49 protein-coding genes (2 of these 49 cut by a window edge) are annotated in these 56,793 nt (G+C 73.5%); 29 read left to right on the top strand and 20 right to left on the bottom strand.

What is annotated here, in order from left to right; all coding sequences use genetic code 11:
• Both MID12_RS31685 and MID12_RS31680 read right to left on the bottom strand, forming a co-directional pair.
• Positions 1-77: the start of an isochorismatase family protein gene (locus MID12_RS31685; protein ID WP_040255721.1), read on the bottom strand. 475 nt of this gene lie to the left of the window's left edge; the window shows 77 of its 552 coding nt (coding positions 1-77); its start codon is at positions 75-77; its stop codon lies off the left edge, out of view.
• 46 nt (positions 78-123) lie between these two features.
• Positions 124-567: a MarR family winged helix-turn-helix transcriptional regulator gene (locus tag MID12_RS31680; RefSeq protein WP_263172628.1), complete on the bottom strand. Its 444-nt coding sequence runs from the start codon at positions 565-567 to the stop codon at positions 124-126.
• 170 nt (positions 568-737) lie between these two features.
• On the opposite strand from MID12_RS31680, the gene MID12_RS31675 reads away from it, so the two are divergent.
• The 3 genes from MID12_RS31675 to MID12_RS31665 all read left to right on the top strand — a co-directional run bounded on the left by MID12_RS31675 (position 738) and on the right by MID12_RS31665 (position 4,358).
• A complete protein-coding gene (locus tag MID12_RS31675; protein WP_263172627.1) occupies positions 738-2,273 on the top strand; it encodes an ATP-dependent DNA ligase in 1,536 nt (511 codons plus the stop codon).
• Between the two features lie 11 nt (positions 2,274-2,284).
• On the top strand, positions 2,285-2,749 hold the full coding sequence (locus tag MID12_RS31670) for an NUDIX domain-containing protein (RefSeq protein WP_263172625.1): 465 nt from the start codon (positions 2,285-2,287) through the stop codon (positions 2,747-2,749).
• A gap of 211 nt (positions 2,750-2,960) precedes the next feature.
• A complete protein-coding gene (locus tag MID12_RS31665; RefSeq protein ID WP_040255713.1) occupies positions 2,961-4,358 on the top strand; it encodes an NADP-dependent succinic semialdehyde dehydrogenase in 1,398 nt (465 codons plus the stop codon).
• Between the two features lie 330 nt (positions 4,359-4,688).
• On the opposite strand, the gene MID12_RS31660 is transcribed toward MID12_RS31665, so the two are convergent.
• Complete coding sequence (locus MID12_RS31660; protein ID WP_040255711.1) at positions 4,689-5,915, bottom strand: acyl-CoA dehydrogenase family protein; 1,227 nt, start codon at positions 5,913-5,915, stop codon at positions 4,689-4,691.
• Between the two features lie 157 nt (positions 5,916-6,072).
• Here MID12_RS31660 and MID12_RS31655 point away from each other — a divergent pair, with 157 nt between their 5' ends.
• Positions 6,073-6,717 (top strand): TetR family transcriptional regulator, encoded by a 645-nt coding sequence (locus tag MID12_RS31655; protein ID WP_040255709.1) that lies wholly within the window; start codon positions 6,073-6,075, stop codon positions 6,715-6,717.
• A gap of 41 nt (positions 6,718-6,758) precedes the next feature.
• Here the strand turns inward: MID12_RS31655 and def are convergent, their stop codons facing one another.
• Positions 6,759-7,316, bottom strand: coding sequence for a peptide deformylase (gene def / locus MID12_RS31650; RefSeq protein ID WP_263172621.1), 558 nt, complete (start codon positions 7,314-7,316; stop codon positions 6,759-6,761).
• 138 nt (positions 7,317-7,454) lie between these two features.
• Here def and MID12_RS31645 point away from each other — a divergent pair, with 138 nt between their 5' ends.
• The 6 genes from MID12_RS31645 to MID12_RS31620 all read left to right on the top strand — a co-directional run bounded on the left by MID12_RS31645 (position 7,455) and on the right by MID12_RS31620 (position 13,588).
• Positions 7,455-8,693: a Mur ligase family protein gene (locus MID12_RS31645; protein WP_040255705.1), complete on the top strand. Its 1,239-nt coding sequence runs from the start codon at positions 7,455-7,457 to the stop codon at positions 8,691-8,693.
• A 19-nt stretch (positions 8,694-8,712) separates the two neighbouring features.
• Positions 8,713-9,441 (top strand): type 1 glutamine amidotransferase, encoded by a 729-nt coding sequence (locus tag MID12_RS31640; protein ID WP_263172618.1) that lies wholly within the window; start codon positions 8,713-8,715, stop codon positions 9,439-9,441.
• A gap of 185 nt (positions 9,442-9,626) precedes the next feature.
• Complete coding sequence (locus MID12_RS31635; protein ID WP_040255701.1) at positions 9,627-10,652, top strand: 6-phosphofructokinase; 1,026 nt, start codon at positions 9,627-9,629, stop codon at positions 10,650-10,652.
• A gap of 106 nt (positions 10,653-10,758) precedes the next feature.
• Complete coding sequence (locus MID12_RS31630) at positions 10,759-11,709, top strand: cytochrome c oxidase assembly protein (RefSeq protein WP_263172616.1); 951 nt, start codon at positions 10,759-10,761, stop codon at positions 11,707-11,709.
• A gap of 457 nt (positions 11,710-12,166) precedes the next feature.
• The gene (locus MID12_RS31625; RefSeq protein WP_040255694.1) at positions 12,167-12,892 is read left to right on the top strand and encodes a lysophospholipid acyltransferase family protein; all 726 of its coding nucleotides are present in this window, start codon (positions 12,167-12,169) and stop codon (positions 12,890-12,892) included.
• 66 nt (positions 12,893-12,958) lie between these two features.
• The gene (locus tag MID12_RS31620; RefSeq protein WP_263172612.1) at positions 12,959-13,588 is read left to right on the top strand and encodes a class I SAM-dependent methyltransferase; all 630 of its coding nucleotides are present in this window, start codon (positions 12,959-12,961) and stop codon (positions 13,586-13,588) included.
• A 141-nt stretch (positions 13,589-13,729) separates the two neighbouring features.
• On the opposite strand, the gene MID12_RS31615 is transcribed toward MID12_RS31620, so the two are convergent.
• Entirely contained in the window at positions 13,730-14,482 is a 753-nt protein-coding gene (locus tag MID12_RS31615) for an alpha/beta fold hydrolase (RefSeq protein WP_263172610.1), read from the bottom strand.
• 242 nt (positions 14,483-14,724) lie between these two features.
• On the opposite strand from MID12_RS31615, the gene MID12_RS31610 reads away from it, so the two are divergent.
• Both MID12_RS31610 and MID12_RS31605 read left to right on the top strand, forming a co-directional pair.
• On the top strand, positions 14,725-15,258 hold the full coding sequence (locus tag MID12_RS31610; RefSeq protein WP_263172609.1) for a PadR family transcriptional regulator: 534 nt from the start codon (positions 14,725-14,727) through the stop codon (positions 15,256-15,258).
• A 172-nt stretch (positions 15,259-15,430) separates the two neighbouring features.
• On the top strand, positions 15,431-16,504 hold the full coding sequence (locus MID12_RS31605; protein WP_263172607.1) for a hypothetical protein: 1,074 nt from the start codon (positions 15,431-15,433) through the stop codon (positions 16,502-16,504).
• Between the two features lie 175 nt (positions 16,505-16,679).
• On the opposite strand, the gene MID12_RS31600 is transcribed toward MID12_RS31605, so the two are convergent.
• Positions 16,680-16,862, bottom strand: a complete 183-nt coding sequence (locus tag MID12_RS31600; RefSeq protein ID WP_263172606.1) for a hypothetical protein — start codon at positions 16,860-16,862, stop codon at positions 16,680-16,682.
• Positions 16,863-17,585: 723 nt separating this feature from the next.
• Between MID12_RS31600 and MID12_RS31595 the strand changes: the two genes are divergently transcribed.
• The 4 genes from MID12_RS31595 (at position 17,586) to MID12_RS31580 (ending at position 23,876) form a co-directional block, all read left to right on the top strand.
• Positions 17,586-18,776, top strand: a complete 1,191-nt coding sequence (locus tag MID12_RS31595) for an acetyl-CoA carboxylase biotin carboxylase subunit family protein (protein WP_263172604.1) — start codon at positions 17,586-17,588, stop codon at positions 18,774-18,776.
• Complete coding sequence (locus MID12_RS31590) at positions 18,773-20,611, top strand: IucA/IucC family protein (RefSeq protein ID WP_411577029.1); 1,839 nt, start codon at positions 18,773-18,775, stop codon at positions 20,609-20,611. The genes MID12_RS31595 and MID12_RS31590 overlap by 4 nt, the downstream gene beginning before the upstream one ends.
• 224 nt (positions 20,612-20,835) lie before the next feature.
• Positions 20,836-22,617 carry an IucA/IucC family protein gene (locus MID12_RS31585; RefSeq protein ID WP_263172602.1) on the top strand — a complete coding sequence of 594 codons (1,782 nt, stop codon included), beginning with the start codon at positions 20,836-20,838 and terminating at the stop codon, positions 22,615-22,617.
• On the top strand, positions 22,614-23,876 hold the full coding sequence (locus MID12_RS31580; protein ID WP_263172600.1) for a type III PLP-dependent enzyme: 1,263 nt from the start codon (positions 22,614-22,616) through the stop codon (positions 23,874-23,876). The genes MID12_RS31585 and MID12_RS31580 overlap by 4 nt, the downstream gene beginning before the upstream one ends.
• A gap of 2 nt (positions 23,877-23,878) precedes the next feature.
• Here MID12_RS31580 and MID12_RS31575 read toward each other — a convergent pair whose 3' ends face one another.
• Positions 23,879-24,943, bottom strand: coding sequence for a fatty acid desaturase family protein (locus MID12_RS31575; protein ID WP_263172598.1), 1,065 nt, complete (start codon positions 24,941-24,943; stop codon positions 23,879-23,881).
• A gap of 255 nt (positions 24,944-25,198) precedes the next feature.
• Here MID12_RS31575 and MID12_RS31570 point away from each other — a divergent pair, with 255 nt between their 5' ends.
• Positions 25,199-28,084 (top strand): SNF2-related protein, encoded by a 2,886-nt coding sequence (locus tag MID12_RS31570; RefSeq protein ID WP_411577028.1) that lies wholly within the window; start codon positions 25,199-25,201, stop codon positions 28,082-28,084.
• The gene (locus MID12_RS31565) at positions 28,077-29,372 is read left to right on the top strand and encodes an SWF or SNF family helicase (protein WP_263172597.1); all 1,296 of its coding nucleotides are present in this window, start codon (positions 28,077-28,079) and stop codon (positions 29,370-29,372) included. The genes MID12_RS31570 and MID12_RS31565 overlap by 8 nt, the downstream gene beginning before the upstream one ends.
• Before the next feature lie 146 nt (positions 29,373-29,518).
• On the opposite strand, the gene MID12_RS31560 is transcribed toward MID12_RS31565, so the two are convergent.
• Positions 29,519-30,043, bottom strand: a complete 525-nt coding sequence (locus MID12_RS31560; RefSeq protein ID WP_263172596.1) for a YceI family protein — start codon at positions 30,041-30,043, stop codon at positions 29,519-29,521.
• Positions 30,044-30,590: 547 nt separating this feature from the next.
• On the opposite strand from MID12_RS31560, the gene MID12_RS31555 reads away from it, so the two are divergent.
• Positions 30,591-31,190 (top strand): N-acetylmuramoyl-L-alanine amidase, encoded by a 600-nt coding sequence (locus MID12_RS31555; RefSeq protein ID WP_040255681.1) that lies wholly within the window; start codon positions 30,591-30,593, stop codon positions 31,188-31,190.
• Positions 31,191-31,280: 90 nt separating this feature from the next.
• On the opposite strand, the gene MID12_RS31550 is transcribed toward MID12_RS31555, so the two are convergent.
• The 3 genes from MID12_RS31550 to MID12_RS31540 all read right to left on the bottom strand — a co-directional run bounded on the left by MID12_RS31550 (position 31,281) and on the right by MID12_RS31540 (position 35,386).
• Entirely contained in the window at positions 31,281-31,475 is a 195-nt protein-coding gene (locus tag MID12_RS31550) for a hypothetical protein (protein WP_040255680.1), read from the bottom strand.
• A 133-nt stretch (positions 31,476-31,608) separates the two neighbouring features.
• Positions 31,609-32,496, bottom strand: a complete 888-nt coding sequence (locus MID12_RS31545; RefSeq protein ID WP_263172592.1) for a phosphatidylinositol-specific phospholipase C/glycerophosphodiester phosphodiesterase family protein — start codon at positions 32,494-32,496, stop codon at positions 31,609-31,611.
• Positions 32,497-32,773: 277 nt separating this feature from the next.
• A complete protein-coding gene (locus MID12_RS31540) occupies positions 32,774-35,386 on the bottom strand; it encodes a beta-N-acetylglucosaminidase domain-containing protein (protein WP_411577027.1) in 2,613 nt (870 codons plus the stop codon).
• 361 nt (positions 35,387-35,747) lie between these two features.
• Here MID12_RS31540 and MID12_RS31535 point away from each other — a divergent pair, with 361 nt between their 5' ends.
• A complete protein-coding gene (locus tag MID12_RS31535) occupies positions 35,748-36,278 on the top strand; it encodes a snapalysin family zinc-dependent metalloprotease (RefSeq protein WP_263172590.1) in 531 nt (176 codons plus the stop codon).
• A gap of 27 nt (positions 36,279-36,305) precedes the next feature.
• Here the strand turns inward: MID12_RS31535 and MID12_RS31530 are convergent, their stop codons facing one another.
• Positions 36,306-37,058, bottom strand: a complete 753-nt coding sequence (locus MID12_RS31530) for a PIG-L deacetylase family protein (protein ID WP_040255674.1) — start codon at positions 37,056-37,058, stop codon at positions 36,306-36,308.
• Between the two features lie 88 nt (positions 37,059-37,146).
• Between MID12_RS31530 and MID12_RS31525 the strand changes: the two genes are divergently transcribed.
• Entirely contained in the window at positions 37,147-38,310 is a 1,164-nt protein-coding gene (locus MID12_RS31525) for a betaine/proline/choline family ABC transporter ATP-binding protein (RefSeq protein WP_263172587.1), read from the top strand.
• 73 nt (positions 38,311-38,383) lie between these two features.
• On the opposite strand, the gene MID12_RS31520 is transcribed toward MID12_RS31525, so the two are convergent.
• From MID12_RS31520 to MID12_RS31510, 3 genes are all read right to left on the bottom strand, one after another.
• Positions 38,384-39,340: an ABC transporter substrate-binding protein gene (locus MID12_RS31520; RefSeq protein ID WP_263172585.1), complete on the bottom strand. Its 957-nt coding sequence runs from the start codon at positions 39,338-39,340 to the stop codon at positions 38,384-38,386.
• Positions 39,340-40,014 carry an ABC transporter permease gene (locus tag MID12_RS31515; RefSeq protein WP_263172583.1) on the bottom strand — a complete coding sequence of 225 codons (675 nt, stop codon included), beginning with the start codon at positions 40,012-40,014 and terminating at the stop codon, positions 39,340-39,342. The genes MID12_RS31520 and MID12_RS31515 overlap by 1 nt, the downstream gene beginning before the upstream one ends.
• A gap of 79 nt (positions 40,015-40,093) precedes the next feature.
• Complete coding sequence (locus tag MID12_RS31510; RefSeq protein WP_040255666.1) at positions 40,094-40,771, bottom strand: ABC transporter permease; 678 nt, start codon at positions 40,769-40,771, stop codon at positions 40,094-40,096.
• A gap of 151 nt (positions 40,772-40,922) precedes the next feature.
• On the opposite strand from MID12_RS31510, the gene MID12_RS31505 reads away from it, so the two are divergent.
• Positions 40,923-43,340, top strand: coding sequence for a SpoIIE family protein phosphatase (locus MID12_RS31505; protein ID WP_263172581.1), 2,418 nt, complete (start codon positions 40,923-40,925; stop codon positions 43,338-43,340).
• A gap of 300 nt (positions 43,341-43,640) precedes the next feature.
• Positions 43,641-45,119 (top strand): amino acid permease, encoded by a 1,479-nt coding sequence (locus MID12_RS31500; RefSeq protein WP_052482908.1) that lies wholly within the window; start codon positions 43,641-43,643, stop codon positions 45,117-45,119.
• Between the two features lie 448 nt (positions 45,120-45,567).
• On the opposite strand, the gene MID12_RS31495 is transcribed toward MID12_RS31500, so the two are convergent.
• Positions 45,568-46,764, bottom strand: coding sequence for a DUF2637 domain-containing protein (locus MID12_RS31495; protein ID WP_411577026.1), 1,197 nt, complete (start codon positions 46,762-46,764; stop codon positions 45,568-45,570).
• Positions 46,765-47,207: 443 nt separating this feature from the next.
• On the opposite strand from MID12_RS31495, the gene MID12_RS31490 reads away from it, so the two are divergent.
• From MID12_RS31490 to MID12_RS31470, 5 genes are all read left to right on the top strand, one after another.
• A complete protein-coding gene (locus tag MID12_RS31490) occupies positions 47,208-48,299 on the top strand; it encodes an N-acetylmuramoyl-L-alanine amidase (protein WP_263172578.1) in 1,092 nt (363 codons plus the stop codon).
• 321 nt (positions 48,300-48,620) lie between these two features.
• Complete coding sequence (locus MID12_RS31485) at positions 48,621-49,889, top strand: ABC transporter substrate-binding protein (RefSeq protein ID WP_052482904.1); 1,269 nt, start codon at positions 48,621-48,623, stop codon at positions 49,887-49,889.
• Complete coding sequence (locus MID12_RS31480; protein WP_078845347.1) at positions 49,889-50,875, top strand: carbohydrate ABC transporter permease; 987 nt, start codon at positions 49,889-49,891, stop codon at positions 50,873-50,875. The genes MID12_RS31485 and MID12_RS31480 overlap by 1 nt, the downstream gene beginning before the upstream one ends.
• Positions 50,868-51,710: a carbohydrate ABC transporter permease gene (locus tag MID12_RS31475; RefSeq protein WP_040255658.1), complete on the top strand. Its 843-nt coding sequence runs from the start codon at positions 50,868-50,870 to the stop codon at positions 51,708-51,710. Before MID12_RS31480 ends, MID12_RS31475 begins: the two co-directional genes overlap by 8 nt.
• 5 nt (positions 51,711-51,715) lie before the next feature.
• Positions 51,716-52,933, top strand: a complete 1,218-nt coding sequence (locus MID12_RS31470; RefSeq protein ID WP_052482901.1) for a Gfo/Idh/MocA family protein — start codon at positions 51,716-51,718, stop codon at positions 52,931-52,933.
• Between the two features lie 117 nt (positions 52,934-53,050).
• Here MID12_RS31470 and MID12_RS31465 read toward each other — a convergent pair whose 3' ends face one another.
• From MID12_RS31465 to MID12_RS31455, 3 genes are all read right to left on the bottom strand, one after another.
• On the bottom strand, positions 53,051-53,602 hold the full coding sequence (locus tag MID12_RS31465; RefSeq protein WP_263172575.1) for a DUF4232 domain-containing protein: 552 nt from the start codon (positions 53,600-53,602) through the stop codon (positions 53,051-53,053).
• Between the two features lie 216 nt (positions 53,603-53,818).
• Positions 53,819-54,538, bottom strand: coding sequence for an alpha/beta hydrolase (locus MID12_RS31460; protein ID WP_263172573.1), 720 nt, complete (start codon positions 54,536-54,538; stop codon positions 53,819-53,821).
• A 39-nt stretch (positions 54,539-54,577) separates the two neighbouring features.
• Entirely contained in the window at positions 54,578-54,982 is a 405-nt protein-coding gene (locus MID12_RS31455) for a zinc ribbon domain-containing protein (RefSeq protein ID WP_052482897.1), read from the bottom strand.
• A gap of 335 nt (positions 54,983-55,317) precedes the next feature.
• Here MID12_RS31455 and MID12_RS31450 point away from each other — a divergent pair, with 335 nt between their 5' ends.
• Positions 55,318-56,472 carry an acyl-CoA dehydrogenase family protein gene (locus MID12_RS31450; RefSeq protein WP_040255654.1) on the top strand — a complete coding sequence of 385 codons (1,155 nt, stop codon included), beginning with the start codon at positions 55,318-55,320 and terminating at the stop codon, positions 56,470-56,472.
• Positions 56,473-56,621: 149 nt separating this feature from the next.
• On the opposite strand, the gene MID12_RS31445 is transcribed toward MID12_RS31450, so the two are convergent.
• Positions 56,622-56,793, bottom strand: the final stretch of a protein-coding gene (locus MID12_RS31445; RefSeq protein WP_052482895.1) for a TetR family transcriptional regulator. It continues 560 nt past the right edge of the window; 172 of the gene's 732 nt are visible here — the last part of the coding sequence; its start codon lies beyond the right edge, outside the window — the gene reads right to left on this strand; it ends in the stop codon at positions 56,622-56,624.

Raw genomic sequence — 56,793 nt, 5'->3', positions numbered from 1 at the left:
GTCGGCAGCGCGGTGATCCCCTTCTGCAGGTCGATCACGACGAGCGCGGTGACGGGGTCCAGGCGGGTGGCGGTCATGGGTCCAGCCTTTCGGTTGCGGGGGTGCCCGCGCGGGGCGGGGCGTTCAGTGGCGGACGAGGCGGGCGAGGAGGCGGCTCGCCTCGGCCACCGTGCGCCGCTCGCGGGGGCCGAGTTCCTCGGTGAGCGCGGCCGTGAGCCACTCGTGCTTGGCGGCGCGGACCGAGGCGAGGACGCGCTGCCCTTCCTCGGTGAGGAAGAGCACGGACTGCCGGGCGTCGTCCGGATCGGACCGGCGTCCGACGAGGCCCTGCTCCTCCATGGCGGCGAGGGTCCCCCGCATCGACTGGGGCCGGACGAACTCGGCCCTGGCCAGCGCCGCGGTGGTCGCGGGCCCCTCGGCGTCGAGCCGTGCCATGACGGAGCGCTGGGAGGGGGTGAGCCCGGAGTCCTGGGCCTCTCCGCGCAGCCGTCGCACCAACAGCCGCATGACCTCGGTGAGTTCGGCGGCGAGCTGCTCCGGTGCGGGCTCGGTGGCGGCGGGGGGCATGTGCCCGACCGTAGGCACTGCGCAGGTGGACTTGCAAGTTTGCCTGTCGAAGTCGACGGGGCTTCCCCGGGAACCCGGGTGGTTCGGAGGGCGGGGTCCCGGCCGCCGCCCCCGCGTGGCGCGCCGCTGCCGCAGGGGCATGCGCCCGGCTTCCGTTGCACCATGGCTGCATGCTCCTCGCACAGCTGGCCCAGGTTTCCCGGGAGGTCGCCGGTACTCCGGCGCGGTCCCGAAAGACCGCGCTGCTCGCCGAGCTGTTCCGGGCCGCGGACCCGTCCGAAGCTCCTCTGGTGGCCGCCTATCTGGCGGGGCGGCTGCCGCAGGGCCGGATCGGCGTCGGCTGGAGCAGCCTCAAGGACCCGCCGCCCGCGGCCTCGGCGCCGAGCCTGACGGTCGGGGCGGTGGACGCCGCCCTGACCGCGCTCGGCGAGGTCTCCGGCGCCGGTTCGCAGGCCGAACGCAGGCGCCTGCTGGGCGAGTTGATGGGCGCCGCCACCGAGGAGGAGCAGCGCTTCCTGACCGGGCTGCTGACCGGCGAGGTCCGCCAGGGCGCTCTGGACGCGGTGGCCGCCGAGGGACTGGCGCAGGCGGCGGGGGTGCCCGCGGCCGGGGTGCGCCGGGCCGTGATGCTGGCCGGTTCCCTGGAGCCGGTCGCGGCGGCGGTGCTGGCGCGGGGCGAGGAGGCGCTCGCGGAGTTCCGCCTGACGCTGGGCAGCCCGGTGCAGCCGATGCTCGCCCGCAGCGCCGCCTCGGTCGCCCAGGCGCTGGACAAGCTCGGCCCCTGCGCCGTCGAGGAGAAGCTCGACGGCATCCGCGTACAGGTGCACCGGGACGGCGAGGGGGTGCGCGTCTACACCAGGACCCTGGAGGAGATCACCGCCCGGGTGCCCGAACTGACCCGCGCCGCACTGGAGTTGCCGAAGGACCGGTTCATCCTGGACGGGGAGGTCATCGCCCTGGACGAGGAGCGGCGGCCGCGCTCCTTCCAGGACATCGCGGGCCGGGTGGGCTCCCGCTCCGATGTCGCCTCCGCCGCGGCCGCCCTCCCGCTGAGCCCCGTCTTCTTCGACGTCCTCTCCCTGGACGGCACCGACCTGCTCCCGCTGCCGCTCACCGAACGGCACACCCGGCTCGCCTCGCTCGTCCCCGAGGAGATGCGGGTACGCCGCCTGGTGCTCGGCGCACCGGGGGCGGCGGACGACCGGGAGCGCGCCGAGGAGTTCCTCGCGCAGACCCTGGCCCGGGGCCACGAGGGCGTGGTGGTCAAGGGCCTCGACGCCGCGTACAGCGCGGGCCGCCGCGGCGCCTCCTGGCTGAAGGTGAAGCCCGTACGCACCCTCGACCTGGTGGTCCTGGCCGCCGAGTGGGGCCACGGGCGGCGCACCGGGAAGCTGTCCAATCTGCATCTGGGCGCGCGGCGCGAGGACGGTACGTACGCCATGCTCGGGAAGACCTTCAAGGGGCTGACGGACGCGCTGCTCGACTGGCAGACCGAGCGGCTCGGGGAGCTGGCCACCTCAGACGACGGGCACCTGGTGCGGGTGCGGCCCGAGCTGGTGGTGGAGATCGCCTACGACGGCCTCCAGCGCTCCAGCCGCTATCCGGCCGGGGTGACGCTGCGCTTCGCGCGCGTGGTGCGCTACCGCGAGGACAAGCCGGCGGCCGAGGCGGACACCGTGGACACGGTGCTCGCGGCCGGTGCCTGAGGGCGGCCGGGGTGAGCGCGCGGCGCAGCGCGGGACTGCTGCTCTTCCGCCGGGTGCCCGGCACCGAGGTGCTGCTCGGGCACATGGGCGGACCGTTCTGGGCGCGGCGGGAGGCGGGCGCGTGGACGGTCCCCAAGGGCGAGTACGAGGATCCCGAGCCCGCCTGGTCGGCGGCGCGGCGGGAGTTCACCGAGGAGCTGGGGCTGCCGGCGCCGGAGGGACCGGCCCTCGACCTGGGTGAGGTCCGCCAGTCGGGTGGCAAGCGGGTCACGGTGTGGGCGGTGGAGGGCGCGCTGGATCCGGCCGCGGTGGTGCCCGGGACCTTCACCATGGAGTGGCCGCGCGGTTCCGGGCGGGAGCAGAGCTTTCCGGAGCTGGACCGGGTGGCCTGGTTCCCGCTGGAGGAGGCGGCCGGGCTGGTGGTGAAGGCGCAGTCGGTGTTCCTGGAACGGCTCGCGGAGCGCCTGGGCGCGTAGCCGAGCGCTTCGGGCGCAGCGGGGCGCCTTGGTGTGGAGCCGAGCGCTTTGAGGTGCGGCTGGGCGCCTGGGTGCAGAGCCGGGCGCCTTGGTGGGCAAGGGGCCCGGAGAGGGCGGCGCGGACGCCGTGCCAAGGGGGCGCGTCCGTGCCGCGTTGCGCCCCCGGACGCGGCGGGTCAGGGTCGGAGTGAGCCCTCAGGAGGTCGCAGCCATGCCCATCGCGACAGTGAATCCGGCCGACGGCCGCACCCTCAAGACGTTCGACCCCCTGGACGAGAAGGACATCGAGCGCCGGATCGCCACCGCCTCCTCCGCCTTCGCGGACTACCGCAGCACGGGTTACGCCCGGCGCGCCGAGCTGCTGCGCCGCGCCGCCGAGCTGCTGGAGCGGGACGGGGACAGCATCGCGCGCACCATGACCACGGAGATGGGCAAACCGCTGGCGCAGGCCCGGGCCGAGGCGGCGAAGTGCGCGAAGACGATGCGCTGGTACGCCGAGAACGCCGAGCGGCTGCTCGCGGCCGAACTGCCGCGGCCGGAGGACGTCGAGGACTCCGGCGCCGCCCGGGTCCGGGTGGTGTACCGGCCGCTCGGTGTGGTGCTCGCCGTCATGCCGTGGAACTTCCCGCTGTGGCAGGTGGTCCGCTTCGCCGCGCCCGCGCTGATGGCCGGGAACGTGGCCCTGCTCAAGCACGCCTCGAACGTCCCGCAGACCGCGCTCTACCTGGAGGACCTCTTCCGGGAGGCGGGATACCCGCCCGGCTGCTTCCAGACCCTGCTGATCGGCTCCGGGGCGGTCGAGGGCATCCTGCGCGACAGCCGGGTGGCCGCGGCGACGCTCACCGGCAGCGAGGGCGCGGGCCGCTCGGTGGCCGCGATCGCCGGGGACGAGATCAAGAAGACGGTCCTGGAGCTCGGCGGCAGCGACCCCTTCGTGGTGATGCCCTCCGCGGACCTGGAGCAGGCCGCGAGGACGGCGGTGACCGCCCGGGTCCAGAACAACGGCCAGTCCTGTATCGCGGCGAAGCGGTTCATCGTCCACGAGGAGGCGTACGAGGCCTTCTCCGTGTACTTCACGGCGGGGATGCGGGCGCTCACCGTGGGCGATCCGATGGCGGAGGCCACCGACGTCGGGCCGCTCGCCAGTGAGCAGGGCCGCGCCGATCTGGAGGAACTGGTCGAGGACGCCAAGGCCAAGGGCGCGGTCGTGCTCTGCGGGGGCGAGCGGCCCACCGAGGAGGCGCTCGCGGCGGGCTGGTACTACCCGCCGACGGTGCTGGCCGAGGTCACCCCCGAAATGCGCATCCACCGCGAGGAGACCTTCGGCCCGGTCGCCTGCCTGTACCGGGTGCCGGACATCAGCGCGGCGGTGTCCGTGGCCAACGACACCTCCTTCGGGCTCAGCTCCAATGTCTGGACCCGGGAGGAGGCCGAGGTGGCCCGCTTCGAGCGGAGCCTGGAGGCCGGGGGCATCTACGTCAACGGCATGACCGCCTCCCATCCGGCCTTCCCCTTCGGCGGGATCAAGCGCTCCGGCTACGGCCGCGAGCTGGCCGGCCACGGCATCCGCGAGTTCTGCAATGCCACCACGGTCTGGGAGGGCGTGTAAGGCGCGGGCGGGTAACGCGGCTCACGCCCGCGTGGGGACGGCGCCGGGAACACCGGGCCCCGGCCCGTCGTTCTTCCCCGTGTGGATGCGGGCGGGACTGTGACCCCGGGCCTCATCATCTCGCCCACGGGGACGATCGTTCGGCTGAAGCCCCGTGGAGCCCCGCGCCGGGAGGCGACCGCCGCCCGTGTCCACCTCATACCGCCCCGGCCGTGATTCCCCCGTCCGGCCGGGGCTCTCCCCGCCAGGGACGGGAAAGCGCCTGCACCCTCCGGCTCCACCGGAGGGTGCAGGCGCTTCTCGTACGCCGGTCGTCGGATCCGGGCCGGGTCAGCGGATCGGCACACCGGCCAGGGTGCGGGCGATCACCAGGCGCTGGATCTCGCTGGTGCCCTCGAAGATCGTGTAGATCGCCGAGTCGCGGTGCATGCGCTCCACCGGGTACTCGCGGGTGTAGCCGTTGCCGCCGAGGATCTGGATCGCCTGGGCGGTGACCTTCTTGGAGACCTCGGAGGCGAAGAGCTTGGACTGGGAGCCCTCGGCGGCGGTGAAGGCCTGGCCGCTGGCGGCCATCCAGGAGGCCCGCCACACGAGCAGCCGGGCGGCGTCGATCTGGGTGCGCATGTCGGCGAGCTGGAAGGCGATGCCCTGGTTGTCGATGATCGGGCGGCCGAACTGCTCACGGGTCTTGGCGTAGTCGAGCGCGACCTCGTAGGCGGCGCGGGCGGTGCCGACCGCCATCGCGCCGACGGCCGGGCGGGAGGCCTCGAAGGTCGCCATGGCGGCGTTCTTCACGCGCTCGCCGCCCTTCTTGGCCTTCTCGCGGGCGCGGGCGAGGCGCTCGTCCAGCTTGTCCTTGCCGCCGAGCAGGCAGGAACCGGGCACGCGCACGTCCTCCAGGACCACCTCGGCGGTGTGCGAGGCGCGGATGCCGTGCTTCTGGAACTTCTGCCCCTGGGAGAGCCCGGGGGTCCGGGGCGGCACGATGAAGGAGGCGTGGCCCTTGGTGCCGAGCTCCGGGTCGACGCTCGCGACGACGACGTGCACGTTGGCGATGCCGCCGTTGGTCGCCCAGGTCTTGGTGCCGTTGAGGACCCACTCGTCCTTGGCCTCGTCGTAGACCGCGCGGGTGCGCATCGAGCCGACGTCGGAGCCGGCGTCGGGCTCGGAGGAGCAGAAGGCGGCGACCTTCACGTCGCTGGCGTCGCCGTACATCTGCGGGATCCAGGTGCCGATCTGCTCCTCGGTGCCGTTGGCGACGACGCCCACGGCGGCGAGGCCGGTGCCCACGATGGACAGCGCGATGCCCGCGTCGCCCCAGAACAGCTCCTCCATGATCATCGGGATGCCGAGGCCGTTCGGGGCGAAGTACTGCTGGGCGTAGAAGTCCAGCGAGTAGATGCCGAGCTTGGCGGCCTCCTGGATCACCGGCCAGGGGGTCTCCTCGCGCTCGTCCCACTCGGCGGCGGCAGGACGGATCACGTCGGCCGAGAAGCCGTGGAGCCACTCCCGGATTTCCTTCTGCTCTTCACTGAGATCCATGGTGAACTCGGACATGACCCCTCCAGCGGGTGTGATCCACATGCGTGTTACTTGAGGTAACGCGAGTATGTTACCGACGGGTAGATCGTGTCAACTCCCGTGTACACCATTGCCTCTCCGCGGGTGTTACGTTGCCCGGGCGTGACCGGATCATCACGGGTGGGGAGAGCTCATGAACACCAGGCAGCAGTCCGGACCGGAGGCGCCCGCGGAGCGCCGTCGCCGGCAACTGCTCGAGGCCGCGGACCGGGTGGTCCTGCGCGAGGGGCCCGGCGCCTCGATGAACGCGATCGCCGCCGAGGCCGGGATCACCAAGCCGATCCTCTACCGCCACTTCGGTGACAAGGGCGGCCTGTACGCGGCGCTCGCCAAGCGCCACACCGACGCGTTGCTGCGGGCCCTGCGCGATGCCCTGGACGCCCCGGCCGACCGCCGCCGGCGCGTGGAGTCGACCCTGGAGACCTACCTCCTGGCCGTCGAGTCCCGGCCGCAGGTCTACCGCTTTTTGATGCACCCGGCCGAGTCGCCGCCGAGCAGCGAGGGCGGCTTCGACGTGGGCGTGCACTCGGTGCCCCTGCTGCGCCGCCTCGGCGAGGAGCTGGCCGAGGTCATCGAGGACCGGATCGATCTCGGCCCCGGCGGGGCGCAGCTGGCCCGGGTCTGGGGCCACGGCATCGTCGGCATGATGCACGCGGCGGGCGACTGGTGGCTGGGCGAGCGGCCGTGCTCACGGGCCGAACTGGTCCGCGGGCTCACCGACCTCCTGTGGGGCCGCCTGGCCGAGGCCGACGACCGCGAGGGCGGACCGGGGTTCTGACCGGGCCCTTTCGGCCGGTCCCCCGCCCGCGAGCGGCCGGTTCACGCCCGGTCCGCCACCGCCTTCCCCCATGCCGTACGGGCCGCCGCGCGCAGCACCCTGCGGCGGCGCCAGCCGGTGATCCGGTCGGGGTAGAGCAGCCCGTCGAGGTGGTCGCACTCGTGCTGGAGGCAGCGGGCGAAGAAGCCGGTGCCCTCGATCCGCAGCGGCTCGCCCCGCGCCGTGACGCCCTCCACCACGGCATGGTCGAAGCGCGGGGTGCCCGCCTCCAGGCCCGGCAGCGACAGGCAGCCCTCCGGTCCGCGCAGCTCGATCCCGTCGGCCGCCACCAGGCGCGGGTTGACCAGGTGCCCGAGGTGGCGCACCTCCTCGTCGTCCGGGCAGTCGTAGACGAAAACGCGCAGACTCTCGCCGATCTGGTTCGCCGCGAGGCCGACCCCGCCGGCCGCGTACATACTCGCGAAGAGGTCTTCGACGAGTCGTTCCAGGCGTGGCCCGAAGTCGACCGCCTCGGCGCAGGGGCGGCGCAGGATCTCGTCACCGAGCAGGGTCAGCGGGCGGGGGCGCCCGGAGGCACCCGGGATCGGGCGGTGCGGCATGGCCGCAAGCGTACGTTCCGGGATGTTCCACCGGGCCTTGGTGGTGCCGCAGTTCAGGCCGGTGACGAGATCTCGATAGGCTGAGGGCACACGATGCCGGGGCAGACGCGGCGGCGTACGCGAGGAGGATCCAAAACGATGGCAGGCAACACGGAGCCGCTGCCGCCGCGGGCCAGACTGGCCGTGACGGCGGGCAAGGCGGCCGCGGCGGTCTCACGTGCGGCGGGCCGCGGCAGCGGGTCGGTGATCGGCGGCAAGGTCGCCCTCCGGCTCAGTCCCGATCTCCTTGGCCGGCTCGCCCAGCACCTGGACGTGATCCTGGTCTCGGCGACCAACGGCAAGACCACCACGACCCGGCTGATCGCCGAGGCCCTGCGCGCGGCGGGCCCGGTGGTCTCCAACGCGCTCGGCGCCAATATGCCCGCGGGCATCACCTCCGCCCTCGCGGGCGGCTCGGACGCCCGCTTCGGCGTCATCGAGGTGGACGAGAAGTACCTCGCGGGGGTGGCACGCGACACCGAGCCCAAGGCCATCGCCCTGCTGAACCTCTCCCGGGACCAGCTCGACCGGGCGGCCGAGACCCGGATGCTCGCCGAGCACTGGCGCGAGGGCCTGTCGGGCAGCAAGGCCGTCGTCATCGCCAACGCCGACGACCCGCTGGTGGTCTGGGCCGCCTCCTCCTCGCCGAACGTCGTCTGGGTGGCGGCGGGCCAGATGTGGAAGGACGACGCCTGGTCCTGCCCGTCCTGCGGCGGTGTGATGCAGCGCCCCGGGGACGACTGGTTCTGCGGCGAGTGCGGATTCCGCCGCCCGGCGCCGAGCTGGGCCCTCAACGGCGAGTACGTCCTCGACCCGCACGGCTCCGCCTGGCCGATCCACCTCCAGCTGCCGGGGCGCGCCAACCGCGCCAACGCCGCCAGCTCGGCCGCGGTCGCCGCCGTCTTCGGGGTGCCCCCGCAGGTCGCCCTGGAGCGGATGTACCAGGTGCAGGCGGTCGCCGGGCGCTACGACGTGGTCCAGTTCCAGGGCCGCGACCTGCGACTGCTGCTCGCGAAGAACCCCGCGGGCTGGCTGGAGACCTTCTCCCTGATCGACCAGCCCCCGACGCCGGTCGTCCTCTCCGTCAACGCCCGCGGCGCCGACGGCACCGACACCTCCTGGTTGTGGGACGTCGACTACACCCGGCTCACCGGGCACCCGATCTTCGTCATCGGCGACCGCAAGCTGGACCTCGCGGTCCGCCTGGAGGTCGCGCACCAGAGCTTCCAGGTGTGCCAGAGCCTCGACGAGGCCGTCCAGATGGCGCCTCCGGGCCGTATCGAGGTCATCGCCAACTACACCGCCTTCCAGGACCTGCGCCGCCGCGTCGGCAACTGACCAGCGAGGATTGACGAGCATGAGCGACAACAGCCTGCGCCTGGTGTGGGTGTACCCGGACCTGCTGAGCACCTACGGCGACCAGGGCAACGCGCTGGTGGTCGAGCGCCGGGCGCGCCAGCGGGGCCTGGACGTCACCCGTATCGACGTGCGCAGCGACCAGCCGGTGCCCACCTCCGGCGACATCTACCTGATCGGCGGCGGCGAGGACCGCCCGCAGCGGCTCGCGGCCGAGCGGCTGCGCCGGGACGGCGGCCTCTCCCGCGCCGCGGGCAACGGCGCGATCATCTTCTCGGTCTGCGCGGGCTACCAGATCCTCGGGCACGAGTTCATCAACGACCTCAACCAGCGCGAGCCCGGCCTCGGCCTGCTCGATGTGATCTCCACCCGCGGCGAGGGCGAGCGCTGCGTCGGCGACGTCCTCGGCGACATCGACCCCCCGCTCGGCCTGCCGCAGCTGACCGGCTTCGAGAACCACCAGGGCATCACCCACCTCGGCCCGACCGCCCGGCCCTTCGCCCGCACCCGCCTCGGCAAGGGCAACGGCACCGGCGACGGCACCGAGGGCGCGTACAACGACACCGTCTTCGGTACGTACATGCACGGGCCCGTGCTCGCCCGCAATCCGCAGATCGCCGACCTGCTGCTGCGCCTCGCGCTGGACGTGAACGCGCTGCCGCCGACCGACGACCGCTGGTACGAGGCGCTGCGCTCCGAGCGCATCGCGGCGGCGCAGCAGCCCGCCTGAGCACCGCCGCGCCCGCCGGAGAAGACCGCGGGCCCGCCTGAGCCGCGCCTTGCTCAGGCGGGCGGCGCGCGTCCCAGCAGGCGGACGCGGTTTTCCGCATTGCGGGACGGCGCCGGTAGGGTGAGGAACGTCATCCGGACGGTGAAGTCCGGTCGTCAGCCCACGTTGAAAAGGTTTTCCGGGCTATGCGCATGGGTGTCCTCACCTCCGGCGGCGACTGCCCCGGTCTGAACGCCGTGATCCGCTCCGTCGTGCACCGCGCCGTGGTCGACCACGGCGACGATGTCATCGGTTTCCACGACGGCTGGCGCGGCCTGCTCGAGTGCGACTACCGGAAGCTGGACCTGGACGCCGTCTCCGGCATCCTGGCCCGCGGCGGCACCGTGCTCGGCTCCTCGCGGGTGCAGCCCGCGCAGCTCCGGGACGGCGTGGAGCGGGCCCGCGGCCATGTCGCCGACCTCGGCCTCGACGCGATCATCCCGATCGGCGGCGAGGGCACCCTCAAGGCGGCGCGGCTGCTCTCCGACAGCGGGCTGCCCATCGTCGGCGTGCCCAAGACCATCGACAACGACATCGCCGCCACCGATGTGACCTTCGGCTTCGACACCGCGGTGGGCGTGGCGACCGAGGCCCTGGACCGGCTGAAGACGACCGCCGAGTCGCACCAGCGGGTCCTGATCGTCGAGGTGATGGGCCGGCACACCGGCTGGATCGCCCTGCACTCCGGCATGGCCGCCGGGGCGCACGCCATCGTCGTACCGGAACGCCCCTTCGACATCGAGGAGTTGGCGGCACGGGTCGGCGAACGCTTCTCGGCCGGGAAGAAGTTCGCGATCGTGGTGGCCGCGGAGGGCGCCAAGCCCCGCGCCGGGACGATGGACTTCGACGAGGGCGGCAGGGACATCTACGGCCACGAGCGCTTCGCGGGCATCGCGCGCCAGCTCTCCCTCGAACTCGAGGACCGCCTCGGCAAGGAGGCCCGCCCGGTGATCCTCGGACACGTCCAGCGCGGCGGCACCCCGACCGCGTACGACAGGGTGCTCGCCACCCGCTTCGGCTGGCACGCGGTGGAGGCGGTGCACGCGGGCGAGTTCGGGATGATGACGGCGCTGCGCGGCACCGAGATCGTCCGGACCCCGCTGGCGGCGGCGGTCGAGACGCTCAAGACGGTGCCCGACGCGCGCTACGACGAGGCCGGCGTGGTGCTCTGAGGCCACCCGCCGCGCGCGCCGCCCCCGCCCGCGGAGGCGGCGGGCGCCGGTTCTACCCTGGTGCGGGACCAAGCACGCGCAATCAGCACGAAACAGGAGCCGGCGGATGGATCACAGCGGGCACGGCACGATGACCGATCTGCCGCCGTTCACGCTGGGCCGGGGCCTCGCCTGGTCGACGGACCCCGTCTTCCTGGTCGGCTGCGTGCTGGCCCTCGTGTTCTACGGCTGGGGGGTGTTGCGGCTGCGGCGGCGGGGCGACGACTGGCCGGTGAGCCGCCTGATCGCCTTCACCCTGGGCGCCCTGAGCGTGCTCCTGATGATGTGCACCAAGCTGAACGACTACGGCATGGTCATGTTCAGCGTGCACATGGTGCAGCACATGGTGATCAGCATGCTCTCGCCGATCCTGCTGCTCCTCGGCGCACCGGTCACGCTGCTGCTGCGGGCGCTGCCGGTGGCCGGGCGCGGGCGCAAGGGGCCGCGCGAGATCCTGCTGATGTTCCTGCAGAGCCGCCTGCTGCGCGTGCTCACGCACCCGGCCTTCACCATCCCGCTCTTCATCGCGAGCCTGTACGGGCTCTATTTCACGCCGCTCTTCGACTTCCTGATGGAGTCGCGCACCGGGCATCTGGCGATGATGCTGCACTTCCTCGCGGTGGGCCTGGTCTTCTTCTGGCCGATCATGGGCATCGACCCCGGACCGCACCGCCCCGGCTATCTGATGCGGATGCTGGAGCTCTTCGCGGGCATGCCCTTCCACGCCTTCTTCGGTATCGCGCTGATGATGGCGAGCAGCCCGATGATCGGCACCTACAAGAACCCCCCGGCCTCGCTCGGCATCGAGGCGCTCGCCGACCAGACCGCGGCCGGCGGCATCGCCTGGGCCTTCAGCGAGGTGCCCTCCGTACTGGTCCTGCTCGCCCTGCTCTACCAGTGGTACCGCTCCGAGCAGCGCCAGGCCCGCCGCAAGGACCGTGCCGCGGACCGGGACGGCGACCAGGAGCTGGCCGCGTACAACGCCTATCTGGCCTCCCTGCACGCCCGCGAGGGCTGAGCGGCCGCCGCCGGACCCCTGCCCCGGGCTCTGGCCAAGAGCGGCAAGGGCGGGGAGGATGGAGGGAGGCTGTGATCGCGCCGGGGAGCGCGGTCACCGTGAGAAGGGTGTCGCGATGCCCGGTTCTACGAAGGCCATGGGGGTTGTCACCGTGGGGACGCTCGTCCTGGTGACGGCTTACACAGTGGCGCTCGGCAGCAACGGCTGGCTCTGGTTCGGCTGGGTGATGCTGGGCCTGATCACGGTCGGGATGGTCGCCTCGCAGACCACCTGATCCCGCCCTCGCCGCGTGCGCCGGACCGTGCTCCGGACGCACGCGGCCGTACTACGGGTAACTCACCCCGTCCCGGCCGTTCCGCCCTCGATCATCGCGGCCTACACTGTCTCCCTCCGCCATCCCCCTGAGCTGGGGTGACGCTGTCAGTACGAGGCCCCGGCCCCCAGGAGGAGCCCCCACATGTTCTATTACGTGCTCAAATACGTCCTTCTGGGACCATTTCTGCGGCTGGCCTTCCGGCCCCGGATCGAGGGACTCGAGCACGTACCCGAGGAGGGGGCGGCCATCGTCGCGGGCAACCACCTGTCCTTCTCGGACCACTTCGTGATGCCCGCCATCCTCAAGCGCCGGATCACCTTCCTCGCCAAGGCCGAATACTTCACGGGGCCCGGCCTCAAGGGCCGGCTGACCGCGGCCTTCTTCCACAGCGTGGGGCAGATCCCGGTCGACCGCTCCGGCAAGAAGGCGGGCCAGGCGGCGCTGCGCGAGGGCCTCGGGGTGCTCGGCAAGGGCGAGTTGCTCGGCATCTACCCGGAGGGCACCCGCTCGCACGACGGGCGCCTCTACAAGGGCAAGGTCGGCGTCGCGGCGATGGCCCTCAAGGCCGGGGTCCCGGTCGTCCCCTGCGCGATGATCGGCACCTTCGAGGCCCAGCCGCCCGGGCAGCGCCTGCCCAGCCTGCGCCGGATCGCCATCCGCTTCGGCGAGCCGCTGGACTTCTCCCGCTACGCGGGCATGGAGGACGAGCGGGTGATCCTGCGCGCCGTGACGGACGAGATCATGTACGCCATCCTGCGCCTGTCCGACCAGGAGTACGTCGACGAGTACGCCGCCGTCGTGAAGGCCGAGGAAGCCGCCGAGCAGAAGAAGAGCGTCCGCAAGCGGCCCCGGCTGCCGATGAGTTGAGGCCCGGGTGCGCTGTTCCGCACCGGGAGCCGTGAACCGGTCCGGCGGATGGGGCAGCATGGCGGGATGAGCGAGCACCCGGGCGCGGCCGCCGCCCGCGCCGAGATCCAGCGGTTCTTCTCCGAGCGGGCCGCCCGCTGGGAGAACCGTTTCCCTGACGACGACCCGGCCTACGCGGCGGCCGCCGGCGAACTGGGCCTGCGCCCCGGCGACCGGGTGCTCGACGCGGGCTGCGGCACCGGACGCGCCCTGCCTCCCCTGCGCGCCGCGGTGGGACCGACAGGCGTGGTCCTCGGCGCGGACCTCACCGCGGCGATGCTGCACGAGGCCGCCGGGAAGGGCCGCGACCGCGCCGCGCGGCTGCTCCTCGCCGACGCGGAGGCGCTGCCGGTGGCCTCCGGCGCGCTCGACGCGGTGTTCGCGGCCGGGCTGCTGAGCCACCTCACCGACGCCGCGCACGCTCTCGCCGAACTGGCCCGCGTGGTGCGCCCGGGCGGACGGCTCGCCCTCTTCCACCCACTGGGCCGCGCGGCCCTCGCCGCCCAGCACGGCAGACGGCTGACCGAGGACGACCTGCGCGCCCGCCCCCGGCTCGCACCCCTGCTCGACGCCGCGGGCTGGCGCCTCGACTCCTATACGGACGAGGAGAAGCGCTATCTCGTCCTCGCCACCAGGCGTCCGGGGGCTCGCACCTGAGCCCCCGCCTGGCGCCACACCGGCCGAGCACCGGTGCGACACCATCGAGCGGCACGGGCACTCCCGCAGACGGCGGCCTCCCTCGACCCGAAGCCCCACAGACGGCAGCCTTCTTCGACCCGAAGTCCCGCAGGGCGCCGCTCAGTTGGCGGCCAGCACCTCGGCGAAGGCCTCCGGCCGGTCGAACATGACGTTGTGCCCGGCCCCCGGCACGGTGACGACGCGGACGCCGTGCCGGACGAGCTCCTCGGCGCCGTCGAGCGGACCGCTGCGACCGCCCTGCACATAGACCCGGTCCTGGGGCAGCGTCCGCAGGATCTCGCGCATCACCGGCCGCGAGCCCCGCACCAGGGAGACCGCGCTGCGGTGCAGGGCGAGCGGGTCGGTGAGCCGCATGGTCGCCGCCCAGCCGGCGCCGACCCGGCCGAGCACCTCGGTGAAGCCGAAGGCGAGGAAGTCGGCCTCCGTGTACGCGGCGATCCGGCTGCTGCCCGCCTCGGCGGGCGGGTCGGGGTCGAGGTTCGCCTCGGTGAGGACCAGGCTGCCCACCAGTTCGGGTCGCCGCCGGGCCAGTACGAGGGCGACGGCACCGCCCATGCTGTGCGCGACCAGCTGCACCGGCCCCGTCGGGGCGAAGTCGAGCACCGCGGCCAGCGCGTCCGCGTGTTCCGCGAGCGTGTAGCCGAAGTCCGCGGGCCGGTCGCTGATGCCGTGCCCGGGCAGGTCCACGTACAGGGTCCGCCGCCCGGCGAGCCGCGGATCGGCGCCGAGATGCGCGTGCTGGACCGCCGAGGCGGAGCCGAGGCCGTGCACGAACACCCGCGCCGGGCCCGCACCCACCGACTCGGTCCACCGGATCCGGCTCCCCTTGCCGTCGAACCGCGTCTGCCGCATGACCACTTCCCCCCTGAAGAACACCACTGCAGAACTGCACTGCGCACCCGACCGCAGAAGGCGACCGCGGCCACGACAGCGGAGCACCACTGCGGAGCACCACGGCGAAATGCCCCCGCGTCTGCCGCGTCCGCCGCGTCGATGGCGGGCGGCAGGTGACCAATACTACGCACACGAGGTATTACGTAGTCGAGGCATAGGGCAGCCAGGGCGCCCGGCGATGGTGGTGCAGACTGGGCGGCATGCTGGAGCTGGCCATCCTCGGGTTCCTCTTCGACACCCCGCTGCACGGGTACGAGCTGCGCAAACGCCTGACCGCACTGACCGGACACGTACGCCCCGTGGCGGAGAGCACCCTCTACCCCGCGATCAAGCGCCTGGAGAAGGCGGGGCTCCTCTCCCGCGAGACCGAGCCGGGAGCCGTCGCCGCGCCCCGGCACACGCTCCGCCTCACCGAGGAGGGGCGCGGCGAACTGCTGCGCAGGCTGGGCGGGGCGCAGGGGCCCGACATCACCGACGAGAACCGCTGGTTCACCGTCCTCGCCTTCCTGCGCCATCTGCCGGACGCCGCCGCACAGGCCGCCGTCCTGGAGCGCAGGCTCATCTTCCTCCAGGAGCCGACGAGCTTCTTCTACGCGGGCGAGGTGCCGCTGACCGCCGAGGAGCTCGGCGACCCCTTCCGCCGGGGCATGCTCACCATCGCCCGCGCCAGCAGCAAGGCCGAACTCGCCTGGCTGCGCGACACCTTGGGACGGCTCCACACAGCGGCGCGCTGACCGCCCGCGGAACCGGAACCTCCGCCCCGAGCACAGAACAAGACCGCACTTGCGACGGTTTGCGGCGCGACCGGACCCCATCGGGGCGGGAGTTTCCTGCTCACCGGCCTCGACGCGCTCCACCGGCAGTGGTTAGGGTGCGCCGACGGATACCGCAAGGGGAGGGCCGGGCATGGCCGCGACGGACGAGGTGACCGGCGCCGAGGACGACGCGCTGTATGTGCTCACGGCGGTGCTGCTGACGCCCGCGCAGTTCCCGAGCGTGCTCGGCGACGACTATCCGGAGGCCTGCGCGGCGCTCGGGATGGAGCCCGCGCCGCAGGGGTACGGACTCGTCCTCGGCCAGGACGGCGAGGGCGCCCGCTGGACGGTCGTGGTGGACGACGTCTCGCTGGTGGCCGTGGCGATCGCCTCCTGGGACTGCGGAATGGAGTACGACCTCTCCCCCGACGAGCGCGCCGTGGTGGCGGCGCTCCCGGGCTGGCCGCTCGCCCTGGCGGTCGCCACACCGGGGGTACCCGCACCGCACGACCCCGCGCCCGACCCGGAGTTCCAGGACCAGCGCCCGCTGTCCCCGCCCGACACGGAGAGCTGGGGCCCCGCCCAACGCCGCCTGGGCGCCGACGAGATAGCCCTCCAGTGGGCCGCCTGGCGGGCACAGATCGACGACGCCGACTTCGCCTTGCCGGGGGCGGGGGGCGCGGAGAACCCGGAGAGCACCGAGGCCCCGGAGGGTATGGCCGGTCCCGACCCGGAGGGCACGCACGGCTCTCAGGGCGGGGACGACTCGGGGTCCGGTTCCAGGACTGATTCCGGGACTGGTTCCAGGGCTGGTTCCGGAGCGACCGGCCAGAGCGCCGCGGACGACGACGGTGCCGCCGGGGGCAACGCAGGTACCGCCGCAGCCCTGGGCGGAGCACCCGCCCAGGGGACCGCCCCGACAGAAGAACCCCCGGTGCCATCCGCGGACACCGGGTCCCACCCCGGGATCAAGCGCGTCCTCGCCGAAGCCCACGGGTACCTCGACCGGCAGCCCCCGGTGGGCCGGGTCCGCTCGGCCTTCGCGCACGAGAACGCCCGTACGCTGCGGGTGGACGGACCGGGCTGGTCCATGGTGGCCCGCACCGACGACATCGCCTTCGTCCTGCTCGACGAGGAGCCCGGCGAGGTCCTGCCCGTCGGCCGCGGCAGTGCCCTGCCCGCACTCCTCGACGCCCTCGACCGGATGGCCGTGCGACCCGCCTGAGCAGGCCCGGCCCAGCCCCGTTCACGGCGGCAGCCCGTGGGGCGCGCCCCAGTCGTCCCGGGGTGCCGGGCATGCTCACACTCCGTATCCCGCACGGAAGTACGGGGTACGGACTCACACCGCATCCGTACGGCACGAGGCACCGCACCGCACCGCACCGCACGCGGCGGTACGGTCAGCGCCGCAGTTCCTTGCGGCTCACCCTGCGCAGGCGGCGCCGCTGCGAGGGGTCGAGCGCCAGATAGGCGACCGCCGGAACCCCGACGATGACCAGCAGGGCCGCCCACCAGGGCAGCCAGATCAGCAGAAGCAGGCCCACCGCGACACCACCCGCGGCGACCTTCGCTCTGTTCGACATACGCCTCGCCTCCTCGGCGGCGGGTGCCGCCCCTCTGTCAGGGAAACGACGCCCGGGCTCCGACGGTTCCGCCGAGCGCCCCTGAGACAACCCTGATCTCCCCCCGGGGCTCCCGGGGCACCACCCCCATGGTCCGGCCGACCGGGCCCGGCGCGCCAGCCGACGGAGTACGTCCCCTGCCCCGGACCCACCCCGGGCCCGACCGGAATCCTGGCTCCGCCGCCGCACCACCCGGGACCACGCCCGACCGGACCGCCCGGGACCACGCCCGACGGCACTTTCACAAGCCCCCAACGCCCTCCCCCACCAAGGGACTTGAAGAATGGCTCGGACCCGCTCTGACCAGCGGGTCGACTTGCTCATTAGGCATACCTAACCTAATGTGACCCCCCGTGCCCATCCGCAAACAAACCGCCATCGCCGCCCCCGGCGCACTGGCGGCCGCCCGGACACTCCCGCGCACCCAGGCGCAACCGTGTCCCGCTGCGATGTGCCACCGGCCCCGTCCCCACGCTCCACCGCGGACCGGGTCCGCCCGCCCCGCCGGTGCCGCGTCCGCCCCGTCGCCCTGAACTCCGGGTGCGCCCGGCGGACTTCGGACCGGCCCCCGCCGCCGCCCTGCGCGCCGGGTGCGGGGCGTGCCGCACCGGAAATCCCGGACGCCCTCCCGCCCCGCGCCGCCCGTCCGGCGCCCAGGGGACCCCGTACAGAAGGACCTCGTCGATGCGGATGTACCTGCTCGCTCTCAACCCGACGGATTCGGTCACCGAGGGCTTTCTGCCCGCCGCGGCCCGGCTCGGCATCGAGATGGTGCTGCTGACCGACCAGCCCGAGGCGCACGCGTCCAGCGCGGACCGGTGCGAGATCCTCGCCTGCGAGGTGCGGGACTTCCGGGCCGTGGTCACCCGGATCGCCGCGCACCGCCCCGCGGACGCGATCTTCACCAACAGCGACCACCTCCAGACCCAAGCGGCCCTCGCCGCGGCCTACTTCGGGCTGCCGGGCAAGGACTGGCAGGCGGCGCTGCGGTGCAAGAACAAGGCGGAGATGCGCCGTTGCCTGGCGGCGGCGGGAGTGGATACCGTGCGCGCGGTGGAGCTGGACGCCGTGGACGACCCGTCGGTGCTCGCGGCGGCCGACCTCCCGTACCCCTGCATCGTGAAACCGCGGGAGGGCGTGGCCAGCGAGGACGTGTTCCTGGCCGAGGGGCCGCGGGAACTGGTGGCGCTCGCGCGGCAGATCCGGGAGCGCAGGCCCGGGGCGGCGCTGCTCGCCGAGGAGTACCTGGAAGGCGAGCTGTACACCGCGGAGACCCTCGGCGACGGCGAACTCCTGCACATCCTCGGCGGCTTCCATACGACGGTCTCGCCGCCGCCCCGGTTCATCGAGGAGCGGCTGGACTTCACGGCCGCCCACTCCGCGCCGGTGCTCACCCAGGTGCGTGCCCAACTCGGCGCGCTCGGTGTCGGCTTGGGCGCCTGCCACACCGAATTCATCCTGCAGTCGGGGCGGGTGCGGCTGGTCGAGGTCAACTACCGTATCGCCGGGGACCATTGCGATCTGCTGCTCGCCGATCTCCTCGGGCTGCCGCTGTTCGAGCTGGTGCTGCGGACCCATCTCGGGGAGCCGCTCCCCCACGATCTGGGCGCCCGCGAGGGCGGCGTGGGGCGGGTGCAGTACGCGCTCGCCGACCGGGCCGGGACGCTCACCGCCGCGCCCGCCGCCCTGGACCGCACGGTCGACGGCGTCCGCCTCGCCTACCGCCCGCTGCGCCCGCTCGGCGAGCGGCACGAGCACTACGGCACCAACCACGACTACCTGGGCATCCTGCGCGCCACGGGCACCGACAGCGAGGCCCTCTCCCGGGTCGCGGCGGAGTTCTTCGCGAACCGGAGCTGGGAGATCACCCCGTGAGCGGGCGGCCCGGCGCGGCACCGCCGACCGCACCGGGCGTACCGGCCCCGGCCGCTCCTGGCGCCCGTGAGGCAGCCGAACCGGACGCCCAGGAACGGGAGTTGCTGCTGCGGGTGCTCTCCGCGCTGCTGCGCGAGGACGTGGTGGGGATGCGCGGCCGCAGCCGGTACGAGGAGCGCGCCGACGGCGGCTGGCTGCGGTGGCCGCTCCCGGACGGCTCCGCACTCGCCCTGGCCGTCGAGGCGGAGGGCTTCCAGCACCCGTACGCGGCCCGGCTGCCCCAGCTGGTGCACGAGCCGGACGGGAGGCGACTCACCACGGTGGCAGGCGTCCTGGCCGCGCTCGGGGCGCTCGCCGACCCCGCCGACCGGGAGGGCTTCGGGCACTTCGCCGAGGAGTGCCGCGAGGCTCTGGCGGCCATGCGGCTGCACGCCCGGACGGCCGAGGGGGCAGCGCAGGCGCTGACGGAGCGTCACGGTCCGGCGCCCGCACGGTGGTCGGGGCTCCGCGGCAGCCTGGGCTTCGAATCGCTCGCGGCCCGGCTCGACCACCCCGTCCATCCGGCCTCCCGTGCCCGCTCCGGCCTCGGTGAGGACGAACTGCGGTCCTACGCACCGGAGTTCCAGCCGCGGTTCGCGCTGCGCTGGCTGGCGCTGCCCCGGGAGGCGGTCGCCGTACCCGGCACCGCCGAGCGGCTTCCGGAGTCCTGGCCCACACCCGCGCGGCTCGGGCTGCCCCGGCTGGACGGCAGTCATCTGATGCTGCCGGTCCACCCGTTGACCTGGGGTGCCCCTCTGGAGGGCGCGCTGCGCGAGCGGGGCCTCGCCGCCGCCGCGGTCCTCGCCGAGCAGGCCTTCCTGGAGGTGGCGCCGACGCTCTCCCTGCGCACCGTGGCGAGCCTGCGGGACCCGGCGCTCCACCTCAAGCTCCCGCTCGCCACCGCCACCCTCGGGCGCCGGAACCGGCGGACCATCAAGCCGGGCACCCTCGCCGACGGCGCCGCGGTGCAGCGGCTGCTCGCAAAAGTGCTGGCGCGGGAGCCCCGATACGCCCCGGCGATCCTGCACGCCGACGAGCGGGTCTACGCGCACGCCGGGCACGAACTCCTCGCGGTGCTCTGCCGACGCCAGCCCCCGGGACTCGACCGGAGTGTGGTGGTCCCCCTGACGGCGCTCCTCGGCCCGGCCCCGGGCGGCGGTCTGGTGGCCGACCGTCTCGCGGACCGCTTCTACGGCGGCGAACTCCGCGCGCTCTTCGACGAGGTGTGGCGCCTGCTCCTCGGCTACCAGTCGATGCTCCTCGGCTACGGCATCGCCCTGGAGTCGCACCAGCAGAACATCTCCCTGGTCCTCGACGAGGAACCCGGCGGCACCCGGCTGCGGCTGCTCTTCAAGGACGACGACGGACCGCGGATCAACCTCGCCCGGCTGCGCACCCGGCTCGGCCGACAGGCGCCCCGCGCAAGCGACTTCGCGGATCCCCGGATCTGCGCCGAGGACGACAAGCCGGTGCTCGACGTCTTCACCACCATCACCCTGCACCTGTGCGCGGGCGCCTACGCCTTCGCCCTCGCCCGCCTCGGCCGGGCGCCGCTGCCGGAGCTGCTCGGCATGGTGCGCACCCGACTTGAGGAAGCCGCCGCTCAACTCGGCACCGGCCAGGGGCAGTCCGGCGCGCTCCTGCGCGAGCACGTCCTCGACGCACCGCACCTGCCGGTCAAGGCCATGGTGAGCGCGGGGACCCTGCTCTCCAAGGAGCGCTCGGGCGCCGCGGACATCAACAAGCACTACACGACCGGGCCCAACTACCTGCTGCCGATGGGGGCGTTGCGGTGACCTGGCCGCACCCCGGCCCGGCGCCTCGGGACACGGCCCCGGGCCTCTTCCCGAGGGCCCGCCCCGGCTCGACACCCCGCCTCCCCGGGACCGGGCGAGACGAGGTCGGCCCGCCTCCGCACACCGGCCCCGGTGGGAGTGCCCGCTTCCTGGTCGCCGCCGCGCCACCGGCGCCCGCGACCGCTCTGTCCCGGACCGCCCGCCCGCACCCGCAGGAGCCCTGGATGCCCTCGCTGACCAATCCGCCGCTCGCCCATCCGCCGGCCACCACCGTGTCGGCCTCCCCCACGGCCCTGCCCACCCCGGAGGAGGCGGTCTCCTACAACCTCCTCAACTGCCTGCTGCGCGAGGTCTCGGGGCCCGAGCACCAGTCCGCGGTGTCCGGGGGCCGGCTGCTGCTGCGGCTGCCGCACTGCGGGGTGGTGCTCGCGGTGGGCCTGCGCCGCACCTCGCTGCTGGGCGCGCACCGCTTCACCGGACCGGTGAGCGTGCGGACCGGCGCGGGCTGGCGGGAGATCGGCTGGCGCCGGATCGCCGAGTACGTGCACACCGAGCTGACGCTGCGCACCGGGGTGGACAACGACGAGTTCCTCGACCAGCTCGACTCCAGCCACCGCACCGTCTCCGCCGCCCTCGCCGCGCTACGGGCGGCGGGACCGGCCGCCGGTGCGGGCCGCCCCGCCTACCTGGACTCCGAGCAGGCGCTGCCGCTGGGCCACCGCTTCCACCCCACGCCCAAGGCCCGCTCCGGCAGCAGCGCGGACTGGCGCTCCTTCGCGCCCGAGGCACGGGCCGCCTTCCCGCTGCTGCTGCTCGCGGTGCGCGCGGAACTGCTCGCCGAGGAGTCCGTGCGGCCCGGTGCCACCGCCGCCCTGGACGCCCTGTCCGGACCGCTGCCGGAGGGCTACCGGCTGCTGCCCGCGCACCCCTGGCAGTACGCGCTGCTGCGGGAGAACCCGGCGCTGCGGGCCGCGCTCGCCCGCGGGGACGTACGCGAACTCGGCCCGGGCGGCGCCCCGTTCGCCCCGACCGCCTCGGTGCGCACCCTCTACGACGGCGAGACCTTCCTCAAGTTCAGCCTCAATGTGCGCATCACCAACTGCCTGCGCAAGAACTCCGCGTACGAGCTGACCGGGGCGGTGACGCTCAGCAGGCTGCTCGGGCCCGCCTTCGACGAGCTGGCGGTGCGCTTCCCCGGCAGCGCGGTGCTCCGCGAGCCCGCCTACCGCAGTCTGGCGCTGCCGGGCGCGGACGGCGGCCCCGACCTGGACCTCCTGGAGGGCTTCGGGCTGATCGTGCGGGAGGGCCTGGCGGCCCGGCAGCTGCCGGGGACGACGGCGCTGCTCGCCGCCGCGGTCGCCGACGAGTACCCCTCCAGCACGGCCCAGCTGCCGCGGCTCCTGGACGGGGCGGGACCGCGGGAGGCGCTCGAGTGGTGGGCGGCCTATCTGGACCTGCTGGTCCCGCCGGTGCTCGCCGCCTTCTTCGACCACGGCATCGTCCTCGAACCCCATCTGCAGAACGTCCTGCTCTGCGTGGACGCGGACAACCGCCCGGCCCAGGTCCTCTTCCGCGATCTGGAGGGCACCAAGCTGCTGCCCTCGCACCACGCGGACACCCTCGCGGCGCTGCCCGCCGAGGTCGCGGCCCCGATGACCTACGACGCCGAGCGCGGCTGGGACCGGGTCGTGTACTGCCTGCTCGTCAACCATGTGGCCGAGATGCTGGCGGTGCTCGCGGATCTCCACCCGCAGGTGGAGGCCGCACTCTGGGCCCGGGTGCGCACCACCCTGCGCTCCTGCGCGGCGGCGCACGGCCGCCCGCCGCGGCTGGCCGGTCTCCTGGACGGGGTGCCGCTGCCCGCCAAGGCCAATCTGCTGACCCGCTGGGCCCGCAAGGCCGACCGGGAGGCGGCCTACGTCCGGCTGCCCTCGCCGCTGGCCCGGAACCTGCTCGCGGACCCGGTGCACCCCGGCGACCACCCCACCGGCTGGAGCCCCCGATGACCCTGCCCACGCCCGAGGTCCGCGCCCGCGTCCTCGCCCTGTCCGGCGAGGAACTGCCCGCCTACCTCTACGACTTGGCGGCGCTGCGGGCCCACCTGGGCGGCATCAGGGCGGCGCTGCCCGAGGGGGTGGAGCTGTACTACGCCGCGAAGGCCAACCCGGAGGTGGAGATCCTCGGCGCCCTCGGCCCGTACGTGGACGGCTTCGAGGTCTCCTCGGGCGGCGAGTCGGCGCATGTCGCAGGGGCCGTGCCCGGGGCGGCGCTGGCCTTCGGCGGCCCGGGCAAGACGCCCGCCGAGATCGCGGGGGCCCTGCGCAGCGGTGTGCGGCGCTTCCACGCGGAGAGCGTCCACGAACTCCACCTGCTGGAGAGCCTCGCGGCCACCGTGGTGCCGGGCTCGCGCCTGCGGGTGCTGATCCGCGTCAACCTGCGGGTGGAGGGCGAGGCCCTCGCCGGGAACGCGCTCGCCATGGGCGGCGGCCCCACCCCCTTCGGCATGGACCCGGCTCAGGCGGACCACGCCCTCGCTCTGCTCACCGGCGGCAGCTGCCCGCACCTGGAGTTCCGCGGCGTACACGCCCATCTGGCCAGCGGACTCGCCGCCGACGCCCAACTCGCCCTCGCCCGGCGGGTGGTGGAGTGGTCGCTCGCCCTCGGCCGCCGCCACCGCCTCCCGGTCGCCGAGGTCAATGTGGGCGGCGGCATGGCCGTGGACTACGCGCGCCCCGGCGAGCGCTTCGACTGGGCCACCTACGGCGCGGGGCTGGCCCGGCTGTCTGCCGAGCACGAGGGGCTCCGGCTGCGCATCGAGCCGGGGCGGGCCCTCACCGCGTACTGCGGCTGGTACGCGAGCGAGGTCCTCGATGTGAAGCACAGCCACGGCGAGGAGTTCGCGGTGCTGCGCGGCGGCACCCACCATCTGCGGACCCCGGCGGCCAAGGGCCACGACCAGCCCTGCACGGTGCTGCCCTCCCCGGCGCCCTGGCCGCACCCCTGGCCCCGCCCCGCGGCGCGCGGCGCGCGGGTCACCCTCGCCGGTCAGCTGTGCACGCCCAAGGACGTCCTGGCCCGCGGGGTCCCGGCCGCCGGGCTGCGCGCGGGCGACCGGGTGGTCTTCGCGCTCGCGGGCGCCTACGCCTGGAACATCTCGCACCACGACTTCCTGATGCACCCCCGGCCCGGCTTCCACTTCCTCGGCCGCGAGGAGCCCGGGCGGACGGCCGGTGCGGACACGACCGGGGCGGACGGGGCGGGCTGAGGTCACCGGCCCCGCGGGGCGGCGCGCAGCGGTTCGCCGACCTCGTGCAGATGCCCGAGGGCCTGCCGGTAGGAGTCGACGATCCCGGTCTGCGCGTACGGGATGTCCAGGGCCCGGCAGTGCTCCCGGACGAGCGGCTGGGCGCGGCGCAGGTTCGGCCGCGGCATGCTCGGGAAGAGGTGGTGCTCGATCTGGTAGTTGAGGCCGCCGAGCAGGAAGTCGGTGACCGGGCCGCCGCGGATGTTGCGGGAGGTGAGGACCTGCTTGCGCAGATGGCCCCAGGGTTCGCCGTCCGGGTCGGGCATCGGCATGCCCTTGTGGTTGGGGGCGAAGGCGAGGCCCAGGTGGAGTCCGAAGAGCGCCTGGTGCAGGAGGAGGAAGACCAGTGCCCGCAGCGGGGACAGGGTGGTGAGCAGCAGGCCCGCGTAGGCCGCGGCGTGGACCAGGAGCAGGGTGCCTTCCACGGCCCGCTCGCGCGGTGACTGCCGCCGCAGGTCCCGTACGCCGTGCACCTTCAGGGCGAAGCCTTCGAGGAGGGTGAGCGGGAAGAACAGCCAGGCCTGGTGCCGGGTGAGGCGGCGCCGCAGGCCGGTGCGGACCACGGCCTGGTGGCGGGTGAAGACCAGCACGTCGGCGAGGACGTCGGGGTCCTTGTCGATGTGGTTGGGGTGGGCGTGGTGGCGGTTGTGCTTCTCGTTCCACCAGGCGTAGCTCATGCCGAGGAGCAGGTTTCCGTGCACCAGGCCGATCAGCCGGCTCCGGGCGCGGCTGCCGGTGATCTGGGCGTGGCCCGCGTCATGCCCGAGGAAGGCGGTGCGCGCGCCGAGCAGGGCCAGCGGCGGCGCGAGCAGCAGGGTCCACCAGTGGTCCCCGGCGAGCAGCATCGCGCCGACCACCGCGGCCAGCGCGAGCGCGTTGCCGCAGACGGCCGCCGCGTACCAGCGGGTGCGCCGGTCGAGGAGCCCGGCCTCCTTGACCGCCTTGAGGAGCGGGGTGAACTCGCTGCCGCCGGCGCGCGGGGTGCCGTCGCCCGGGGGTTTCGTGGGCGCGGCCAGGGCTTGGGACATGGCGGATGCTCCGCTCTGCGGGATTCGGATGGACCTCCCTCACGGTAGAAACCGCAGCTCAGCACCACCATGGCGGCAGCACCCGGACGGTAGGGGGGAACTCCCTTGGGCGGAAGGGGGGTTGAGCCCACCCCCGGGTTGCGGTTTGCCCCGTGGTGTGGCTTTCCCACCTCGCCTCCGAGGGCACGATCGCGGCGGCCCGGCAACCCCTCCGGGTGCTGTACCATCAACCGCCGCCAGCCCTATTAGTCAAACTTGAGGAGCCTTCCCATCAGCATCTCCCCCACCTCAGACACCGCCGCGGAACCCACCGGGCCGCCCGCGCACACCGGCCTGTCGCGCTGCCGCGCCGTCTTCGTGCCCGGCACCGCGCGCGGCGGCCGGGTCCACTTCTGGGCGCCGGACGAGGAGGCACCCCTGCCCGGTGCCGGTGCGGCGCTCGACCTCGTCCTGCCCGGGCCCGACGGGGAGCCCGGGATCGGCGGAGTACGCACCCTCGCGCTCCCGGTGCCCGAGGCGCTGGCCGTGCTGAGCCGGGCGCATGCTGATCCCGAGGCGCATCCCGCCGTCCGCTTCTGGGGCGCGGCGGCGCTGTACGCCCTCACGCTGATCGCGCGGGGCAGGCTGCTGCCGGTGCTCGGGGAGGACGGCGCGGACGAGTGGCGCTGCGCACCCCTGGAGCCGGACGAGAACCGGCGGCTGCTCGAACTCGCCGCTGCCGCCCCGCCGTTGGCCCACAATCTGCCCGTCCCCGGCACCGAGGGCCGGCGGATCGCGGAGCCCGGCGCCTTGGTCCGCGCCTTCCTCGACGCGGTGGCCGACGCGCTGCCGCGTACCGCCGCCGCCGAAGTGGCCGCCGGAGGACCGGCCCTCGCGGGCACCGGGACCGAGCCGCGGCCCGAACTCGCCACCTGGACCGAGGAGTTGGCCGTACTGCACGGGGGCGGCCTCCGGCTCTCGCTGCGGATCGAGGTACCGGGGCTCACCGAGGCCCCGCCCTCGGTGAGCCGGGACTCCGGGAGCGGGGCGCCCTTCCGCGCCGTGCTCCAGGTGCACAGCGCCGAGGATCCGGCGCTCGTCGTGGACGCCGCCCTGCTGTGGGCCCCGGACAGCGGCGCCGAGGCCGCGCTCGGACCCCGGGCCAGGACCGACACCCTGCTCGCCCTGCGCCGCGCGGTCCGGCACTGGCCGCCGCTGGACCCGCTGCTCTCCTCGGCGGTGCCCGGGGCGGTGGAGCTCGCCGACGAGGAGGTCGCCGAACTCCTCGGCCCTGGCGCCGAGTTGCTGGCCGAGGCCGGGGTCGAGGTGCACTGGCCCAAGCAGTTGGCGCGGGGACTCTCGGCCCGCGCGATCGTCTCCGGCGAGGAGGGTGCGGGATCCTCCGGCCTGCTGAACCCGGAGGCGCTGCTCTCCTTCCGCTGGCAGTTCGCCCTCGGCGAGGAGCGGCTCACCGCCGCGCAGCTGGACCAACTCGCCGAAGCTGCACGCCCGTTGGTCCGACTCGGCGAGCGATGGGTGCTCGTCGACCCGGCCCGGGCCGCCGCGCTGCGCGAGCGCCCCGGGGGCACCCTGCGGGGCGTGGAGGCCCTCGGTGCCGCCCTCACCGGCACCGCCCGGATCGGCGGGCAGCAGGTCGAGGTGGCCGCCTCGGGCCGCCTCGCCCGGCTCCGGGACCTGCTCACCGCCCCGGAGGACGCCCATACGCTGCCCCAACCGGCCGCCCTTCAGGCCCAGTTGCGGGACTACCAGACCCGCGGCCTGGCCTGGCTCGCCCGGCTGACCGGGAACGGGCTCGGCTGCTGCCTCGCCGACGACATGGGCCTCGGCAAGACCCTCACCCTCATCGCGCTGCATCTGCACCGCCAGCAGGACCCCGCGACCGCGGGCCCCACCCTGGTGGTCTGCCCGGCCTCGCTGCTCGGCAACTGGCAGCGGGAGATCGAGCGCTTCGCCCCCGGCACCCCGGTCCGCCGCCACCACGGCCCCGCCCGTGAACTGGGCGGTCTCGCGCCCGGCGAGGTGGTGCTGACCACGTACGGCACCATGCGCCTCGACGCCGAACGCCTGCGCGGGGCACCCTGGGCGCTGCTTGTCGCGGACGAGGCCCAGCACCTCAAGAACCCGTACTCCGCGACCGCCCGGGCCCTGCGCACCGTCGAGGCCCCGGCGCGGGTCGCCCTCACCGGCACACCGGTGGAGAACAACCTCACCGAGCTGTGGGCGATCCTCGACTGGACCACGCCGGGACTGCTCGGCCGCCTCGGCGACTTCCGCGCCCGGTACGCGGATCCGGTGGAGCGCGGCACCGACCCGGCCGCCGCCGACCGGCTCGCCCGCCTTGTCAGGCCCTTCCTGCTGCGCCGCCGCAAATCCGATCCGGGCATCGCCCCCGAGCTGCCCGCCAAGACGGAGACCGATCACGCCGTCCCGCTCACCGCCGAGCAGGCGGCGCTCTACGAGGCGGTCGTCCGGGAGATGCTCGACGAGATCGCCACGGCGGACGGCATGGGCCGCCGGGGGCTGATCGTGCGCCTGCTGACCGCGCTCAAGCAGATCTGCAACCACCCGGCGCAGTACCTCAAGGAGGAGGGCCCCGCCCTCGCGGGCCGCTCCGGCAAGCTCGCCCTGCTCGACGAACTCCTGGACACCATGCTCGCCGAGGACACCGGGGTGCTGGTCTTCACCCAGTACGTACGGATGGCCCGCCTCCTGGAGGCACGGCTCGCCGAGCGCGGTATCCGCAGCCAGTTCCTGCACGGCGACACCCCGGTCGCCGAACGCGAGGCCATGGTGGACCGCTTCCAGGACGGCACAGTTCCGGTCTTCCTGCTCTCGCTCAGGGCCGCGGGCACCGGCCTCAATCTCACCCGCGCCTCCCATGTGGTCCACTACGACCGCTGGTGGAACCCGGCGGTCGAGGCCCAGGCCACCGACCGCGCGTACCGCATCGGCCAGACGCGCCCGGTGCAGGTGCACCGGCTGATCGCCGAAGGCACCGTCGAGGACCGTATCGACGCCCTGCTGCGCGGCAAGCAGGCGCTGGCGGAGGCGGTGCTCGGCGGCGGCGAGGCGGCGCTCACCGAACTCTCCGACGCCGAACTCGCCGCGCTGGTGAGCCTCCAGGGAGGAACAGATGGCTGAGACACCCACGGGACCCGGGACCCCGCAGACCCCCGAGACCGACGACGGCACCGAACTCGTCTTCGCCCCCGCGCCCCCGGCGCACGGCCGGGCCTTCGCGGTGAGCTGGTGGGGACGCGCCTGGGTGAAGGCGCTGGAGGACACCGCCCTGGACTCCGCGGGGCTCCGGGCGGGCAACCGGCTCGCACGCTCCGGTGCGGTCGGCGCCGTCTCGGTGCGTCCCGGGCGGCTGACCGCGATGGTCCGCGACCGGGACGGCGGCGGGCACCGCACCGATGTGCTGCTGCACCGCTTCGACACCGCCCAGTGGGACCGCCTGCTCGGCATGGCGGCCGAGCGCGCCGGGCATGTGGCGGCGCTGCTCGCCCACGAGATGCCGCACGAGCTGGCCGAGGACGCCGCCCTCTCCGGGGTCGGACTGCTCCCCGAGATCGGCGACTTGGAGGCGGAGTGCGACTGCGGGGCCTGGGACCACTGCGCCCACAGCACGGCCCTGTGCTACCAGGCCGCCCGGCTCCTCGACGAGGACCCCTTCGTCCTGCTGCTCCTTCGCGGGCTCGGCGAGGCCTCGCTGGTGGCCGCCCTGCAGGAGCGCGGCAGCCGCCCGGCCGCGGGTGAGACCGCCGAAGCGGGGGCCGAAGCGGGGGTGGACGCCCGGGAGGCCTTCGCCGCGGGCTCCATCCTGCCCAGGGCCCCCGCGCCGGAGCCGGTGCCCGTCGCCGGGCCCCAACTCCCCTCCCTGGACACGGAGTCGGCGCCCCCTGCCCCGGTGGAGGCCGAGGCGCTCTCCTTCCTCGCCGCCACCGCGGCGGCCGAGGCCCGCCGCCTCCTCGCCCAGGCCCTGGCCCCGGGCCACACCCCGGAGCACACCCGGCTCGGCTTCCGGCCCGACGCGGTACGGCTCCTCGCGGCGGACCCGCCCCCGCCGGTTGCCGCTCGGCTGGCCGCCGCCCTCGGCGCGGCACCGGAGGACCTCGCCCCCGAGCTGCGCGCCTGGCGGGAGGGCGGGGCGAGCGGGCTGCGGGTCCTCGCGGAGCAGTGGGAACCGGCCGAGGCGCAGCTGACCCGCGCCCGGTCCGGGCTCGCCACGGCCTGGGCGGAGGGCGAGGCACCCCGCCTGGAACGTACGGGCAACCGCTGGACGGAACCGGGCGGGGAACGCCAGCTCCGGCTGGACGAGGAGGGCCGCTGGTGGCCCTTCGCCAGAGCGGCGGACGGGTGGCGACAGGCGGGAGCCCCGCAGAGCGATCCGGCCACGGCGCTCTCCCTGACCGCCGGGGACGGCTGATCGGAGCGCCCGGACGGGCCCGGCACGGCACCCGGTTCATCCGGGGGCGCCGGGCCGGGACCGTCGGCGCCCCGTACGACCACCGGAGTCGGGGGGCGGTCCCCGGCGCCCCGCCCCCCGACTCGACGACTCAACGACTCAACGACTCAACGACTGGCGACGATGTCCAGCGTGAGGGTGAGGCGGCGGCCGGTCATGCCCTTGGCGGTGGTGATGTCGAAGGCGTACCGGTCGACCGTCGCGGTGCCCCGGGCGGTGAGCCGGCGGCCCTCGACCGCGACGGCACCGACGGTGACGGCCACCGGCCTGGTGACCCCCTTGACCGTCAACTCCCCTTGCAGCGTGGCCCCTTCGGCGGTACGGCTGACGCCCGTGCCGCGGTAGGCGATCCCCGGGTGCGCGGCCGCGTCCAGATAGTCGGCGGACTTCACGTGCTCGTCGCGCTTGCGGTTGCCGGAGTCGAAGCCCCCGGCGTCGATCACGACCTCCACCGAGGACTCCTCCACCGGCTCGGACACCGTGATCCGCCCCTCCCGGAGGGCGAAGCTGCCCCGCACCGGCACAAGACCGAACATCGCACGGGTGGCGAACCGGACGGTCGAGGCGCCCGGTTCGATCTCGTACGTACCCGGCTCGATGTCGGACTGACCCTCGGGCCCTGCTGTCACCATGAACTCTCCGCCTTCGTACCTGACACGCCGTACTCCACGCCGCACTGGCGGCACAGCATCCCGCACCCGAGGGGCGCGCGCCAGGCCCAGCGCGGCGGTGTCCGCCGAAGAGTGAGGAGGGGCGGTCGCGGTCCCGCCGGGCAACGGCCTTGTGTGCCCCGCCCGTTCATCCGTCCGATGCCGGGCGGGCGGCTCCGCCACGGGAGCGGAGCGCTCGCCCTCCGCTGTGCGGCGCCTGCCCGAGCAACGCGCGTCCCGCTGGGCCTTTGCCTCGCGGGCAGCCTTTCCCGGTTCTGTGCAGACGGCACTCTTCCGCCCCAACACCCTTGCCCCGTACGGTACTTCCGCCGACTCCGGTCGGCCCGATGACCACCGCCGGGGCGCTCCGCCGCGCTGCCCCGTCCGAGCGTCCGCGGTAAGGGGGCACCGCGGCCCGAGTCAGGGGGCGCCGCGCCGTGCTCCGCTCCGCGGGGCGCCCCCGTACCACCGCTCCCAGGCACAGCGCCCCCTCCGGTCCGACAGGTCCCCCACGAGAGGCAGTTCAGCCATGGAACGCGCACCGTACTCCCCCACCAGACGCCGCCTGCTGCAGGGCGCCGCGCTCGCCGTGCCCGCCGCCCTGCTCCCCCTCGGCGGCCGGGCGCTCGCGGGCACCCGCACCAGCGACTACCCCCCGGCCGAGAGCAAGCCGGCCAGCACCCAGAACTACACCGTCTCCAGCCGCCCCTCCAGCTACTCCCTCGACTATGTGGTCATCCATGTGACCCAGGAGACCTACGCCGACACGCTCAAGATCTTCCAGAACCCGGCGAAGCAGGTCTCCGCGCACTATGTGGTGCGCTCCAAGGACGGGCATGTCGCCCAGTGCGTCCGCGAGAAGGACATCGCCTGGCACGCCGGGAACTGGGACTACAACACCCGCAGCATCGGCATCGAGCACGAGGGCTGGGTGGACAAGCCCCAGTACTTCACCGACGCCATGTACATCGAGTCGGCCAAGCTGACCGCCTCCATCTGCGACAAGTACGGCATCCCCAAGACCCGTACGCACATCCTCGCGCACGCCGAGGTGCCGGGGACCGACCACACCGACCCGGGCCCGCACTGGGACTGGCAGCGGTACATAAGCCTGGTCAACGCGTCCTGACGGCGCGCAGGGAGCGGCCCGGCGAGGAGGCGCCCCGGATCCGTCCGGGGCCGTCGCCGGGCCGCTGCCGTGCGTCTGCCGGGGGCGGGCTCACGGGTCGAGGCTGCTGACGATCTCGGCGGTGGCGGTGAGGCCGTCGCTGATCGTCGGGGCCATGCTCGTGCCCGCCAGGTAGAAACCGAGCAGGATGCAGACGATCGCGTGGGAGACCTTCATCGCGCCGTTGCGGATGAAGACCACCGCCAAGATCGTGAGCAGCAGCACCACAGAGATGGAAATGGCCACGTCACACTCCTCCGCCACGTCGACACCGCGGCTTTTGGCCGCAAGTGTCGCGTAGCGGGCGGAGTGTTCCGCGCTCTGGCGTGTCCCCCGAACGGGTGGGACTCGTCGTGGAGGACGGCCGGGGCGGGGCGGTTCAGGCGCCGTGTGCGGTGAGGAAGGCGGCGAGTCCCGCGAGGTCGTCGGTGTTGAGGAAGTCGACGCCCTCCGCGAGGAGTTCACCCCACAGCGCCTCGCGGGCGGGTCCTGGCAGGTCGGGCGTGGACCAGAGCCGCAGCTGCTGCCCGCGCGCGTGCGCCCCCGCGACCATGGTGCGCAGCTTCTGGCGCTCGGCGGCCGGGAAGGGCCCGGTGCCCTGCCAGCCGAAGTTCAGGGCCCAGTTGTCGCTGATCAGCGGGATGAAGGAGGTGTCCGCCGCGGTGCCGAGGTCGGTGAGCCTGCCGTCGTAGAAGGCGAGCCGGGTGTCCTGGGCCGCCATCGGCTCGCGGGCGGCGCGGTCGCCGGAGACGACCACGGTGACCGCGCGCCGCCGCACCCGGCCGTGGCGGAAGCCGGTGAACAGCTCCGGGTAGCGGCGCAGCACCCGGTCGAGCGCCAGATACGTGCTCGCGCCCTCGGTCTTGAGGTCCACGAGCAGTTGCAGCGGACGGGGCCAACCCCCGTACACCCAGCCGTGGTTGGCGCGGACGCGCGCACGCAGCGGGCGCAGGTAGAGGGATTCGAGGGTGCGCCGCGGATCGAGGTCGGCGGGGTCGTGGGCGACCAGGAGCTCGCCCTCGACGAGGTAGATGTCCGCCTCCACGCTGCCGAACCGCTGGTCCAGGGCGTCGAGGAGCGGCCGGGGGTGCTCGTAGTCGTTGTGCGCGTGCGCCCGCCAGTGCGGGCGGGGTCGGTGGCCCCCGGTGGTGGCTGCGGCACGGGCGGCCGGGGCGAGGGGGCCGCCGAGCAGTACGGGGGCCGCGACTCCGGCGGCGGTGGCGGCACCGAGGGCGGTGAGGGCTCTCCTGCGCGTGGTGAGGGGCATGCTGCCTCCGGGGGTGTGACGCCGTAGGGGACCTGAGCGAGTATGCGGTCCCGGGGCCCGGGCAGACAGGCCCACGGCAGGTGTTGTCCCGATGTCCACCACGGGTTCACCGCCACCCTCGCGCCGTACGGGGCTACTTGACGGGGCATCAACTCGACGCGGACGGGCGGCCCTCGGGTGCGCTCCCGGGGGCCGCCCGTTCCGGCGGCTTCTCGTCACCGAGCCAACAGCCTTCTTACGTACGGCTGTTGCGCGGTGCCGCGGTCGTGCGGCGGGTTCAGCCGGGGATGATCTCGGCGATCTGCGGGGCCGTGCCGCCCGGCCGCCAGCGGAGGCGTACGGCGTCGGCGCTGCCCTTGACGTCCAGGCGGTCGAACGGCCGGGCGACCTCGCCCACCGGGTGCCAGCCCTCCTCGCCGTGCACCTCGACGGTGGCCGCGACCGCGTGCCCCTCGGGCTGGAGCACGGTCAGCGAGGTCAGCGCGCGGGCGGACTCCAGGGTGACGGTGAGCGATTCGTCCGCCTCGGGGGCGCGGGCGGCGCGGTAGGCGGTGCCCGGGTCCCCGTCGGCGGCCGAGGCGAGGCTGCTGCCCTCCGCGGCGGCGGGCCCGCCGGTGACCTCCGCGACCTGGCCGCTGATCCCGAACTCCCGTACGGTGAGCCAGTTCTCCTGGGCCGCGCTCGCCCGGGCCCGCAGATAGCGCGCCTCGGTGCCCTCGGGCGCCGTGACGGTGACCTCCTTGCGGCCGGTGAAGGTCTCCAGCTCCTTCCAGTCCTTGCCGTCGGCGGAATACTCCAGGACGCCCTTGTGGAGGTAGTCCTCCGGGCTGCCGGGGGTGCCCATCGCCAGGGTGACGGTGCCCAGCTCCCGGACGGACCGCAGGTCGAGCGTGACCGCGTCGCCGGGCTCGGGGGCGCCGTCGCTCCAGTAGTAGGTGGAGTCGTCGCCGTCGGTCATCCGGGCCGGGGCGTTGCTCTGGTGGGTGCCGAGGTCGGAGCTCGCCTTCGGGCGGCCGGGGACCCCGAGCAGCCGGTCGAAGGCGGCGGTGGCCTCGTCGACGAAGGTGTCGGCCACGCCCTCGGCGACCAGGGCCTGCACCTTCCGCCCGTCGAGCACGTCCACGGTGAAGGAGGAGGCGTGCGCGACGAGTCGGGGCAGCTTCTGGCGCAGCTTCCAGGCCCGTGCCGTCTCGCCGGAGCGGGCGGCGGTGAGCATGTCGAGGGCGGTGCGGTCGGCGGCGGCCCAGGCCTCGGCGGCGTCCAGCCAGGGGGCCGCGTCGTCCAGGAAGCCCTGCTCGGGCAGGTGGGCACGCAGGACCGCGGGCGCCTTGCCGAAGGCCGCGAGGTCCCGGTCCAGTCGGGCCGCGTCCCCGTCCCGCCAGAACTTCTCGACGGAGGCGGCGAGTCGGGGCGCCTGCCGCGGGTCGAGGGCGGACTCGTAGCCGGCGTCGGCGAACCACTCCAGGGCGTCGGCGGTGCGCCCCTCGCCCCCGGCCAGTTCCCGCAGCGCGGACTTCCAGGAGGCGGCGGGGTCGTAGGCGCGGTCGTTCCAGGTGTAGTCGGCGACCGTGTGCAGGGCGAGCTTCGAGGCGTAGGGCTGCACCATCGGGTTGGCCGTGATCCCGGCCAGCTGCTCGGCGAGCCCGGCCTCGCGCCCGGTGAAGGGGCCGAGCAGCAGGCGCCCCGGCACGTAGTCGTTCACCGGGTAGTTGTCCCAGGTGAGGATGGGGTGCCCGAAGACCGAGCGGGCCTGCTTCGCCTCCGCCACGCTCATCGTGGGGGCGACGACACCCACCCCGGTCCACTCGACCAGGATGTCCTTGTCGAGCTGCTCACGCAGCGCCTTCTTGTACGGGGTCTCCTTGACGTCGTAGTACTCCGTGGGAACCATCTGGAGCGGCTCGGCGCCCTCGTGCGCGGCGATGAAGTCCTTGTTCACCCGGTTCAGGAGATGGGCCTGGGCGGCACCGGCCGCACCACCGCCGGTGCCCCAACGCTCCTGATCCGCAGGGCAGTTCCAGTCCGTGTAGCTGATGTCGTCCAGCGGCACCGCGAAGGTGCGCACCCCGATGTCCCACAGCGTCCGGAACTTGTCCGTCAGCGCCTCGGCGTCGGCGTCCGAGCTGTAGCAGACGGAGAGGCCGGGCGAGAGGGCGTAGGTGAACTCGACATGCCGCTCCCGGGCGCGGTCCACCAGCTCCTTGATACGGGCGAGTTGGTCGGCGGGATAGGGCTCGCGCCACTTCTCGCGCAGATAGGAGTCGTCCTTCGGCGAGTACACGTAGATGTTCATCTTGTGCGCGCCGTAGAAGTCGAGTTGGTCGAGCCGGGCCTCGTGCGACCAGGGGAAGCCGTAGAAGCCCTCGATGACGCCCCGGATCGGGGTCGCCGGCCAGTCGCGGATCTCCAGGCCGCGCAGCTTCCGGCCCGGGCGCAGTCCGCCGTCGAGGACCTGCCTCAGGGACTGGGCGGCGTAGTACGTACCGGTCGCGTCGGCCCCGGACAGGACGATGCGCTCGGCGCCGATGCCGAGGACGTGGCCTCCCTCGGGCAGATCTGAGGGGCCGTCAAGTCCCAGTGCGCGCAGGGCGGTTGCCGAGGCCTGCTGCTCGGTGGGGCCGCCCACGTAGACGGTGAGGCGGCCGGAGCGCGGCCCGTCGGCGCGGACGATCCGGCGGACTCCGGCGTCCTTGAGCGCCCGCTCGGTGACCTGGACGGCCGCCCGGTCGCTCTTCTCGCCCGCGACGAGGGTGACGGTCCCGGTGAGGGTGACCGAGTCCGCGCGGACGGTGGCGGACTGCGGGGCCGGGGTGATCGGCGGAGGGCTGCCGGGCGGGGGCGCGGCCCCCGCGGACGGGGCGCCGAGCGAGAGCGCCAGCAAGGCGGTCACGGCACCGAGCACAACCGAGCGGGACAGACGTTGTCGCACTTTCGCCCTCCACAGAACCCATCAAGTACCAGCAGGACCGGCGGACTTCGACCCGCCTCCATGCGCAGAGGTGCACGGTTCGGGCCGGGAACGCGCAGCTTGGAACATAGGCCTGGACCAGAGCGGCGCACAACCACACGGACCGAATCCGCCGCCGCCCGGCTCCGCGCGTACGCCGAGCGCGGCAGGTTCGCGCGGCCCAAGTCCGGTGCGGGAATGGCGCGTTGCCGTCTCCCCGGCCGCGGCTCCCGGGCCAAGACTGCTGGACGACGGTGAACCTAACGGCGACCGGTGCACCCGGCGCCGAGGCGAGGAGGACCAGATGAACCGCACCCGCACCGCACGCCCCGGGCCCCGGATCCGCGCACGCCGGACCGCGGCCGCCGCACTGGGCCTCGCGCTGGCCGCGCTCTCGGCCGGTACCGCGAGCGCCGAGCAGCAGACCGGACCCGGGGCCGAGCAGTCCGTACGTACCGTGGTGCTCACCTACAACGACGACCTGGCGCCGAGCTTCGACGCGAAGATCGCCCAGAGCACCGAGATCTGGAACTCGGCAGTGGACGCGGTGCAGTTGAAGGAGGTCGACGGCGCCGCCGACTTCACCTACGTCGAGACCGGCGGCGGCGCCCACACCGACACCGACGGGCACGGCCACGGCCAGGTCTCCCTGCGCGTCGGCGATCCGCTGCGCGTGGTCACCCACGAGACGGGGCACATCCTCGGCCTGCCGGACCATTTCTCCGGCCCGTGCAGCGAGTTGATGTCCGGCACCGGACCGGGCCCCGCCTGCACCAACCCCACGCCCAACGCGAGTGAGGCCGCGCAGGTCGACCTGCTGTGGGCGAACGGCTGACCGGCCGGGGCGGAGCGGCGGGCGCGGTCAGCGGCCGAAGAGCTCGAAGGCGACCGCGGGCCGCCCGCCGAAGCGCGGGGCGAGGGATTCGGCGAAGCCGGTGAGGAAGGAGCGGCAGTAGCTCTCCGGGTCCTCCTCGGTCAACACCTCGATATAGGTGCGGTGTTCGAGCAGGGAGCGCACCCCGCGCTCCAGGCCCTCGGTGGCGTCCACCGCGTGCGTCGGGGCGTCGGTCCCGGCGACGGCGACCCAGCGCACCCCGTCCCAGGGTTCGAGTCCGGCCTCGCGCAGCTCCGGGAAGATCCACCGGTTGCCCGCGTCGGCCACCGCGTCGAGCGCGGCCCGGCCGACCGCCACATGGTCGGGGGTGTTCCAGGCGGTGCCGCCCCAGGTGTCCCGGTGGTTGAGGGTGACCACCAGCTCGGGCCGGTGGCGGCGGATCGCGGCGGCGATGTCCCGGCGCAGCGCGGTGCCGTACTCGACCACCCCGTCCCGGTGGTCGAGGAACTCCACCGCCGAGACCCCGACCACGGCGGCGCTCGCCCGCTGCTCGCGTTCGCGCAGCGGGCCGCAGACGGCCGGGTCGAGGGTGTCGATGCCCGCCTCGCCGCGGGTCGCCAGGAGATAGGAGACCTCCTTGCCCGCGTCGGTCCAGGTGGCGACGGCGGCCGCGCAGCCGTACTCCAGGTCGTCGGGGTGGGCGACGACGGCGAGCGCCCGCTGCCAGTCCTCGGGCAGCGGAGCGAGCTGGGACTGCGGGGCCTCCGGCGAATCGGTCATGGTCCGAGGGTAGGCGCCCGGGGACCGGTGGCCACCCGTGGGGCGCTCCCGCCGGGCGGGGGCGGGGCGGCGCCCTTAGCGTGAGTGGATGATCCGGTTCGAAGAGGTCGGCAAGCGGTATCCGGACGGCACGGTCGCCGTGGCGGGGCTGAGCTTCGAGGTCGGCGAGGGCGAACTCGTCACCCTGGTGGGCCCGTCGGGCTGCGGCAAGACCACGACCATGATGATGGTCAACCGGCTCATCGAACCGACCTCGGGGCGGATCCTCGTCGACGGCGAGGACATCGCCTCCGTCGACCCGGTACGGCTGCGCCGCCGCATCGGCTATGTCATCCAGCAGGTCGGCCTCTTCCCGCACCGCACCGTGCTCGACAACACCGCGACGGTGCCGGCCCTGCTCGGCTGGAAGAAGGCGCGGGCCCGCGCGCGGGCCGCCGAACTCCTCGACCTGGTGGGCCTCGACCCCGAGGTCTACGGGCCCCGCTATCCGGCCCAGCTCTCCGGCGGCCAGCGGCAGCGGGTGGGCGTGGCCCGGGCGCTGGCCGCCGATCCGCCGGTGCTGCTGATGGACGAGCCCTTCGGCGCCGTGGACCCGGTGGTGCGCGAGCAGTTGCAGGAGGAGTTCCTGCGGATGCAGTCGGCGGTGCGCAAGACGGTGCTCCTGGTCACCCACGACATCGAGGAGGCGGTCCGGCTCGGCGACCGGATCGCGGTCTACGGCGAGGGGCGCATCGAGCAGTACGACACCCCGGGGGCGGTGCTCGGCACCCCCGCCAACGACTATGTGGCCTCCTTCGTCGGCGCGGACCGCGGGCTCAAGCGGCTCTCGGTGACCGCCATCGAAGCCAGCGACCTCGAACAGCCCCCGGTGGCCCGCCTCGACGAGTCCGCCGCCCGCGCCGCGGACCGGCTGCGCGAGGAGGGCGGCCGCTGGGCCGTCGTCCTGGACGCGGACGGCGATCTGCACGGCTGGATCGGCATCGACGAGGCCGCCCGTGCGGGCGAGGGCGGGAGGGTGGCCGATCTGGCGCACCGGATGGGGGCCTGGCTGCCGGTGGGCGCCCCGCTGAAGCAGGCGTTCAGCGTGATGCTCCAGCACGACGCGGGCTGGGTCGCGGTCCTGGACGGCGCCCGCTTCCTCGGCGTGCTCACCCCGGTCAAGCTGCACGAGGCGCTGCGCCGCTCGGTGGACGCGGAGGCCAGGGGCGTCGCCCGCGAGGACGTGCGCTTCGACTCGGTGGCCGAGGCCTGAGCCGCCGGACGGCGACCGCGCCACCGGCCGCACCGGGCCACCACCCGCCCCACCGGGCCACCGGGCCACCGGCTCACAGCAGCCCTTTGCGCTCCAGATACGTACGGGCCACGTCCTCCGGCAGCCGGCGCCAGCTGTCCACCTGCTGGTTGAGCGAGGCCAGGTCGCGGGTGGTCAGCACCCGGCTCAGGGCGTCCAGTGCCCGGGCGACCCGGGGGCCGCCCGCGCGGGCGCGGTTGACGACCGGGACCACGTAGTCCGCGTTCTGCAGACGCTTGTCGTCCTTCAGCAGGACGAGGGAGAACTCGGCGAGGGTGGCGTCGGTCGTGGTGGTCAGCACCAGCTGGTCCTGGCCGCTCTGCACGGCCTTCTTGGCCTGGGTGGTGCCGACGCCCTTCGGGTCCACGCCGGTCAGCTCGATCCCGTAGACCTTCTTGAGGCCCGGCGCGCAGTACGGCCGCTGTACGCACTCGTCGCCCGCGGCGAGGCGGACCTTCCGCTTCGTACGGCCGAGGTCGCTGAGGGTCTTCAGGCGGTGCTCGCGGGCGAAGGAGGCGCTGACGGCGAAGGCGTTCTGGTCGACGGCGCGGCCGGGGCGCAGGACGGTGAGTCCGCGCGGGGCGGCGAGCCGGCGCAGGGCCCGCAGCGTGCGGGCGGGGTCCGGGGAGCCGACGGGCTCCGCCTCCGCGCCGTTCTCCTTGGCGTTGAGCCAGTCGGCGAAGGTGGCCGCGTACTCGGCGACGACGTCGATCTGGCCGGATTCCAGGGCGGGTTCGTACAGCTCGCGGTTGGAGACGGTGATCAGGTCGGTCTGGTAGCCGGCCTTCTTCAGGAGCAGCGCGTACATCTGCGCCAGCAGGTCGGACTCGGTGAATCCGGCGGAGCCGACGGTGAGCCGGTGGCTGTCGCCCGGGGGTGCGGTGACCGCGTTCTGGTTCTCCAGGCTCGGCCCCGTGGAGCAGCCGGTGAGGGCGAGCAGGGCCGCGGCGAGGGCGGCCCGGCGCCGTCCCCGGGCGGGGCGGCGCGGCATCAGAGCCTCCCCTGCCGGGCGCGGCCGGGCCCGAGGCGTTCGGCGAGCGCGAACAGCCCCTCGACCAGCAGCGCGAAGACGGCGACCAGGAAAGCCCCGGCGACCACCTGCGGGGTGCTCGCCAGATTGAACCCGGCGGTGATGATCCGGCCGAGTCCCCCGCCGCCCGCGAGCGCGGCGATGGTGGCGGTGGCGACGAGCTGGACCGCGGCGAGCCGGACCCCGGCGAGGATCATCGGCAGCGCGAGCGGGGCCTCCACCCGCCGCAGCAGCTGCCCGCCGGTCATGCCCATCCCGCGGGCGGCCTGGACGACGCCGCGGTCCACCTCGCGCATGCCGACGTAGGCGTTGGTCAGCAGCGGCGGCACGGCGAAGAGCACCAGGGCGACCACGGTGGGGCCCTCCCCGTAGCGGCCGAGCGGGGTCAGGAGCAGCAGGACCAGGACGGCGAAGGTGGGCACCGCCCGGCCGATGTTGGAGATGTTGACCGCGAGCGCCCCGCCCCGGCCGAGGTGGCCGAGGACCAGCGCCACCGGCAGCGCGATCAGGCAGCTGATCAGCAGGCAGACCAGGGTCAGCAGGAAGTGTTCGAGCAGCCGCTGCCCGATGCCCTCAGGACCGGACCAGTGCGCGGAGTCGGCGAGCCAGTCCCAGGCCTCGCCCAGGGTGTTCACCGGCGCTCCGCCGGGCCGCGCCGGCGCGGTCCCGTGCGCCGGGCGGGCGGCGCGGCGGCACGGCGCCCCGGGCCCCGGCTCATGAGCGGGCCGCCCTGGTCCAGGGGGTGAGCAGCCACTGCACGCCGAGCAGCAGCAGATCGGCGGCGACGGCGATCAGCACGCACAGCACCGAGGCGGTGAGGACCTGCGCCTTGAAGTAGGTGTTCATCCCGGAGTAGATGAGGTTGCCGAGCCCGCCGAAGCCGACGATCGCCCCGACGGTGACCAGCGAGACCGCGGAGACGGCGGCGATGCGCAGCCCGGCCATCGCGGCGGGCAGCGCGAGCGGCAGTTCCACGGTGAGCAGCAGCCGGACGGGGCCGTAGCCCATGCCGCGGGCGGCCTCCCGGGTCTCCTCGGGCACCGCCTTCAGCCCGGCGAGGATGTTGCGGACCAGCAGGGTGAGCGAGTACAGCACGAGACCGGCGACCACCAGGGCGGCGGAGAGCCCGTACACCGGCAGCAGCAGCGAGAACATCGCGAGCGAGGGGATCGTGTAGAGGACCGTGGTCAGCGCGAGGACCGGTCCCGCGGCGAGCCGCCAGCGCCGGGCCAGCACGGCCAGCGGCAGCGCCACGACCAGGGCGATGAGCACGGCGAGCGAGGTCAGTTCCAGGTGCTGGAGGACGGCGTCCGACAGGACCTGGCGGCGGGTGCTCAGATAGTCGCCGCAGATCCACTCGTTGCGCGCGAGGCAGTCGTCGGGGGCCTTCATCCGTTCATTGCAGCCCGCCCCGGGGCCGCACGGCCTGTTGGGCTCGGCCGTACGGGGAGCCGGGGGAAGGGCCGGGGTGCCGGAAGGGCGGGGCGCGTTTGCGCCGCCGGGGGCGGGGGCGGAGGCTTGGTCACCGAGGGTGTGATGCGCATTGGGTGCCTGGGAATCCGCGAGCGGTGTCACCGGTGAGCCGGTCGCCTTCTCCTGGGCGGCCAGCGCGGTGCTCGGCGCCCGGCTGCGGGTGCACGGCTGGAGTCCCGCCGCGCAGGAGCTGCTCGGCTATCCGCCGGAGGATGTCCTCGGCACCCCCGTCACCCGGCTCGTCGGCGCCCCCGGCCACTACCACGGGGAGGATCTGCCGCCCGCGACCCTCGGCCCCGAAGGCCTCGCCCGCGACCTCGTACTGCGCCACCGCGACGGCCGGGCCCTGCACCTGGCCGCCGCGCACCGGCCGCTGCCCGCCTCCCCCGGCGGCCAGGAGGCGACGAGCCTGCTGCTGCTCGCCCCGGCCGGGGAGCTGCGCGACTGGGAGACCGGGCAGGCGGTGCTGCGGGCGCTGTTCACCCAGTCCCCGATCGGGCTGACCCTCTACGACACCGAGCTGCGGGTGACCTGGGCCAACGACACCTGCGCCCGGGAGATGGCCGGTTCCCCCGAGCGGTACCGGGGCCTGCACCCGGACGAACTGGTGCCGGGCGGGGAGATCCTCGGCGCGGAGCGGCCGGACGGGCTGCGCGCCCTGGTCCGGGGCGTCCTGGAGACCGGCGAGCCCGTGATCGACCTGCACTACCGCGGCAGCCCGCCCGAGGATCCGGCCGGTGAACGCATCTGGTCGTACTCCTACTACCGGCTGCTCGACGGCCGCGGGCGCCCGGTCGGGGTGTGCGAGGAGTCCTTCGACATCACCGAGCGCTACCGGGCCGAGCGGCGGCTGCGCCTGCTCGTCCGGGCCGGGGAGCGCATCGGCACCACCCTCGACCCGCGCCGCACCGCCACCGAACTGGCGCTGACCGCGGTCCCCCAGATCGCCGACCGGGTCGCCGTCGACCTCTACCAGGACGTCCTGGAGGGCCGCGCGCCCCGGGGCGCCCCGCACCGGGAGCGCCCCCTGGTCCGGGTGGCCTCCTTCACCGCGCCGAGCGCCGCCGCCGGGCTGCCCGCCGCCCTCACCCGGGACGCCCGCCCCGACTACCCGGAGTCCTCACCGCAGGCCCGGGCGCTGCGCGGCGGTTCGGCGGTGCTCGACCCCGACCGCGACGCCGGGGAGGGGCTGAGCACGCTCGCGGTGCCGCTGCGCGCGCAGGGGGCGGGACTCGGGCTCGTCACCTTCGTCCGGGGCGGCGGCTGGCCCCCGTACCGCAGCGACGATCGGGACCTCGCCGAGGAGCTGGTCCGGCGCACGGCGGTGGCGGTGGACAACGCGCGCCGGTACGCGGGCGAGCACCAGGCGGCGGTGACGCTCCAACGCGACCTGCTCCCGGGCCAGTTGCCCACCCTGTCCGCCGTGGAGGCCGCCTACCGGTACCTGCCCGCGGACAGCAGGGTCGGGGTGGGCGGCGACTGGTTCGACGTCATCCCGCTCTCCGGCTGCCGGGTGGGCTTCGTCGTCGGCGATGTGGTGGGGCACGGGCTCCGGGCGGCGGCCACCATGGGGCGGCTGCGGGCGACGGTGCGCGCGCTCGCCCAACTCGACCTCGCCCCTGAGGAGTTGCTGGCCCGGCTCGACGACCTGATCGTGCAGTGGGCCGAGGAGCGGGCCGCCCCCGAGGAGGACGGGGCCCCGCACGAGGAGACCACCGGCGGAACCTGCCTCTACGGCATCTACGACCCCGTCTCGCAGAAGTGCGCGCTGGCGCGGGCCGGGCACCTGCTGCCGGTGCTGGTCACCCCAGGGGGCCGGGCCGCGCTGCGGGAGCTGCCCTCCGGGCCCCCGCTGGGCACCGGCGGGCTGCCCTTCGAGAGCGCCGAGGTGGACCTGCCCGAGGGCAGCCTCCTCGCACTGTTCACCGACGGCCTGGTGGAGGCGCGCGATCTCGACCTCGACGAGGGCCTGGACCGGCTCACCCGGGTGCTCGCCGGGCCCGCCCGGCCCCTGGACCGGCTGTGCGGGGAGGTCCTGAGCGTGCTGCCCTCCCCGATGACCACCGACGACGCCGCGCTGCTCCTGGTGCGCAGCCGGGCGCTCGCCCCGGGCTCGGTGGTGAGCTGGGAGATGCCCGCCGAGGCGGCCGCGGTGCCGGAGCTCCGCCGCAAGGCGCGCGAGCAGCTGGCCGCCTGGGACCTGGACGAGTTCTCCTTCACCACCGAGCTGATCGTGGGCGAGTTCCTCTCCAACGCGGTACGGCACGCCGACGGGCCCATCGGGCTGCGCCTGATCCGGGACCGCAGCCTGCTCTGCGAGGTCTCGGACGCCAGCCTCACCTCCCCGCATGTGCGCCAGGCCTCGATGGACGACGAGGGCGGCCGCGGCCTCTTCCTGGTCTCGCAGACCGCGCAGCGCTGGGGCACCCGGTACACCAGGACCGGAAAGGTCCTCTGGGCGGAGCAGCCGCTCCCGCCCGCGGTCTAGCCGGGGCGAGCCCGGCGAACCGGCGCGAACGGGCCCCGTACGGGCGCCTCCCTGCCCCATACGGGCACAGCGAAAAGCCCGCGGGACCTTCGGCCCTGCGAAAGTGAACAGCATTCACGCTTGATATGAAGGAAATAAAAGAGATACACCTCACTTTCCCAGCTCTCGGGGTGGACAGCAGGTCACCTACGCGAGAAGGTCCAGCAACCCCCGGCCGGGCTCGGATACGACGCCCGGAAGGAGGTGGGGCCCTCTCCCCCGCGGGTCCCGGAAAGACGTTCCTCACCCCATGGATGTCAGATGACTACACCCTCCTCGCGCCTCGCGCCCGAGCACCCGGACGACGGTCAGGGCCCCGGCGGACGGCTGCCGGGCAGCGACGCGGACGCCGGTCTCCAGGCCGGGCTCAAGAACCGGCACCTGTCGATGATCGCGATCGGCGGCGTCATCGGCGCGGGCCTGTTCGTCGGTTCGGCCTCGGGCATCGCGGCGGCCGGACCGGGCATCCTGCTCTCCTACGCCCTGGTCGGCACGATGGTCGTCCTGGTCATGCGGATGCTCGGCGAGATGGCGGCGGCCGACCCCAGCTCGGGCTCCTTCTCCGCCTATGCCGACCGGGCGCTCGGGCGCTGGGCCGGCTTCTCCATCGGCTGGCTCTACTGGTTCTTCTGGGTGGTGGTGCTCGCCATCGAGGCGACCGCCGGAGCCGTGATCCTGGAAGGCTGGATGCCCGGCATCCCGCAGTGGGGCTGGGCGCTGATCGTCATGGCGGTGCTGACCGCGACCAACCTGGTCTCGGTGGGCTCCTTCGGCGAGTTCGAGTTCTGGTTCGCGGGGATCAAGGTCTTCGCGATCGGCGCCTTCATCGTGATCGGCGGCCTCGCGGTCTTCGGCGTGCTGCCGGGCTCGGACGGCGGCGGTGACGGCTTCTCGAATCTGACCTCGCACGGAGGCTTCCTGCCCCATGGCGCGGACGCCATTCTCACCGGTGTCCTGATGGTCGTCTTCTCCTTCATGGGCAGCGAGATCGTCACCCTGGCCGCGGGCGAGTCCAGCGACCCGCGCCGCGCGGTCAGCAAGGCCACCAACAGCGTGATCTGGCGGATCGCGGTCTTCTACCTCGGCTCGATCTTCGTCGTGGTGGCGCTGCTGCCCTGGGACTCCGACGCGATCCAGGAGAAGGGCTCGTACGTCGCGGCGATGGACGAGATCGGCATCCCGCACGCGGGCCAGGTGATGAACGTCATCGTGCTCACCGCCGTACTGTCCTGTCTCAACTCCGGCCTCTACACGGCCTCCCGGATGGCCTTCTCGCTCGGCGGCCGCGGCGACGCACCGAAGTCCTTCGCCCGCACCACCGCCCGCGGGGTGCCGCAGACCGCGATCCTCTCCTCGGTCGCCTTCGGCTTCCTCGCGGTGTGGTTCAACTACCAGTGGCCGGACACCGTCTTCGAGTTCCTGCTGAACTCCTCGGGCGCGGTGGCCCTCTTCGTCTGGCTGGTGATCTGCCTCTCGCAGCTGCGGATGCGCCGCATCATCCTGCGCGAGAACCCGGAGCGCCTGGTGGTACGGATGTGGCTGTTCCCGTATCTGACCTGGGCGACGATCGGGATGATCTCCTTCGTCCTGGTGTACATGCTCACCGAGCCGGACACCCGCAAGCAGGTGCTGCTCTCCGTCCTCGCGGCGGCGCTGGTCGTCGTCCTCGCCCTGGTCCGCGACAAGGTCACCGGGCGCGGCGGCCGGGGCACGGAGGACCGGACGGACGCCAAGGTCTAGCACGGACGCCGAGGTCCGGACGGGACCTCCGCGCGGCCACCGTGCCGCGCACAGACGGGAGACGGGCCGCCGGGGCTGACCGGGCGGCCCGTCTTCCGTCTGCGGGGGCGCTGTTCGAGGTGCGCCGACAGACCGGCCCGCCCCGAGGCCGACTGGCAAGATCCAGGGCGGGTGGTGGGTAGGTGCTGGTAGGAGTCGGTCATGGCAGCGGACGTGTGGACCCCCGTGATGCCGATGGCCGGTGTAGCCGTGGGTGGTGCGTTGACGTATCTGACCCAACGCACCACACAGCGGACAGCCGACCGGGCCGAGCAGCGGAGACGCGCTGCGGCGCTGACGGTCGTCGGCCGGGGCGAACTTCGGTGGCCGACCGCCGCGCGAGCCGCGATTCCCGCGGTTGCGGGCCGCACCCTGATGCCTCCGAGGACCGCCTCGATGGGCACCCGCCCTAGTACGACGGGGCCGGTTCCTCCGCGAGCGGGCCGTCCTGGTCCGCGGCGGCGGTCGCGGTCAGCGGGTGGCGCTGCTTGAAGTCGTGGAGGTGACCGGCGAGTTCGGACTCGTGCAGGGGGTTGCCCATCGGGTCGGTGACGCCGTAGCGCTCCCTGAGGTACCAGGTCAGCTGGTACGCGGTGGGGTGGGTGCCCTGCTCCGCGACATACCGGGTGAAGGCCTCGAAGTAGAAGTCCTCCCAGGTCTCCCAGCTCGACTCGGGGGCCGCGTCGGCGGGGTCGGGCTCGATCGGCGCCGCGGCGGCGGCCGGGGCCCCGAGCGGGGAGGGGGCGGCGGGCAGCTTCGCGCCGGGCGCCGACTGCGGGGCGGCCGCGGCCGGTTCGGGCGGCTGGGGCAGGCGGGCCGCCTCCGGTGAGCGGGGCGGGGCCGCCTCGGCCGGGAGTTCCGGTGCCGAAGGGCGCGCGTCCGCCAGGGGTTTGCCGTTCCCGTCGAGTCCGGCGGCGGCGAGGCCGGAGGGCGCGGTCTCGGCGAGGGGGACGCCGTAGCGGGCCAGGCGCAGCGGCATCAGGGATTCGACGGGGGCCTTGCGGCGCCAGGCGCGGCCGAAGCGGGAGCGCAACCGGGCCTGGTAGACGAGACGTTCCTGTTCGAGCTTGATGACCTGCTCGTAGGAGCGCAGCTCCCACAGCTTCATCCGCCGCCACAGCAGGAAGGTCGGCACCGGCGAGAGCAGCCAGCGGGTCAGCCGCACGCCCTCCATGTGCTTGTCGGCGGTGATGTCCGCGATCCGCCCGATCGCGTGCCGCGCCGCCTCCACCGCCACGATGAACAGCACCGGGATCACCCCGTGCATGCCCACACCCAGCGGATCGGGCCAGGCCGCCGCCCCGTTGAACGCGATCGTCGCCGCCGTCAGCAGCCACGCCGTCTGCCGCAGCAGCGGGAAAGGGATCCGGATCCACGTCAGCAGCAGATCCAGCGCCAGCAGCACGCAGATCCCCGCGTCGATACCGATCGGAAAGACCAGCGAGAAGTCCCCGAACCCCTTCTTCTCCGCCAACTCCCGCACGGCCGCATACGAACCCGCGAAACCGATACCCGCGATGACGACCGCACCGGCCACCACCACAGCGATGAGTATGCGATGCGTCCGGGTCAGTTCGACCACCGGAGCGCTCTCCCCCGCGTCCACCCGCAGCAGCCCACTCTCTCGTCCGTCTCGGCAGGGTCCCGCCGTCCTCCGCGAACGTGACCGGGCCTCACACTCTCACGGTCCGTCAGGGGGTCGTGGAGGGGGCCCGGGGGCAGAGATCCGACGCCCGGCGGACGCGCGCCGGTCACCAGTGGTCGTACCAGAGAAACCGCGGCCGTGAATGTCCCCGGGTGAGCGAATCACACCGGGCCCTCTTTCAGGCCGGATGAAAGTTTCGGAGCGCTCCCCCTTACGGGGTTGTCAGGTTCACGCTCAGTCCTCTTTGCTGGCTACGGCGCTCACCACGCGGCAACGGAAGGGGTGTTGATGTTCCGCCACGACACCGCGGCCCGTCCCGCCCCCGAAACCGTACCCCCCACACGGCAGCCCGCGTCCGGCGCCCGCCCGTCGACCAGCCCCCCACTCTCTGCGAGGAGACCGCGATGACGGCACAGTCAGGACCCCCCACCCCCGCCCGCCGCGCCGTGCTGCGCGGCAGTGTCGCCGTCGCCGCGGCAGGCGCCGTCGGCTGGCAGAGTGCGACGGCGGCGCAGGCCGCTCCGGCTCCGGCCCCCCGCGCGGGCGCCGAGGCCGCCGAGCCGCGGATCTACGGCACCGCGGAGTGGGGCGCGCGCCCGCCGGAGATCGACATCGTCGTCGAGGACCATGTGCCCACCTTCATCGTGGTGCACCACACGGCCGACCCCGGCAACAGCGAGGACTACTCGCTGGAGCACGCCAAGCAGATCTGCCGGGACATCCAGAACTTCCACATGGACGGGCGCGGCTGGGGCGACACCGGCCAGCAGTTCACCAACAGCCGCGGCGGCTTCATCCTCGAGGGCAGGCACCAGAGCCTGGACGTCGTGCGCGGCGGCACCCAGCACGTGCAGGGTGCGAACGTCGGCAGCCACAACAGCGAGGTCATCGGCATCGAGAACGAGGGCATCTACACCGACGTGGACGTCCCCCCGGCGCTGTGGGACTCGCTCGTCGCCCTGGTCGCCTGGATCGCCACCCAGTACGGCCGCCCGGTCGAGAACATCCTCGGGCACCGGGACTTCAACTCCACCGAGTGCCCCGGCAACATCCTCTACGGCCGGCTCCAGGAGCTGCGCGACGCGGTCGCCGGCGCCATGGGCGTCCAGAGCGCCACGCCCTCCGTCTGGCCGCTGCTGCGTCCCGGCAGCACGGGTGCCCAGGTCCGCGCGGCCCAGCACCTGCTGCGGGCCAAGGGCTTCGAGGGGCTGCGGGCCGACGGCGTCTTCGGCCCCGCGACCAAGCGGGCCGTGGTCAAGCTGGCCGAGGTGCACGGCGTGGAGCAGCACGTCTGCTCGGCCGCGCACCACCGCACGGTGGACGAGACCGGCTACCTCGGCTCGGACATCTGGCCGCTGCTCACCCCGCGCCTCACGGAGGGCGCGAACAGCGAGGTCGGCGAGGCCGTCGCCACCCTGCGCCGCTCGGGCGGCCGCACCAAGGGCGGCAGCGAGCTGCTGACCCCGCGCGACTGGAAGGGCCTGCTCGGCAGCTGAGCCCTCCGCCCGCACGCGCGTTCCCACCGCGGCGCGCATCCCCGGCAGCCCGGGGGTGCGCGCCGCGGTGCGTCCGGGCCCGGAAACCCCAGGTCGGCCGGGACAGCGGGCGCGCGGACGTCACCGTACGCGCCGCTGTGGAAGCGGTCCGCGACACCTCCCCCTCTTTGCTCGAAGGTGATTGAAACACTCCTTGACGCGTCAATATCGAGCACATAGCGTCCCGGGCATCCCCTCAGGGTCCTCCCCTGCCGGATCCTCCCGACCGCCTCCCCCGCACCGGGCGGCCGGTGAGCGATCCGCTTGCCCGAAAGGATGCGCGTGCGCAGAAGATCGCTCCTCACCGCGGCCGCCGCCTCGGCGTTCGCCGCCGGTTGCAGCAGCTCCCCGGGGTCCTCGGACTCCCGGCGCGGGCGCCTGACCTACGGAATCTGGGACGTCGCCCAGCTGCCCGCCATGCGCAGGGCGGCCAGGGAGTTCGAGCGGAGCCGGCCCGGTGTGCGGGTGGACGTGCAGCTCACGCCGAACGGCACGTACTGGACCAAGCTGCGCACCGCGTGCACCAGCGGCACCGCCCCGGACGTCTTCTGGATGAACGGCCCGAACTTCGGCCTCTACGCCGACGCCGGGCAGCTCCTCCCGCTGGAGACCGAGGGCGGCGAGGCCGTCCTGCGCCCCGCCGACTACCCCGCGGACCTGGTCTCCCTCTACCGCTGGAACGGCGTGCAGTACGGGGCGCCGAAGGACTTCGACACCGTGGGCCTGTGGTTCAACAAGGAGCTCTTCGACCGCGCCAAGGTCGACTACCCGGACGCCGACTGGACCTGGCAGGACCTGATCACCAACGCCCAGCGGCTCACCGACCGGCGGCGCGGCGTCCACGGCATCGGCGTCCCGGTGTGGGCGCAGGAGAACTACTACGACTCCATCGCCCAGGCCGGTGGCTGGGTGATCTCCGAGGACCGCAAGCGCTCGGGCTACCGGGACCCGCGGACCCTGGAGGGCCTGCGGCTGTGGGTGGACATGATCCACCGCTACCGGGCCGCGCCCACCCTCCAGCAGATCACCGACACCGACGCGACCCAGCTCTTCCAGTCCGGCCGGATCGCGATGGTCCAGGACGCCTCGTACAACGCGGCCACCTACTACGCCGACCCCGAACTGCGCGCCAAGGTCGACGTCGCCCCGCTGGCCCGGGGCCGCCGCCGCGCCACCGTCATCCACGGGCTCGGCAACGTCGTCTACGCCCGCACGCCCCGCCCCGAACTGGCCCGCGACTTCGTCCGGTTCCTCTCCGGCAAGCGGGCCTCGCAGATCCAGGGCAGGTACGGCACCGCCATCCCCGCCTTCCACGGGACCCAGCGCGCCTGGGTGGAGGGCATGCCCGAGTTCGACCTCCAGGTCTTCCTGGACGCCGTCGACTACGCCGTGCCGTACCCCACCTCCGGCAACACCGCGGCCTGGGCCCACAAGGAGCAGCAGCTGCTCGCCCGGGCCTGGAGCGGCGACGAGAGCCTGGACGGCGCCACCACCGCCCTCGCCAAGGCGATGAACCAACTGCTCGACCAGGAAGGGAGGGCCGGTTCCTGATGAGCCTCGACACCGAAGCCCCCGCGCCGCCCCCGGTACGCGCGCCCGTACCCGAGGCGGAGGACCGCGCGCTGCGCAAGCGGGAGCGCGCCTTCGCCCACCGGGACAAGTGGTGGGGGTACGCCTTCATCGCTCCGGCCGGTCTCGGCCTCGCCGTCTTCTATCTGTGGCCGGTGGTGCAGACCCTCTACTACAGCTTCACCGAGTGGGGCGCCTTCGGGGGCACCACCTGGATCGGCACCGCCAACTACGACACCCTGCTGCACGACGCGGAGTTCTGGCAGGCGCTCGGCAACACCCTCCTGTACACGGGACTGGTGCTGCTCGGCATCCCGCTGGCGATGGTCCTCGCGGTGCTGCTCAACCTGAAGGGCATGCGCGGCACGGGTGTCTACCGCACGCTCTACTTCCTGCCCGTGGTGACGATGCCCGCCGCGGTCGCCGTGGTCTGGCGCTGGCTCTACAGCGGCGACGTCGGCATCCTCAACCAGGCACTCGACGCGGTGGGGATCAACGGCACGTACTGGGTGTCCGATCCCGACACGGTCCGCTTCGCGGTGGCCGCCGTCGGGGTGTGGATGACCGTCGGCTACAACATGATCCTGCTGCTCGCCGGGCTCCAGGGCATCCCGCAGGACTACTACGAGGCCGCCTCCCTCGACGGGGCGGGCCGGGTGCGGCAGTTCTTCTCGGTGACCATGCCGCTGCTCAGCCCGACCCTCTTCTTCACGACGGTGCTCTCCGTCATCCAGTCGCTCCAGGTCTTCGACCTGATCTATCTGATCCTGGGCGCCAACACCAGCGTGGGCGTGACCAATCCGGCCTACGGAGAGGGGCAGACCGTGGTGATGCTGTTCTTCCAGAAGTCGTTCTTCGACAACCAGCGCGGCTACGGCGCCGCCATCGTGAGCGTGCTCTTCGTCCTGATCATGGCGCTGACGGCGCTCCAGTTCCGGCTGCAGAAGAAGTGGGTGCACTATGCCTGAGGCGACCCGGAGCCCGAAGCGCGAGGGGCGGCTGTGGCCCGCGCACCTCGTCCTCTCGCTCGGCGCGGTGCTCACCGTCTTCCCGCTGCTGTGGCAGGTGCTGACCTCGTTCAAGAGCTTCGGCGAGTCCACCCGGGTGCCGCCGACGATCTGGCCGCACCACTGGGAGTGGTCGAACTACGCGACGGTCTTCGACTCGATCCCCTTCACCGAGCAGTTCCTCAACACCCTGCTGATGGCGCTGCTGCGGACCGCCGCCCAGCTGCTCCTGTGCTCGCTGGCCGCCTACGCCTTCGCCCGGATCCGCTTCCCCGGCCGCCAGACGATCTTCCTCGCCTTCCTGGCCGTACTGATGGTGCCGGGCGAGCTGTTCCTGCTGCCGCAGTACCAGATCATGCAGAACCTCGGCTGGCTCAACTCGATGCAGGCGCTGGTGGTCCCGGGCATGTTCAGCGCCTTCGGCACCTTCCTGCTCCGGCAGTTCTTCATGGGCCTGCCGGTCGAGGTGGAGGAGGCCGCCCGCCTGGACGGCGCCAACCCCTTCACCGTCTACTGGCGGATCGCGCTGCCGCTGGCCCGGCCCGGGCTGCTCGCGCTCGGCATCCTCACCTTCCTGTGGTCCTGGAACGATCTGATGTGGCCGCTGATCGTCAACACCGACCCCGAGCAGATGCCCCTCTCGGCGGGTCTCGCCTCGCTGCAGGGGGCCCATCTCACCGACTACCCCGTCCTGATGGCGGGTTCGCTGCTGGCCACCCTCCCGGTGATCGTGGTCTTCATGGTCATGCAGCGGCAGTTCATCCAAGGCATCGCTTTCTCCGGCATGAAGGGCTGACTCCGATGACGGTCCCCTCCCCCGCCCCGGCGGATCCCTCCACCCGTGAACTGCGCCTGGCCGTCGTCGGCCTCGGGCTGCGGGCCACCCTCGCGAAGGAGGCGCACCGGCCCGGAGCAGGCGCGGCCGTGGTCGCCGCGGCCGACACCGACCCGGGCAGCCACCCCAGGGCCCGCGAGTGGTTCGGCGACGGCGTCCGCCTCTACGGCGGCCACCGGGAACTCCTCGCGGGCGAGGACCTCGACGCGGTCTTCGTCATCACCCCCGACCACACCCACGAGGCCATCGTCACCGACCTCCTGGACGCCGGGGTCGCCGTCTTCGTGGAGAAGCCGCTGGCCATCACCACCGAGGGCTGCGACCGAGTCCTCGCGGCCGCCCGGCGCGGCGGCGCCCGCCTCTACGTGGGGCACAACATGCGCCATATGCCCGTGGTCCGGGTGATGCGCGAGCTGATCCGGCGCGGCGAGATCGGCGAGGTCAAGGCGGTGTGGTGCCGCCACTTCGTCGGCCACGGCGGCGACTTCTACTTCAAGGACTGGCACGCGGACCGCCGCAACACCACCGGTCTGCTGCTGCAGAAGGGCGCCCACGACCTGGACGTCATCCACTGGCTCGCGGGCGGCTACACCGAGCACGTCACCGCCCTCGGGGCGCTCACCCTGTACGGGGACATCGCGGACCGCTCCGGGCAGCGTCCCGGAGCGGTGATGCCGGACTGGTACGACCCCGAGCGGAACTGGCCGCCGCTCTCGCTCACCGGGCTCAACCCGGTCGTCGACGTCGAGGACCTCTCGATGATGACGATGCGCCTGCAGAACGGCGTCCACGCCAGCTACCAGCAGTGCCACTACACCCCCGACTACTGGCGCAACTACACGGTCATCGGCACCGAGGGCAGACTGGAGAACTTCGGCGACCACGGCGAGAGCGCCGAGGTACGGGTCTGGCAGCGCCGCAGCGGCTACCGCGCCGACGCCGACCTGGTGGTCCCGATGCCCACGGCGGCGGGCGGGCACGGCGGCGCCGATCCGCTGCTCGTCGAGGAGTTCCTGCGGTTCGTCCGGGTGGGCGGCGAGACCGACACCAGCCCGATCGCGGCCCGGGAGGCGGTCGCCGCCGGGTGCGCGGCCACCGAGTCGCTGCGCAACGACGGCCGGCCCGTCCGGGTGGACCGGGTGGCGCCGGAACTGGCCCGGTGGTTCGAGGAGGGGCAGGTCTGACCCGCCACCGCCCGGTTCACCTGCGCGGTCTCTGCGGGCAGTTGAACCGGGCGGGGCGCCTCTCCGCTCGCGTCCGGTCCCGCGGCACCGCCGCCGGGTCGGCGCGTGCTCCAGGGGTCAGCGCCCCACGGGCACCTCGCGGGCCACCGCGGTCACCGCCAGATCGCCGTTGTCGACCCAGGTGTCCAGCTTCACCGTCTTGTAGTCGGTGGAGGCGGGCGGCGTCACCACCAGATAGGCGGCGTGCCGCGCCTCGGGGGTACCCGAATTGGCGCGCGTCCAGGCGACGTTGGCCTCGACGGTGCCTTTCGGCTTCAGGGTGACGGTCTCCTTGCCGGGGTCGTCCGCGTACCAGGTCCCGCCCCAGGAGGTGTCCGAGGTGAGCCGCCGGTGCTCGCTGTCCTCCAGGCCGAGTCCCGGGTAGCCGCGCAGCGCGCAGCTGTGGTCGGCGGTGTTCCTCAACTCCAGTGTGATCCCTACGTGGTTCATCCCGCCCGCGAGGTGTTCGCGGACCGAGGCGGACAGCCCGGAGACCGCGCAGGTCGGCGTGGCGGCGGCGCCCTCTGCCCCGGCGTCTCCCGATATCGCGGCCTGGGCCGCGGCGGCTCCCGCCGTCCCGAGCAGTGCGGCAGCAGCGGCTGACACCGCGATCTTTCGGCTCATACGCATGGCTCACCCCTCCCTCAGGGGGACCGGCCCTGCCGGCCGGTCACGCTCAGGGTGCTCCTGTCCGCCCCGGCGCCCGGGAATGTCTCAGACGGGTAACACCCTTGAGGCACAAGGGACTTGAGAGCACCACCGCGCACAACCGGCGCACCCGACGCCACCGCGTACGCGCCGGTGGAACGGCCCCGACGTCGGTGCGTCAGGGAGTTGGTGAGGACTTCAGAGGAGTACGGGGGTGTCCCGGCCCAGTGCCTGGTCGACCTCGGCAGGGAGCGAGCCGGCGGTCAGGAGCCCCACCGCGGTCTCCGCCGCCAGCTCGTGCCAGAGCCGCCAGCGGCGCAGCATCGCGTGGTCGCTCTCGCGCAGCAGCAGGACCCCGGCGCGGGCGCCCTCCGCGCGAGCGCGGTAGGCGAGGGCCCGGGAGAGCGCGGGGTCGGTCACCCGGTCCCGCTCGCCGTGCAGGATCACCGTGGTCCGGCCGCGCAGCTGCGTGACGGGGTCCTCGGGCGGGCACCAGGGCGCGAGCGCCACCACACCGACGACGGCGGGATGACCGGCGGCGTGCAGTGCGGCCCGGCCGCCCATCGAGTGCCCGAGCAGGACGACGGGCACCTCACCGCTGAGCGCGTGCAGTTCGTCCAGCGCCTGCCGGGCGTCGCGCAGCGGATCCGCGTCGGCGCCGTTCCAGCCCCGGAAGCGGTAGCGGACCCGGCCGACGAGCAGGTCCTCGGCGGGCATCCGGCGGGCGGCGGCACCGCCGAGGGGACGCATCCGCAGCCCGGGGGTGTGCCAGGGGCGCGAGGTCTGGCGGCCCTCCGCCCGTCCGCCGTGCAGGAAGAGGACGGCGGCCCGCGGCGCGGCCGGCTGCTGCCACAGCACCAGAGCACGGTGCTTTTGAGCGGGATCGGCGTGCATGGCCCCCACTTGGTCGACGGCCACGCACTCTACTTGCCGCCGGACCCGCGGGAGTCGGCGCCCTCAGAAGCGGCGGAGTCCGCCCTGCGGCAGGGGCTCGTCCCAGGAGTCCCGGCACAGCTCCACCACGGGTTCGTCGGTCGGCTCGACGGTCGTCGCGAGGCGGACCCGCGCGCCGGGGCGCACCATCGGCAGCGAGCCCGCCACCCGGCACCACACGGTGAAACCCTCGTTCATCGTCACCGGCCAGCGGTCCCGGTCCGTGCTCAGCCTGCGGTACGTGCAGACGACGCCGCGGCCCTCGCTGCGCTCGGTGTCGAGTTCCGTCGAGCCGCAGCCGGTGCACAGCAGCCGCTGGTAGAGGGCGGTTCCGCACCAGCGGCAGCGCTGGAAGTACAGCTCCGCCGCCGGGGGGCTCGGCTGCACCTCGCGGTCGAGTACCGCAGTCCTGTTGGTGAGCTCGAACATGCCTCGTCTCCCTGTGGATAGAGCCGATTCACCCTTCGCCTTGATGAACGCCAAGTTACGGCACTCCGTGCCTACCCGTAAAGACACTGAGTGCCTTTTTGCTTGTCCAGCACGCCCGAGAGGCGCCTGCGGCACCGCGAAACAGCCGCCGCTCGCACCGGCATCTCGCATCGAGCGTGCACCGCGAGATACGGCGCGAGGCGGGCGCGGAGAGCGGCAGAGGCCGTGCGAGCTGCGCGGCTGCGTCCTCGGCATGCAGTGTGGTCTAGTAGTGGCACTAAGTTCCCCCACAGCTTTCCTGCGGCGCGCAGACGCAGAACGGACTGGAGCAAGCGATGACTGACCCGGCTTTTGATCTGTACCGGCCGTCGGAGGAGCACGAGATGCTCCGGGAGACGGTACGCGCGCTCGCCGAGGCGAAGATCGCGCCGTTCGCCGCGCAGGTGGACGAGGAGGGCCGCTTCCCCCAGGAAGCGCTGGACGCGCTGCTCGGCGCCGACCTGCACGCCGTCCACGTCCCCGAGACCTACGGCGGCGCCGGAGCCGACGCCCTGGCCACCGTCCTGGTCATCGAGGAAGTCGCCCGCGTCTGCGGCTCCTCCTCCCTCATCCCCGCCGTCAACAAACTCGGCTCCATGCCCGTCGTCCTGTCCGGCAGCGAGGAACTCAAGCACACCTACCTCGGCGCCCTGGCCCGCGGCGACGGCATGTTCTCCTACTGCCTGTCCGAACCCGAAGCAGGCTCCGACGCCGCCGGGATGAAGACCCGCGCCGTACGCGACGGCGACCACTGGGTCCTCAACGGCGTCAAGCGCTGGATCACCAACGCCGGCGTCTCCGAGTACTACACCGTCATGGCCGTCACCGACCCCGCCCAGCGCTCCAAGGGCATCTCCGCCTTCGTCGTCGAGAAGGGCGACGAGGGGGTCTCCTTCGGCGCCCCGGAGAAGAAACTCGGCATCAAGGGCTCACCCACCCGCGAGGTCTACCTCGACAACGTCCGCATCCCCGCCTCCCGCATGATCGGCGCCGAGGGCACCGGCTTCGCCACCGCCATGCGCACCCTGGACCACACCCGCGTCACCATCGCCGCCCAGGCCCTCGGCATCGCCCAGGGCGCCCTGGACTACGCCAAGCAGTACGTCACCGAACGCAAGCAGTTCGGCAAGCCCATCGGCGACTTCCAGGGCGTGCAGTTCATGCTCGCCGACATGGCCATGAAACTCGAAGCCGCCCGCCAGCTCACCTACTCCGCCGCCGCCAAGTCCGAACGCGAGGACCGCGACCTCACCTTCCACGGCGCCGCCGCCAAGTGCTTCGCCTCCGACATCGCCATGGACGTCACCGTCGACGCCGTCCAACTCCTCGGCGGCTACGGCTACACCCGCGACTACCCCGTCGAACGCATGATGCGCGACGCCAAGATCACCCAGATCTACGAAGGCACCAACCAGGTCCAGCGCATCGTCATGGCCCGCAACCTGCCCTAACAACCGACCCCAACCCGCCCACCACAGCGGACAGTTGCGGCACAGCACACCGAAGGGCGCCCCGCACCCGCGAGGCGCCCTTCCACATCCGACCGGCCCGCCCCGCCCGGCACTTCACCAACTCAGCGGTAACACAAGGCCGTTGGCGCTCACTCCCCTTGGAGGCCCGCCTCGACCTCCCGTACCACCCGCCACATCGGGGTATGGCGCTTGGTGATGACGACCACCACGTCGTCCTCCTCCTCGGAGCCCGCCGCGCCCGGCGACTGGCCCGAAGTCCAGGCGCCCGCCACGTAGTCGAGCGCGCTGCCGACCATCTCG

Origin of the sequence: Streptomyces sp. SCSIO ZS0520, assembly GCF_025643355.1 — a bacterium.
GTDB classification, from domain to species: Bacteria; Actinomycetota; Actinomycetes; order Streptomycetales; family Streptomycetaceae; genus Streptomyces; species Streptomyces physcomitrii.
Note: the sequence above shows the minus strand (reverse complement) of the source record. Positions and strands in the feature narration are given on the sequence as shown.

Coding starts and splice junctions, on each gene's coding strand:
- MID12_RS31680 (WP_263172628.1), bottom strand. CDS start 567: ATGCCCCCCGCCGCCACCGAGCCCGCACCGGAGCAGCTCGCCGCCGAA.
- MID12_RS31675 (WP_263172627.1), top strand. CDS start 738: ATGCTCCTCGCACAGCTGGCCCAGGTTTCCCGGGAGGTCGCCGGTACT.
- MID12_RS31665 (WP_040255713.1), top strand. CDS start 2,961: ATGCCCATCGCGACAGTGAATCCGGCCGACGGCCGCACCCTCAAGACG.
- MID12_RS31660 (WP_040255711.1), bottom strand. CDS start 5,915: ATGTCCGAGTTCACCATGGATCTCAGTGAAGAGCAGAAGGAAATCCGG.
- MID12_RS31655 (WP_040255709.1), top strand. CDS start 6,073: ATGAACACCAGGCAGCAGTCCGGACCGGAGGCGCCCGCGGAGCGCCGT.
- def (WP_263172621.1), bottom strand. CDS start 7,316: ATGCCGCACCGCCCGATCCCGGGTGCCTCCGGGCGCCCCCGCCCGCTG.
- MID12_RS31645 (WP_040255705.1), top strand. CDS start 7,455: ATGGCAGGCAACACGGAGCCGCTGCCGCCGCGGGCCAGACTGGCCGTG.
- MID12_RS31640 (WP_263172618.1), top strand. CDS start 8,713: ATGAGCGACAACAGCCTGCGCCTGGTGTGGGTGTACCCGGACCTGCTG.
- MID12_RS31635 (WP_040255701.1), top strand. CDS start 9,627: ATGCGCATGGGTGTCCTCACCTCCGGCGGCGACTGCCCCGGTCTGAAC.
- MID12_RS31630 (WP_263172616.1), top strand. CDS start 10,759: ATGGATCACAGCGGGCACGGCACGATGACCGATCTGCCGCCGTTCACG.
- MID12_RS31625 (WP_040255694.1), top strand. CDS start 12,167: ATGTTCTATTACGTGCTCAAATACGTCCTTCTGGGACCATTTCTGCGG.
- MID12_RS31620 (WP_263172612.1), top strand. CDS start 12,959: ATGAGCGAGCACCCGGGCGCGGCCGCCGCCCGCGCCGAGATCCAGCGG.
- MID12_RS31615 (WP_263172610.1), bottom strand. CDS start 14,482: ATGCGGCAGACGCGGTTCGACGGCAAGGGGAGCCGGATCCGGTGGACC.
- MID12_RS31610 (WP_263172609.1), top strand. CDS start 14,725: ATGCTGGAGCTGGCCATCCTCGGGTTCCTCTTCGACACCCCGCTGCAC.
- MID12_RS31605 (WP_263172607.1), top strand. CDS start 15,431: ATGGCCGCGACGGACGAGGTGACCGGCGCCGAGGACGACGCGCTGTAT.
- MID12_RS31600 (WP_263172606.1), bottom strand. CDS start 16,862: ATGTCGAACAGAGCGAAGGTCGCCGCGGGTGGTGTCGCGGTGGGCCTG.
- MID12_RS31595 (WP_263172604.1), top strand. CDS start 17,586: ATGCGGATGTACCTGCTCGCTCTCAACCCGACGGATTCGGTCACCGAG.
- MID12_RS31585 (WP_263172602.1), top strand. CDS start 20,836: ATGCCCTCGCTGACCAATCCGCCGCTCGCCCATCCGCCGGCCACCACC.
- MID12_RS31580 (WP_263172600.1), top strand. CDS start 22,614: ATGACCCTGCCCACGCCCGAGGTCCGCGCCCGCGTCCTCGCCCTGTCC.
- MID12_RS31575 (WP_263172598.1), bottom strand. CDS start 24,943: ATGTCCCAAGCCCTGGCCGCGCCCACGAAACCCCCGGGCGACGGCACC.
- MID12_RS31565 (WP_263172597.1), top strand. CDS start 28,077: ATGGCTGAGACACCCACGGGACCCGGGACCCCGCAGACCCCCGAGACC.
- MID12_RS31560 (WP_263172596.1), bottom strand. CDS start 30,043: ATGGTGACAGCAGGGCCCGAGGGTCAGTCCGACATCGAGCCGGGTACG.
- MID12_RS31555 (WP_040255681.1), top strand. CDS start 30,591: ATGGAACGCGCACCGTACTCCCCCACCAGACGCCGCCTGCTGCAGGGC.
- MID12_RS31545 (WP_263172592.1), bottom strand. CDS start 32,496: ATGCCCCTCACCACGCGCAGGAGAGCCCTCACCGCCCTCGGTGCCGCC.
- MID12_RS31535 (WP_263172590.1), top strand. CDS start 35,748: ATGAACCGCACCCGCACCGCACGCCCCGGGCCCCGGATCCGCGCACGC.
- MID12_RS31530 (WP_040255674.1), bottom strand. CDS start 37,058: ATGACCGATTCGCCGGAGGCCCCGCAGTCCCAGCTCGCTCCGCTGCCC.
- MID12_RS31525 (WP_263172587.1), top strand. CDS start 37,147: ATGATCCGGTTCGAAGAGGTCGGCAAGCGGTATCCGGACGGCACGGTC.
- MID12_RS31520 (WP_263172585.1), bottom strand. CDS start 39,340: ATGCCGCGCCGCCCCGCCCGGGGACGGCGCCGGGCCGCCCTCGCCGCG.
- MID12_RS31510 (WP_040255666.1), bottom strand. CDS start 40,771: ATGAAGGCCCCCGACGACTGCCTCGCGCGCAACGAGTGGATCTGCGGC.
- MID12_RS31500 (WP_052482908.1), top strand. CDS start 43,641: ATGACTACACCCTCCTCGCGCCTCGCGCCCGAGCACCCGGACGACGGT.
- MID12_RS31490 (WP_263172578.1), top strand. CDS start 47,208: ATGACGGCACAGTCAGGACCCCCCACCCCCGCCCGCCGCGCCGTGCTG.
- MID12_RS31480 (WP_078845347.1), top strand. CDS start 49,889: ATGAGCCTCGACACCGAAGCCCCCGCGCCGCCCCCGGTACGCGCGCCC.
- MID12_RS31475 (WP_040255658.1), top strand. CDS start 50,868: ATGCCTGAGGCGACCCGGAGCCCGAAGCGCGAGGGGCGGCTGTGGCCC.
- MID12_RS31470 (WP_052482901.1), top strand. CDS start 51,716: ATGACGGTCCCCTCCCCCGCCCCGGCGGATCCCTCCACCCGTGAACTG.
- MID12_RS31465 (WP_263172575.1), bottom strand. CDS start 53,602: ATGCGTATGAGCCGAAAGATCGCGGTGTCAGCCGCTGCTGCCGCACTG.
- MID12_RS31455 (WP_052482897.1), bottom strand. CDS start 54,982: ATGTTCGAGCTCACCAACAGGACTGCGGTACTCGACCGCGAGGTGCAG.
- MID12_RS31450 (WP_040255654.1), top strand. CDS start 55,318: ATGACTGACCCGGCTTTTGATCTGTACCGGCCGTCGGAGGAGCACGAG.